This window comes from Neobacillus oceani, assembly GCF_046237595.1.
GTDB lineage: Bacteria > Bacillota > Bacilli > Bacillales > Cytobacillaceae > Bacillus_D > Bacillus_D oceani.
Map to the genome: position 1 here is coordinate 1900336 of NZ_CP143543.1, position 57671 is coordinate 1958006.

Genomic DNA, 57671 nt, shown 5'->3' on the forward strand with positions numbered 1-57671 from the left:
CCTTCCTGATAAAAACTGCCCGCAATGCGGGGCGAAATACCGGAAGGATGGACATGACATACCGTTTGAAACGTTCCTTGGCTTCAAAGGCGACAAGGTTCCCGATATCGATTTGAACTTTTCAGGGGAATACCAGCCAAGGGCACACAACTATACAAAAGTCCTGTTCGGGGAAGACAATGTTTACCGTGCGGGTACAATCGGAACGGTCGCGGACAAAACTGCGTTTGGATACGTTAAAGCGTACCAGCAGGAAAACAATCTTCACCTGAGAGGCGCGGAAATCGACAGGCTCGCTTCTGGTTGCACCGGGGTCAAACGGACGACAGGGCAGCATCCTGGCGGTATTATCGTTGTTCCTGATTATATGGATATATATGATTTTTCACCAATCCAATTTCCCGCCGATTCGGCGACTTCGGAATGGAAGACAACGCACTTTGATTTCCATTCCATCCATGACAACCTGCTTAAGCTTGATATTCTTGGGCACGATGACCCGACAGTCATCCGGATGCTTCAGGATTTAAGCGGGATTGATCCAAAAACGATTCCGACGGACGATCCCGAAGTCATGAAGATCTTCAGCGGAACCGAATCTCTCGGTGTGACGGAAGAGCAGATTATGTGTAAAACCGGCACGCTCGGGATTCCGGAATTCGGCACGAGGTTCGTCCGCCAGATGCTAGAGGACACAAAGCCTACGACATTCTCCGAACTTGTCCAAATTTCCGGCCTGTCACACGGCACGGATGTATGGCTAGGAAATGCGCAGGAATTGATCCATAACAAAATCTGCACCCTAAGTGAAGTAATCGGGTGCCGTGACGATATCATGGTTTACTTGATTTACCAGGGGCTTGATCCCGCCTTCGCTTTCAAAATCATGGAGTCGGTCCGTAAAGGTAAGGGCCTGACGGACGAAATGGAAGCGGAAATGCGGAAGAACGAGGTGCCTGAATGGTACATCGATTCATGCAAAAAGATTAAGTATATGTTTCCCAAGGCGCACGCGGCAGCTTACGTACTGATGGCTGTAAGAATCGCCTACTTCAAGGTCCACCTTCCTCTCCTTTATTACGCGGCATACTTTACGGTAAGGGCGGAGGATTTTGACATAGAAGCGATGGCGCGGGGCTCGGAAGCAATTAGGGCGAAGATTGAGGAAATCAATTTAAAGGGCCTAGACGCCTCGCCGAAGGAAAAGAACCTCCTGACAGTGCTGGAGCTTGCGCTTGAAATGTGTGAACGCGGTTTCTCTTTCCAAAAAATAGATTTGTACAAATCAGCCGCGGCTGAATTCATTATTGAAGGCAATACTCTTATACCGCCATTCAACTCCATTCCCGGCCTTGGGACAAACGCGGCGGTAAACATCGTAAAGGCAAGGCAAGACGGGGAATTCCTATCAAAGGAAGACCTTCAGCAGCGCGGAAAGGTTTCGAAAACAATTCTCGAATACCTTGAGAAACAAGGCTGCCTGGATGCCCTCCCTGAACAAAACCAATTGTCGCTCTTTTAAAAGCGGACATAGGGCCGTTAATTTGCAATACGGTTATGTGTATGGTATAGTCTTATTGGAAATACTAAGCAAAATGTCCGGAAGAGTGGGGAAACCCACTCTTTCGTTGTTGTCTAAGGCATTTTGCTGGGTAAATGATAATTGTCACCGCAAAAAGCGCACAATATGGGCGAGAAGCTGTAAAGGAGGTTAGCGATGAGCAAGGTAACTGAAGTGGTGGAAGAATTGGCCACTCCGATTGTAAATGATCTGGGCCTTGAATTGGTCGATGTCGAATACGTTAAAGAAGGCCGGGATTGGTTTTTACGGCTTTACATTGATAAGGAAAATGGCGTTGATATCGAGGAATGCGGCACGGTGAGCGAACGCTTAAGCGAAAAGCTTGATGAACTCGATCCAATTCCGCACAATTACTTCCTGGAGGTATCCTCCCCCGGTGCGGAAAGGCCGCTGAAAAAGGAAAAGGATTTCATCAATTCGATCGGCAAAAATGTTTTTATCAAAACCTATGAGCCAATCGACGGAGAAAAGTCGTTTGAGGGCACTCTGCTCGAATATGACGGACAAACGGTCAAACTTGAAATTAAAGTGAAAACACGCAAAAAAACAGTTGAAATTCCTTTTGGGAAAGTGGCGAGCGCAAGGCTGGCGGTAACGTTCGGCTGATTGGCGGCCATAAAGCAACAGGATGGGCGGATGCCCAAAAGCGAAGGCATCCCGCCCAACGGTTTGCCATGTCATTTAAAAAGGCTAAAGGGGGATAAGGACTCATGAGCAGCGAACTTTTGGATGCTCTAACTATTCTGGAAAGAGACAAGGGAATTTCCAGGGATGTATTAATAGAAGCGATTGAAGCGGCCCTTGTTTCAGCATATCGTCGCAACTTCAACCAGGCGCAAAATGTAAGGATCGATATTAACATGGAGAACGGGTTAATGCGCGTGTTCGCCAGGAAGGAAGTCGTTGACGAAGTTTTTGATCCGCGTTTGGAAATATCAATTGACGAGGCAAGGAAAATCAACCCGAACTACCAGGTCGAAGATATCGTTGAAATGGAAGTCACACCAAAGGACTTTGGTCGGATTGCCGCCCAGACCGCAAAACAGGTAGTGACCCAGCGTGTCCGTGAAGCTGAACGCGGAATCATCTATTCGGAGTTCATCGATCGTGAAGAAGACATCATGACCGGGATTGTCCAGCGGATCGATTCCAAATTCATCTATGTAAGCCTTGGAAAAATTGAGGCGCTGCTTCCAGTCAATGAGCAGATGCCAAATGAACATTACAAGCCACACGACAGGATTAAGGTTTTTCTTACTAAGGTCGAGAAAACAACAAAGGGTCCGCAGATATTTGTTTCAAGAACCCATCCCGGCCTTCTAAAAAGGCTATTTGAAATCGAAGTACCTGAAATATATGATGGTACCGTTGAAATCAAGTCTGTCGCGCGCGAAGCAGGGGACAGGTCGAAAATCTCCGTGCATTCCGAAAACCCGGAAGTGGATCCCGTCGGCTCATGCGTTGGCCCGAAAGGAACACGCGTACAGGCAGTTGTGAATGAGCTAAAGGGAGAAAAAATCGATATTGTCAAATGGTCGGATGACCCAGTAGTGTTCGTTGCAAACGCGCTGAGCCCGTCAAAAGTCCTGGATGTCATTGTCAATGAGGCCGATAAAGCGACAACGGTGATCGTTCCGGACTATCAATTATCCCTGGCAATCGGCAAAAGAGGCCAGAACGCCCGCCTTGCAGCAAAACTTACCGGGTGGAAGATTGATATTAAGGCAGAAACCGAAGCTCGTGAAATGGGCATCTTCCCGCGTGAGGAAACGATCAGGCTTTTTGACGAAGAGGAAGAATTTTACGAAGAAGATGATTATGACTTTGAGGAAGAAACGGATTAAAGAGCGGAGGGAAATGGCGTGAACAAAATGAAAAAGGTTCCGATGCGCAAATGTGTCGCAACAGGGGAAATGAGGCCCAAAAAAGAACTTGTTCGCATCGTTCGCTCTAAGGAAGGAGAGGTTTCAGTCGATTTGACGGGTAAGAAGTCAGGCCGTGGCGCGTACCTTACCCTGGATCGTGAAGCCATCCTGTTGGCAAAGAAGAAGAACGTACTATCAAACCATTTGCAAACTGACATAGATCCTTCGATATATGACGAGCTCCTAGGGCTCATAGAAAAGGAGAAACGGCAATCCTGATGAAATCGAATCAATGGATGTCATTGCTTGGCTTGGCAAATCGGGCGAGAAAAGTCATTTCGGGAGAAGAGCTTTCCCTAAAGGAAATCAGGAACGGAAAAGCAAAGCTGGTCCTGTTATCCGCGGATGCCTCTGCCAATACGGCTAAAAAAATCACTGACAAATGCAATTCCTATCGTGTCCCATGCAAGACTGTCGACAACCGGTTCGACCTCGGTTCTGCAATTGGAAAAGATGCGCGTGTAGTTGTGGCTGTACTGGACGATGGTTTTGCCGCGAAATTGATGACACTGCTCGATTAATACTAGCGGGGGTGAAAGAATGAGTAAGACACGTGTATATGAATACGCAAAAAAATACAATGTTTCAAGTAAGGATATAATCGCGAAATTGAAAGATATGAATGTTGAAGTCTCTAATCATATGGCGACGATTGAAAAAGATGCTTTCAATAAATTGGAAGCCATCTTCAATAAAAAGGATGCTAAGGAACAGCAAAGGCCACAGGGCGACCAGTCCAGCCGCCAACAGCAAGGGAGCCGGGACAACCGTCCACAGGGCAATCAGCAGACGCGTCCACAAGGAAACAGGGAAGGCCGCCCACAAGGAAACCGCGAAGGCCGTCCACAGGGCAGCCAGCAATCCCGTCCTCAAGGCGGCCAGGGAACACGCCCGCAGGGGAACCGTGATGGCCGTCCACAAGGGAGCCAAGGTCAGCGTCCACAAGGAAACCGCGAAGGCCGTCCACAAGGCAGCCAGCAATCCCGTCCACAGGGCAGCCAGCAATCCCGTCCTCAAGGCGGCCAGGGAACACGCCCGCAGGGGAACCGTGATGGCCGACCACAAGGAAGCCAGGGGCAGCGGCCACAGGGCAACCGTGATGGCCGTCCGCAAGGCAGCCAATCAACCCGTCCGCAGGGTGGACAGCAAGGACGTCCACAACAGGCGGGATCAGGCAGCCAGCAAAGGCCTACTGGAAAGCCAGCAGGCCAAAAGCCAGCAGAGAGTAAAAAAACGGAAAATGATTACAAGTCAAAAGAAAATAAAGCGTTCAATAAAGGGAAACCTTCTAATAGGCCTAACCATAACCAAGGCCAAAACAGAAATAAGCCTGGCAAGAAACCTCAACAGGAACAGCAGGCTCCAGTTGTGAAAAAAGAAAGGGAGCTTCCTGAAAAGATTACTTTCACGGAATCCCTGACGGTTGCGGAACTCGCAAAGAAGCTATACAGGGAGCCGTCCGAGATTATCAAGAAATTGTTCCTTCTCGGTGTAATGGCGACGATCAACCAGGAGCTTGACAAAGACGCGATTGAACTGATTGCAAGCGAGTACGGAGTCGAAGTGGAAGAAGAAATCAAAATCGACACAACCGATCTTGAGGTTTATTTCACGGAAGATGAATCCGGTGATCTTGTCGAACGTCCGTCTGTCGTTACCATCATGGGCCACGTCGACCACGGGAAGACTACCTTGCTTGATTCAATCCGCAATACGAAGGTAACTGCTGGCGAGGCTGGCGGAATTACGCAGCATATCGGCGCATACCAGGTAGAAGAAAACGGCAAAAAGATCACTTTCCTCGATACACCTGGACACGCTGCTTTCACAACTATGCGTGCGCGTGGCGCGAAAATCACGGATATCACCATCCTTGTTGTCGCAGCCGACGACGGGGTCATGCCGCAGACCATTGAAGCGATCAACCATGCAAAAGCGGCGGAAGTTCCGATTATTGTCGCAATCAACAAAATGGATAAACCGACCGCCAATCCTGATAGGGTCATGCAGGAATTGACCGAGCACGGGCTTGTACCGGAAGCATGGGGCGGAGATACGATTTTCGTTCCCCTTTCAGCGAAAACCGGGGAGGGTATAGATAATCTCCTTGAAATGATCCTTCTCGTCGGTGAAGTGGAAGAATACAAAGCGAATCCGAACCGGAAAGCGGTAGGAACTGTCATCGAGGCCCAGCTTGATAAAGGCCGAGGCTCCGTTGCGACATTGCTTGTACAGAACGGAACGCTGAAAGTCGGCGACCCTATTGTTGTCGGCGATACGTTCGGGCGTGTCCGAGCGATGGTCAATGACAAAGGGCGCCGTGTTAAAGAAGCCGGCCCATCAACTCCAGTTGAAATCACTGGCCTGAGTGACGTGCCGCAGGCAGGGGACCGTTTTGTTGTCTTTGAAGATGAGAAAACAGCAAGGCAGGTCGGAGAATCCCGTGCCTCACAGGCATTGGTTGCATCCCGAGGCGAAAAATCCCGTGTAAGCCTAGATAACTTGTTTGAACAGTTAAAACTAGGGGAAATGAAAGACTTGAACATCATTATTAAAGCTGATGCTCAAGGTTCTGCAGAAGCAATGGCTGGATCACTTATGAAAATTGAAGTTCCAGGAATCAATATTCGAATCATCCATACTGGGGTCGGTGCTATTAATGAATCTGACATCACTCTAGCGGCTGCTTCAAATGCTATCGTCATTGGATTTAATGTCCGTCCTGATGCGAATGCTAAACGTGCAGCAGAGGCTGAAAAAGTGGATATGCGCCTGCACAGGATTATTTACAAGGTTATTGAAGAGATAGAAGCAGCCATGAAGGGTATGCTTGATCCTGAATTCCAGGAGAAAGTTATCGGGCAGGCTGAAGTGCGCCAGACATTCAAAGTATCCAAAATTGGTACAATTGCCGGTTCATATGTAACAGATGGCAAGATTACCCGAGATAGCGGTATCCGTGTCATTCGTGATGGCGTGGTCATTTTTGAAGGAACAATTGACGCCTTGAAGCGTTTCAAGGACGATGCCAAGGAAGTCGCACAAGGTTATGAATGCGGTATAACCATTAAAAACTTTAATGATGTCAAGGAAGGGGATATCATCGAAGCGTTCATCATGGAAGAGATCGAAAGAAAATGATTGTGGGCATTGCAAGGTGCGAATGCATGATTTACAATGCTGGATCCCTTAAAGATAAACGGGCGGTCCTCCAAAGGATCATCACGCGCATTCGGCAAAAATACAATGTTTCGGTTTCAGAAGTGGATTATCAGGATGCGTGGCAAAGGACCGCTATCGCGGTCGCTGCCATTGCATCATCGAAGGTACCCGCTGAGAGGGAAATCCAAAACGCAATTAAGCTTATTGATTCCTTTCCAGAAATAGAAAGGACCCTCACCGATATAGAATGGCTTTAAAATACGAGGTGACTGACATGAGCCATAGAGCAAACCGTGTTGGAGAACAGATGAAAAAAGAGCTGACTGATATCATCGGCCGAAAAATAAAAGATCCCCGTATCGGATTTGTAACGGTAACGGATGTCCAGGTAACGGGCGACCTTCAGCAGGCAACGGTTTACATTTCTGTTCTCGGCGATGAGGAACAACGGGAAAATACGTTGAAGGGACTCGCCAAGGCAAAAGGATTCATCCGTTCCGAAATCGGCAGCCGAATCCGCTTGAGGAAAACCCCGGAAATCGTATTTGAATTCGATGAGTCGATCGACTATGGGAACAGGATTGAAACACTCCTCACGAAAATCCACAATGAAGAAAAGCAAAGTGGCCAAAACGATGATGAGTAGGCACGATGGGTAGACGTATGTCTATCCATCTTTTTTCTGACTTAAGATAAACTGAAGGGAGCAGTGGCGATGGAAGGGATTATACCGCTTTTTAAACCTGCCGGGCTAACTTCTCATGACTGCGTATTTAAGCTGAGAAAAATTTTAAAAACAAAAAAGGTCGGACACACAGGTACACTCGACCCCGACGTTACAGGAGTTTTGCCGGTTTGCGTAGGAAGGGCGACAAAGGTTGCCGAATACATAACCGATGCGGGAAAAGCGTATGAGGGCGAAGTGACACTTGGCATTTCAACAGAAACGGAAGATGCTTCGGGAGCCATCGTAGAGGAAATTCAAGTTGGTCGTGTCATTTCGAGGGAGGAAATCCTCTCGGTCCTCGAATCATTGACAGGGGAAATTGTCCAGGTGCCGCCAATGTATTCGGCCGTTAAGGTAAACGGGAAAAGATTATATGAATACGCGCGGAATGGCCAGGAAATTGAAAGGCCTGCCAGGAAGGTAAATATATACTCGCTTGAATTATTGGACAGCCGGACAGAATTCGCCGATGAGAAAATCAGCTTCCGATTTAGAGCTGAATGCAGCAAGGGAACCTACATCAGAACCCTTGCCGTCATGATTGGCGAGCGCCTCGGCTATCCAGCTCATATGTCCTCGCTTGTGAGGACCCGTTCCGCATCCTTTTCGCTTGAGGATTGCCTTACTTTTTCCGACATTGCGGAAATGATGGAGAAGGGGGTAATCGAAAAAGCCCTCCGGCCGCTTGAAAGCGCGCTTTCTCATTTGCCGAAATACAGGATAAGTGATACATTAGCAGAGAAAGTGAAGAACGGTATGCGCCTGCCAATCCCTGAGCAATTCATGGATGTGGACGGCCCTATCGCTATGGAAAGCCGGGACGGCAAGGCTCTGGCCATTTACAGCCGCCATCCCGAAAAACCTGGGATCATGAAGCCAGTTAAAGTGCTTCGAAATGACAGGGAACTTTAAAGATTATTCTTCAACGGCTTCATTGTAAGTCCTGCGAAGATGCAGCTTTACGAGAAAGGTGAACCAATAGTGGAAGTAATAAATCTCGGATTCCCCCATAAGCTGGACCTGCATGCGGTGCCTAAGGCCGCTGTTGCGCTTGGGTATTTCGATGGTGTCCATCGCGGACACCAACGCGTCATCGCAGATGCAAGGAAGCATGCCGCGCAAAAGGGGATAAAAACGGCTGTGATGACTTTCCATCCGCACCCGAAGGCTGTGCTTGGAAAGGTCGGACAGGATATCGACCATATCACGCCCCTTAATGAAAAAATCCGGCGTATCGGAGACCAGGGGGTGGATATTTTATACATCGTTGACTTCACGCCTGAATTTGCCAACCTCACTCCGCAGGAATTTGTGGACCAATATATCATCGGACTGAATATTGTCCATGTTTCAGCCGGCTTTGATTACACGTACGGACGGATGGGAAAAGGGACGATGGAAACACTGCCCTTCCATTCAAGAGGGGAATTTACGCACACAACCGTCGGGAAGCTAAGTGATGGAGGCGAGAAAATCGGCTCCTCCCGCATCAGGAAGCTGTTATCTGAAGGGCGGACGGATGAAGTCGCCGATCTGCTCGGAAGGAATTACACGACACCAGGTGTGGTCATCCATGGAGACAAGCGAGGAAGGACAATCGGGTTTCCGACTGCCAATGTCCAACCGGAAAAAGGTTATATCATTCCGCCTCCGGGTGTATACGCGGTCCGAATCAATATTGGCGGGGAATGGCACTTTGGTGTTTGCAATATCGGGTTCAAGCCGACATTCAACAAAGACATGGAAGGCAAGCCGTCCGTGGAAGTCCATATATTCAATTTTTCGGAAGATGTCTATGGTAAATCTGTGATTGTCGAGTGGCACAAGTATCTCCGGAAAGAACAAAAGTTTTCAGGCATCGAAGCCCTGGTGGCCCAAATTTCGAAAGACAAGCAGGATGCTATGGATTATTTCGGCATTAAAGACCAATAAATCCTTTCTATTCAAGGTTCATGCTTGCTTTTTGTGCCAAAACGTTGTATTCTTATAAACGTATTAAAAAGAACCTTTGCTTGGCAAGTCGAAATCACCGACGCTTGCTCAGTAAACGGGGATTGAAATTTTAGGAGGTGAACAGGATGGCAATCACGCAAGAACGCAAAAACGAGCTAATCAATGAGTTCAAAACTCATGAAAACGATACTGGATCCGCAGAGGTCCAAATCGCTGTCCTTACAGAATCGATTAACAATCTGAACGATCATTTGCGCACTCACAAGAAAGACCACCATTCACGCCGCGGTCTTTTGAAAATGGTTGGTAAGCGCCGTAACCTTTTGACTTACCTTCGCAACAAGGACGTTCAACGCTACCGTGAGTTAATCAATAAGCTTGGCTTACGTCGATAGTCAAAAGAAGCGGGAATTTTCCCGCTTTTTTGTTAGGTAAAAATAGAGTGGCAATATTCATACATATTTTAAGCCAGCTGAAATTTGAGCATACTAACATTGATTTGTTATTAAATAAATGTATTTGCTGTGGGCCTATTCGGAAGCGAATGAGCCGGAAAGAGGGGTAATAACTATATGGAATCACCGAAACAAGAGTTTTCCATTGATTGGGCGGGACGAAAGTTAACTGTTGAAATTGGCCAACTTGCTAAGCAGGCGAATGGCGCGGTCCTGGTCCGTTATGGTGATACAGCGGTACTCAGTACTGCAACCGCATCAAAGGAACCAAAAAATGTAGACTTTTTCCCATTGACAGTCAACTATGAAGAGCGCCTTTATGCCGTCGGGAAAATCCCTGGCGGGTTCATTAAACGTGAAGGGCGTCCAAGCGAGAAAGCGATCCTCGCCAGCCGCCTGATTGACCGTCCAATCCGGCCATTGTTCGCCGAGGGCTTCCGGAACGATGTCCAGGTCATCAGCATCGTCATGAGCGTGGATCAGGACTGTCCGTCCGATATGGCTGCGATGTTCGGCTCGTCGCTTGCATTGAGCGTTTCCGATATTCCATTCGAAGGTCCAATTGCGGGTGTCATCGTTGGGCGAGTCGATGGAAATTTTGTCATTAACCCGACTGTTGAACAAAGTGAGAAGAGCGATATCCACCTCGCTGTCGCCGGCACAAGGGATGCGATCAACATGGTTGAAGCGGGAGCGAAGGAAGTTCCTGAAGAAGTCATGCTTGAAGCAATCATGTTCGGCCACGAGGAAATCAAGCGCCTTATTGAATTCCAGGATGAAATCATTAAGGCTTGCGGCAAGGAAAAGCGTGAAGTAACCCTTTATCAGGTTGACCAGGACTTGAAAGCTGAAGTTCTTGAACTGTGTGAAAAAGATATCCTAAGCGCGATCCAGGTGCAGGAGAAGCATGCGCGTGAAGCGGCCATCAAAGAAGTAAAGGACCAGGTTCTTGCGAAGTATGCAGAGCAGGATGCAACCGACGAAGACATCAAGCAGGTAAAACAAATCCTGGACAAGCTCGTAAAGGATGAAGTGCGGCGCTTGATTACTGAAGAGAAGGTACGTCCGGACGGCCGCGGCGTGGATGAGATCCGCCCGTTGTCTTCCCAGGTTGGCATTTTGCCGCGTACCCATGGCTCCGGTCTGTTTACCCGCGGGCAGACCCAGGCTCTTAGCGTTTGTACGCTTGGTGCGATGGGAGATGTCCAGATTCTTGACGGCCTCGGCCTTGAGGAAGAAAAGAGGTTCATGCACCATTACAACTTCCCGCTCTTCTCTGTTGGGGAAACCGGGCCGATCAGGGGCCCTGGCCGAAGGGAAATTGGCCATGGTGCTTTAGGCGAAAGAGCGCTTGAGCCTGTCATTCCATCTGAAAAGGATTTCCCATACACCGTACGTCTCGTATCCGAGGTATTGGAATCGAATGGTTCGACATCGCAGGCGAGCATCTGCGCAAGCACACTTGCGATGATGGATGCAGGTGTGCCGATCAAGGCACCAGTTGCGGGTATTGCAATGGGCCTTGTAAAATCAGGTGAAAATTATACAGTTTTGACAGATATCCAGGGGATGGAAGACCATCTTGGCGATATGGACTTTAAGGTTGCCGGCACGTCAAAAGGGGTTACGGCTCTTCAAATGGACATCAAGATCGAAGGTCTTTCCCGCGAAATTCTCCAGGAGGCTTTGGAACAGGCGCAAAAAGGTAGGATGCAGATCCTCGAATCAATGCTTGCGACCATTTCCGAGCCAAGGGAGCAGCTGTCGCCGTATGCGCCTAAGATTTTGACAATGACCATCAATCCGGACAAAATCAGGGATGTCATTGGGCCTAGCGGCAAGCAGATCAATAAAATCATTGAAGAAACCGGCGTAAAAATCGACATTGAGCAGGACGGAACTGTATTCATTGCTTCCACTAATGAAGAAATGAACCAGAAAGCCAAGAAAATCATTGAGGATATCGTCCGTGAAGTAGTGGTCGGGGAATATTATCTTGGAAAAGTGAAGCGGATTGAGAAGTTTGGCTGCTTCGTTGAAATATTTGCCGGCAAAGACGGGCTTGTCCACATTTCCGAGCTTGCTGAAGAACGGGTCGGAAAAGTCGAGGATGTCGTGAAAATTGGCGATGAGATGCTTGTAAAGGTAACTGAAATCGACCGCCAGGGCAGAGTGAACCTATCTAGGAAAGCCGTCCTGAAAGAGCAGCGCGAAAAAGCGGATCAACAAAATAAGTAATGCATCCTGATTATTCCGCGGCTGGGTTGATTGCCTTAAATATGGATGGGAAACGAAGCCAGGGGACATCCCTGGCTTTTCTCATTTAAAAGCAACATGAAAGCGCGGCTGCCGGTTTCCCACCGGGAGAAACCCATCGACAAGCCGATAACTCGCCGATGGAGGCTTGTTCTATCAAATGCTTCGCCAACATACTTTTGTATGGAGGAGGGAGCGAAAATGGCAAAACGGTTTGGACTATTTCTTGTTGCATGTTTTCTTTCATTATCATTCGTTAACAGCCCTTTGGTCGGGACATACATACAATCGCTGAAAACAGGTGCGCAGGCCGTTTCAAAGCAGAAAGATCCTTTGTATGAGAGAATTTTAGCAGAGGCTAAGGATAAAGGATTCCCTGCTGAAGATGCCCGCATTGATAAAGTTTGGAAAGCGATGCCAGGATATAATGGGCTGGAGGTCGACATTCCCGCCTCGTACCGGAAAATGAAAGCTTCAGGAAAATACGACCCCAAGAAGCTCGTATATAAGGAAGTCAAGCCAAAGGTCCATCTTGGCCAATTGCCTCCCGCGCCGACTTTCAGGGGTAGCCCGTCAAAGCCTATGGTTTCGTTTGCAGTTAATGTCGCCTGGGGTAACGAGTACTTGCCTGATATGCTGGCAGTCATGAAGAGGCACAATGTGTCCGCCAGTTTTTTCCTAGAAGGAAATTGGGTAAAGAAGAATCCGGAGCTAGCCAAAATGATTGCCACCGCAGGGCATGAAATCGGCAATCATTCTTATTCGCATGCGGATATGAAACGAGTATCCAGAGAAAAAGCCCTGGATGAGTTAAGAAAAACAAATGAGGTAATAGAAGCGACAACCGGTAGTAAATGTGCCTGGTTTGCCCCGCCGAGCGGCAGCATGGGACCAGAAACAACAGCGATTGCCGCTGAAGCTGGGATGCGGACCCTTATGTGGACCGTCGATACGGTCGATTGGCAAAAGCCGAGCCCGGAAACAATTATTAACAGGGTATCGTCGAAGGTTTCAAATGGCTCAATCATCCTTATGCATCCGACGGAGCCAACCGTAATCGCCCTCGAACGCCTGATTATATCTATAAAAGAAAAAAAGCTGAAAATCGGAACGGTTTCCGATATGCTATCAGAAAGCAGGGTAGAAGTTTTCGAATAGCTTGCGAAGGAGCCGTTAAAATTTGGAGAATTCGCCCCAAACATGTAAAATGATTTCAGAGCTAGCCGCAGCAGTTGTCCAAGAACAGGAGGAATTCGATGATTAAGAAATATACTTGTCAAAATGGTGTACGGGTTGTGCTGGAAACGATTCCAACAGTCAGGTCCGTTGCCATCGGAGTCTGGATCGGCACAGGCTCCAGAAATGAAATGTCTGAGAACAACGGAATTTCACACTTTTTGGAGCACATGTTCTTCAAAGGGACAAAAACGCGTACAGCCCGGGAAATCGCTGAATCATTCGACAGTATCGGCGGCCAGGTAAATGCCTTTACTTCGAAAGAATACACCTGCTATTATGCAAAAGTGCTTGATGCGCATGCGGATTTCGCGCTTGAAATCCTTTCTGATATGTTTTTCAATTCAACGTTTGACAGTGAAGAGCTGAAGAAGGAAAAGAATGTTGTATTGGAAGAAATCAAAATGTACGATGACACACCGGATGACATTGTCCATGACCTCTTAAGCAAGGCGGTATATGAAAACCATCCGCTCGGCTATCCGATCCTTGGAACGGAATCGACGCTTGAAACCTTCACCGGCGACAAGCTTAATGAATATATTTACAACCATTATACACCCGAGAATGTCGTCATTTCGATTGCCGGGAATATTTCCGACACATTTATATCGAAGGTGGAGAGACGCTTCGGCTCGTACGAAGGCGGCAATCCTTCTATCCGCGAAAACAAACCGGATTTTCATGCAAACAGGCTGTCCAGGAAAAAGGAAACCGAACAAGCCCACCTCTGCATTGGCTTTGAAGGGCTGAAAGTTGGCCATAATGATATTTACAGCCTTATTGTGTTAAACAATGTCCTTGGCGGCAGCATGAGCAGCCGACTGTTCCAGGATGTCCGTGAACAGCGCGGGCTCGCCTATTCGGTCTTTTCGTATCATTCTGCCTATCAGGACAGCGGGATTGTTACGATTTATGGCGGCACCGGCGCTAAACAGCTCGATTTGCTGTATGAAACAATTCAGGAGACGCTTGATACGTTGAAGCGTGACGGAATAACCGATAAAGAGCTGACAAACAGCAAAGAACAGCTCAAGGGAAGTCTGATGCTAAGCCTTGAGAGCACGAATAGCAGGATGAGCCGGAACGGGAAAAACGAATTGCTGTTAAAACATCACCGTTCACTGGATGAAATCGTGGAGCTGATCGACAATGTATCGAAACAGGGCGTGGACCGTCTAGCAAACTCGATTTTTTCAAACCACTTCTCGATCGCCTTGATCAGCCCGGACGGAGAACTCCCAGCTAAATTGAAATAATTGATTTTAAGTGGCCATTGCGGATGCAATGGCTTTTTTGTATTGTGGGGAGTTGGACTCGGAAAGGGAAAATTCGGGGACATGTGTCCAAAGATGTCTCGTGTTTGGACATAGATTGTAAAACTCTGGGGACATATGTCCAAAGAAGCCCCATGTTTGGACAGAGAATGCGAAAATCCGAGGACATGAGTCCAAAGATGTCTCGTGTTTGGATATTGAACGGAAACTCTCGCTACCAGTCATTAATTTCACCCCCATTCAGAGAGCGGTTGCCCAATTTCGGCTAGTCTATTTTCCACCTTTACGCTATACACTAGTAAAAGAATAGCAGGGGGGCGATCTAATTGAGGCTAAGCGAGCTAAGCGGAAAGGAAATTGTGGATGTGAAGCGGGCGGAGCGGCTCGGGGTCCTAGGGCAAACCGATCTTGAGATAAATGAACAAACAGGCCAAATTCAGGCACTGCTAATCCCGTCCCTTAAATGGTTTGGACTCCGCAAGCAAGGGGAAGAAATCCGGGTTCAATGGAAGCACATCAAAAAAATCGGTGCAGACATGATTATCATTGATTTCCCTGGAGAAGCCGACGAGTAACCTCGATAGAGGAATCACGCCAGTTTAAATTTATGTATAGCTATAAAGACTGAATATTCCCTTCCCAAAACGATAATAACATTATGTTAACCAAACCCGGTTGAAATGCAGCCGGGTTTTTTTCATGGGCTTCATTTGATAAAAACGTTTAGCCGGTTACAGGTCCACGTTAACGCTAAATTCCATATAAGCTAATGGCTGTTTTTTTACATATGAGCAGCTGAACAAGCCAGCATTCCCCTTTGTTTTTCACCGAAATCCGCTTCCCTTCATAAACTGATAAGTAGCCTGGAGACCTGGGCAACGAATGATTCTTATAAAGAAGGTGAAGGGTTCATGCTGACAGGTATGCAGATAGCCATAATTGGCGGAGATGCCCGGCAGCTCGAAATTATCAGGAAGCTGACCGAACTCGATGCAAGACTATCGCTGATTGGTTTCGAGCAACTGGATCATGCCTTTACAGGTGCGCAAAAGGAAAAACTCGCCGAAGCGGACTTATCTGAAATGGATGCGCTAATTCTCCCGGTATCGGGAACCAGCCTGGAGGGCCAGGTTGAAACGATTTTTTCAAATGAACAGGTTATTTTAACAGAAGCAAGTCTGGCCAAAACGCCTGAATCATGCACGGTTTATTCCGGAATAACGAACCCATATTTGACTGGCATAACAAAGCAAGCAAAACGGCGGCTTGTTCAGTTATTTGAAAGAGATGATGTCGCGATTTACAACTCGATTCCTACCGTCGAGGGAACGATCATGATGGCGATCCAGCATACCGATATCACAATCCATGGATCGAAAGTGGCAGTCCTCGGGCTTGGAAGGACCGGCATGAGTGTGGCAAGAGCGTTCTCCGCGCTCGGAGCCAAGGTGAAAGTAGGAGCTAGGAAAACCGAACACCTTGCAAGGGTTACGGAAATGGCACTTGAGCCTTTTCATCTTTCGGATATAGAAAAAGAACTTAGGGATGTGGATATCGTCATCAATACGGTACCGCACCAAATCGTCACCGCCTCGGTTATCTCGAAAATGGCGGCGCATACGTTGATCATCGACCTTGCCTCAAAGCCGGGGGGAACCGATTTCCGTTACGCCGAAAAACGGGGCATTAAGGCACTCCTTGCGCCGGGGTTACCCGGAATTGTGGCCCCGAAGACAGCAGGCCAGATTTTGGCGAACGTCCTAACGCAATTGCTTCAATCGGATCTTAAAAATAGAGAGGGGAAAGTGACATGAATCTTAAAGGGAAACGAATCGGTTTCGGCCTTACAGGCTCACATTGCACATATGACGCCGTCTACCCGGAAATTGAGAAGCTGGTAAACGCTGGCGCGGAGGTTGTTCCTGTTGTCACGTTTACGGTAAAGAATACCGAGACAAGATTCGGCAAGGGAGAGGATTGGATTGAAAGGATCGAACAGCTGACCGGGAAAACAGCGATAGATTCAATCGTTAAAGCCGAACCGCTCGGCCCGAAGGAACCCCTGGATTGCATGGTCATTGCCCCGTTGACGGGAGCGTCGATGAGCAAGTTCGCGAACGCGATAAATGACTCCCCTGTTTTGATGGCAGCAAAGGCGACACTCCGGAACCAGAAGCCGGTCGTCCTGGGAATTTCAACGAATGACGCGCTTGGGTTGAACGGTGTTAACCTAATGAGGCTTATGTCGTCCAAAAATATTTTTTTCATTCCGTTCGGGCAGGACGACCCGGTAAAAAAACCGAATTCGATGGTTGCAAGGATGGGACTTTTAAAAGAAACGGTGGAATCCGCCCTTGAAGGAGTCCAATTGCAGCCTGTTCTTGTGGAGAGGTACCTGGATAAAAACTAACCAATTCGAGCCAGCCATGCAATTGATTATTTCATTGTCGGGGGAATGTGATAAAATGTAGGAAAGTTTGTCGGCGGGCTAAGCCCGCTGATACCTTTCATACATATGGATCTTCTTTAAGGGGAAGCTCCATCATAGGATAGCATTCACTTAAAATAGTCAACTTGAGGCTTTTTTGGACGGAAGGGGTTAACAGAAAATGGATGGTCAAACTGGATTGAATGTGGCTGTAGTAGGTGCAACTGGCGCTGTTGGCCAGCAAATGATTGAAACACTTGTGAAAAGGAACTTTCCGATTGAAAAGCTAGTCCTGCTTTCCTCATCCCGGTCGGCAGGGAAGATTGTAACGGTAAATGGGAAGGAATATGTGGTCGAGGAGGCCAGGCCGGAAAGCTTCGAAGGCATTGATATCGCGTTATTCAGCGCGGGCGGCAGTGTCTCGAAGGAGCTTGCGCCGGAAGCCGCAAAGCGTGGGGCCATTGTCATCGACAATACGAGCGCGTTCCGGATGGATCAGGAAGTGCCGCTTGTTGTTCCCGAAGTAAATGAAGAGGACGTCCATACACATAAAGGAATTATAGCGAATCCAAACTGTTCAACGATACAGATGGTTGTTGCGCTTGAACCGATTCGAAAGAAATTCGGCCTGAAAAAAATCATTGTCTCTACGTACCAGGCTGTATCCGGCGCGGGGGCCGCGGCGATTGAGGAATTGAAAGAGGAGACCCGGGCCATCCTTGCCGGAGAGGAATTTGAACCAAAAGTCCTTCCGGTTAAAAGTGCAGACAGGCATTATCAAATTGCCTTCAATGCAATTCCGCAGATTGATATGTTTGATGATAACGGCTTTACACTTGAAGAACTCAAAATGATCAATGAAACGAAAAAAATCATGCACGACCAGAGCCTTCAGGTAGCGGCTACATGTGTCAGGCTCCCTGTCGAGACAGGCCACTCGGAATCTCTTTACTTTGAAATTGAATCCGACGGCGTTACCGCGGACAATATTAGGGAGCTTTTAAAAGAAGCGCCAGGTGTTGTCCTTCAGGATGATCCCGCCAACCAGGTTTATCCAATGCCGGCTGATTGCGTAGGGAAACAGGATGTATTTGTCGGCAGGGTGAGAAGGGATCTTGATAACACGAAGGGCTTCCATATGTGGGTCGTTTCGGACAATCTCCTGAAAGGCGCGGCCTGGAACTCCGTGCAAATCGCGGAAAGCCTTGTCCGCCTCGGCGTTGTTGGACAAAAGTAATAAACAACATAGCAGTTTTGGGGTGCTTGAATGAAATTAATTGTCCAGAAGTTTGGCGGAACATCCGTCAGGAATGAAGAAAGCAGGCAAAATGCCAAAAGCCATATAGAAAAGGCCCTTTCGGAGGGGTATAAGGTCGTCGTGGTTGTTTCGGCAATGGGGCGCAAGGGAGACCCATACGCCACAGACACGCTTTTATCCCTAGTGGAAGGAAGCATCGGGAAAATCAGCAGGCGTGAAATTGATATGCTCATGTCCTGCGGTGAAATCATCTCCAGCGTAGTGTTTACATCGCTTCTTCTTGAATCGGGCATTAAGGCTGCCGCCCTGAATGGAGCACAGGCTGGTTTCCGGACAAATGATGACCATACAAATGCCAAAATCATTGAAATGAAATGCGAGCGGCTGCTTGAAGAATTGAGTGAAGTGGATGTTGTCGTTGTCGCGGGTTTCCAGGGTATAGCCCAAAACGGGGACATAACGACCATTGGCAGGGGAGGCAGCGACACAACTGCCGCGGCAATCGGCGCAGCTCTTGGCGCCGAGTGGATTGATATCTTTACGGATGTTGAAGGAATCATGACGGCCGACCCTCGAATCGCCGAAAATGCTCGGCCACTGCCAGTCGTCACCTATACAGAGGTATGCAATCTTGCCTATCAGGGGGCAAAAGTCATCCATCCGCGGGCGGTTGAAATCGCGATGCAGGCAAAAGTGCCGATGCGCATCCGGTCCACATATTCGGACGGCCCGGGTACACTCGTAACAAGCCAGGCAAGAACGAGCGCAGGCAGTGATATTAAGGAACGGCCAGTTACCGGGATTGCCCATGTGCCTAACGTGACACAGATTAAGGTGTTTGCAAAAGAAGGCCAATACAACCTGCAATCCGAAGTCTTCAAGGCAATGGCGAATGAGAAAATTTCTGTCGATTTTATCAATATTTCTCCAAATGGGGTAGTATACACAGTGTCGGAGGATTCTGCCGACCGGGCGATTTCTGTCCTGAATGGAATCGGGCATGAGCCCGTTGTGGAAAGGAATTGCGCGAAAGTATCGGTTGTCGGCGCGGGGATGGCCGGGGTTCCGGGAGTAACGGCTAGGATTGTAACAGCTCTTGCCGGCCAGGGTATCCGCATTCTCCAGTCAGCAGATAGCCATACAACCATTTGGGTCCTTGTAAAACAGGACGACCTTGTAAAGGCGGTCAATGCCCTTCATGACGCATTCCAGCTTGAAAATGAGCCCGCCGATTATTGAAAGGCTGTAACGATTGTAAACATACATGAACATAATAAGCCGGCAGGTGCCTTGCCTGCCCAAACCAAACAAAGGACGGGTGAAGAGGACAATGATTCATTTTGGAAGAGTTTCTACTGCGATGGTAACTCCTTTTGATCACAAAGGACATATCGATTTTTCAAAAACAACACAGTTGATCAACCATTTAATCGAAAATGGGACTGATTCCCTTGTCATTGCGGGTACCACCGGCGAATCCCCAACATTGTCAAAAGAGGAAAAGCTTGCGCTGTTCAGCCATGCCGTCAAAACAGTCGCCGGCAGGATTCCTGTCATTGCGGGAACAGGCAGCAACAATACGTATGAATCAATTGAAATGACAAAAAAAGCGGAACAGCTTGGCGTCGATGCTGTTATGGTGGTCGCCCCTTATTACAACAAGCCAAATCAGGAAGGCCTATACCAGCATTTCAAGGCGGTGGCGGAAAGTACAACTCTGCCGGTAATGGTCTATAACATTCCGGGCCGGGCTGTCGTCAATATCTCACCGGAAACGATCATCCGCCTATCCGAGATTCCAAATATCGTAGCAGTAAAGGAAGCCAGCGGCGACCTGAATGCCATGACAAAAATCATCGCAAATACACCTGAAGATTTCATCCTCTACAGTGGAGACGACGGCATTACTTTGCCTGTCCTTTCCATTGGCGGGTTTGGTGTCGTATCAGTGGCTTCCCATATTATCGGCAATGAAATGCAGGAAATGGTCCAGGCATTTTTCGTAAAAGATACTGACAAAGCGGCCCGTCTGCATCAGCAGCTTCTTCCGGTCATGCAGGGGTTATTCGCGGCACCAAGCCCCGCTCCGGTAAAAACCGCCCTGCAGCTGAAAGGGCTGGACGTAGGATCGGTAAGGCTTCCGCTCGTTCCTTTAACCGCTGAAGAACGTGCTACATTGTCTAAAGTATTGGGAATCCATCAGCCATCGTAAATCTATTTTTGTCCCTTTATGGGAAAATGAAGTGATTTTCAAGGCAGCAGGCGCGATTTTTGCCCGCTGCCTTTTTCCATGCGTGCACTTTATGTAAAAAAGAAGGTTAACGCCCCGGAGGAAAGCGCGTGCCTTTTGATTCAATGAACTTATATTTCATATTGGTGGTATAAGAAGTTTTTTAACCTTTATAGACGAACATTTTAAGAAATGAATCTGCCGTACCCGGAAGGTTTTTCGCTTTTGGCGCGCGGGAGGGGAATAAGGTTGTAAAGATTTTCCGCATTAAAGTATAATGATTGTAACTGATCTCGATCGGCCTAAATCACCATAGGAGGAAACAGAAATTGGCAAAGAAAAAAAATAAGAATATCAGGATCGTCGCTCTTGGCGGCGTAGGAGAAATCGGGAAGAACATGTTCCTGGTCGAGGTGGACAGGGATATCTTCGTCATCGATGCCGGCTTAATGTTCCCCGAGGATGAAATGCTCGGCATTGATGTTGTCATTCCCGATATTACCTACCTGCTCGAAAACAAGGAAAGGGTCAAGGCGGTTTTTCTTTCCCATGGCCATGAGGACCATATTGGTGCCTTATCCTACATCCTGAGGCAACTTAAGGTTCCTGTTTACGGGACGGAGCTGACGCTGGCACTCGCCTGGGCGAAGCTGAAGGAACAGGAATTCAAAGGTAAAACGGATTTTATCGAAATCAACTCGGATTCAATCGTTGAGATTGGGAACGTAACCGTCTCATTTTTCAAAACAAACCATAGCATCCCTGGCTCGGTTGGCATTTGCATTAACACGTCCGAAGGGGCAATCGTCTATACAGGCGACTTCAAGTTCGACCAGGGCGCGACGGAGTTGTACAAGCCCGAAATCGGCAAAATGGCTGCGATTGGCGAAAAAGGGGTTCTGTGCCTTCTTTCCGACAGCACGGAGGCGGAAAAGCCCGGCTATACAACTTCCGAAGCGATTGTCGCCAGGGAAATGTGCGACACCTTCTATACCGCGCCTGGGAGGATTATCGCGGCATGCTTCGCTTCGGATATCAACCGCATCCAGCATGTCTTTGATTCGGCGCATGAAACAGGGAGGAAGGTCGCTGTTGTCGGGAAGAGCCTTGAACGGATTTACCATATCGCCGTTGAACTAGGTTATCTTGAAATTGCGGAAGGGCTGATTGTCCCAGCTGCCGAAATCGGGAACCTTCCAGACAGGGAAATCGTCATCCTCATGACAGGGTCCCAGGGAGAACCAATCGAGGGGCTGCAAAAGATGGCGCGCAAGTCTCATAGGCTTGTCAACATTAAGGAAGGCGACACTGTCATGATCGCCGCCTCTACGTTAAGGGGAAGCGAGCTTTTCCTGGCAAAGACGGTGGATATGTTGTTGCGCGCGGGCGCAAATGTCGTTTCAAACAAAAAAATGATCCATGTTTCAAGCCATGGCAGCCAGGAAGAATTGAAATTTATGATCAATTTGATGAAGCCGCGGCTGTTCATTCCGGTACACGGAGAATACCGGATGCTGAAGGCACATGAAAAAATCGCCAGGGAATGCGGACTTTCCAGGGAACAAATTTACATTCCCGATAACGGGGAAGTAGTCGAAATCAAGGAAGGGAAGTTCGTGCCGGGTGGTAAGGTTCCATCTGGGAACATCCTGATCGATGGAATTGGCGTCGGCGATGTCGGCAATATTGTCCTCCGAGACCGCAGGCTCCTATCCCAGGATGGCACATTGATAGTAGTCGTCACTCTTTCAAGAAAAGAGAGGAAAATCCTTGCAGGGCCTGAAATCATTTCACGGGGCTTCGTCTATGTCAGGGAATCAGAAAAGCTGATGGAGGACTCCGGCAAGCTGGTCAAGGATATCGTTGAGAAAAACATTTCCCGCGATTTCTTTGATTGGACCAGCCTAAAACAGGAAATCAGGGATGACCTAAACAAATATTTATTTGAAAGAACAAAAAGGCGCCCGATGATCCTCCCGATCATTATGGAAGCCTAATTTAAAGCGCCGGCAATGCCGGTGCTTTTTTTTTCGGAAAATCGTGCGGCCCTTCATAATCTCCAAATTTGCGTAAAATAAACCTTCAGTGAGCGGGAATTTTACCGCTGTTAACAGTAAGGTAAAAAACGAAAAGGCATGATTTTGCCAAGGCGGTTCAATACTAACCATATATGATCCGAAGGGAGACAGTTTGAATGGACCACTTACTTCCGTCAGGGCGGATGGGCGACAAGGGGGAGGCGCCGAGCCCGGAAACCGAAGAGAAACCAAGTTCCGCGCTGATTGAGAAAATCCAACAGCTTGGGGCAACCAATGTACCACAGCTCTCAAATGATTCACGAATTCACTGCATGACGATCGTTGGGCAAATTGAAGGGCATCTTACCTTGCCGCCGCAAAATAAAACAACGAAATATGAACACATTATTCCACAGCTTGTCGCAATTGAGCAAAATCCCAAAATTGAAGGGCTGCTTGTTATCCTTAACACGGTCGGCGGGGATGTGGAAGCTGGCCTTGCCATTTCCGAAATGCTAGGATCGCTTTCAAAACCTACCGTATCCATTGTCCTCGGGGGAGGGCATTCGATCGGGGTTCCGATTGCCGTTTCTTGCGACTACAGCTTCATTGCCGAAACAGCCACAATGACGATTCACCCAATCCGGCTGACAGGGCTTGTCATCGGCGTTCCCCAAACCTTTGAATACCTTGATAAAATGCAAGAGCGGGTCGTCCGATTTGTGACAAGCCATTCCAATATTCCGGAGGAAACGTTTAAAGAATTGATGTTTGCAAAAGGAAACTTGACTCGCGATATCGGGACGAATGTAATTGGGGTGGATGCGGTCGAGTATGGTCTCATTGATGAAGTGGGCGGGCTTGGCCCCGCAATGAAGAAACTGAATGAATTGATTGACTTGCGGAAAGCGGAGAAGGAAGGGTTGATTCAATGATCCTTTATACAATGATGCCCCAAGAACTTATATTTCAACATGAGCAGGAAGCGGGGCTGACAGGTAGAAAAATTATCTTCAGGGAAGGCGTTGCCATTGAAGTCGAACCTTCGGGGGACTCCTTCCAGATTGTCAGGCTGCTAAGCACCGATCCCGCCCATTTCATGGACTCAAGATGGCTGCCGGGTTCGAAAATTTCAATGTAGGTTGAAGGTCTTGTCCAATCCAGCCGCCCTTTATGTTATAATCGGATTACGGTTTAGGAAAATGGCATTTTTGGATTCATATCCAAAAGGCGGAACTGCCATACTGAATGAAGCAGCCGGATGGCTGCTTGTTCTATTTGGCGGTCCCTTGCTGCAGACTTATACATAAAGGTGATCGGAATGGCCAAGAAAAAACGAAGGCAAACCCGGAACAGGGATAATCAATTAAAAACAACACTTAAATTCGAGCTGGCTGGCCTGATCATGCTCGCTCTATCCATTATTTCAATGGCTGAGCTAGGGGCTGTGGGAAATGGGGTTTCCCTGTTTTTCCGGCTTTGGCTCGGGGAATGGGCAATGGCAGGGCTAATAGGGATGTTCGTGTTAAGCATCATCATGATGTGGAAGAGGGAATTTCCTTTTCTTTTCCATTCAAGGCTAACAGGGGCTTACCTTATATTGGCGGCTTTGCTGATCCTTAGCCATATTACCCTATTCTCCTCACTGGTAAAGAATGGACAGGTTGAGAATCCAAGTGTGATAGCCAACACTTGGGGATTTTTTTGGGATGAAGTAAAGGGTGAGCCGTCTTCCGAGGACCTTGGCGGCGGTATGGTTGGCGCAGTCCTGTACGCGATGTTCCATTACCTGTTCGCAACGACAGGCACAAAAATCATTGCGGGGTTATTGATTGTGAGCGGCCTAATCCTGCTTACCGGTAAGACTTTTGGTGAAGCGCTTGGTAAAATTTTCTCGTTAATCGGTTCAGGCTTCAGAAGTCAGCTTGAGGCGTTCAAAGCTGATTTGTCAGAATGGAAGGGAAAAAGGCAAAAACAGAAAGAAAAGCAGAAACGGGAAAAGACCGGAAAGGAAAAAAAGCCTGCGGAAAAACCGGTGGCTGCCCCAACCGAGATTATCGATGGATCCGCTGCTGGGATAATGGAAGAGCCGTCGGTAACGGAACCTATCATTTCAAGTTTTATTGACAAGGCATATGGAAATGGCGGCGCGCAGGAACGCACTAAAAAGCGCCAGCCTGAACCAGCGGAAAAGGAGTTGGAGGAAGAGGAAATCGCTCCCCCAATCACCTTTGTGGAACTTGAAAATACATCGTATGAGCTGCCGCCTCTTTCATTATTAAAAGCTCCGAAAAAGGCGGACCAAAGCGGGGAATATGAATTGATTCACGCCAATGCCGCGAAACTTGAGCGAACGTTCCACAGCTTCGGAGTAAAGGCGAGGGTAACCCAGGTGCACCTTGGACCGGCCGTGACAAAATACGAGGTTCATCCGGATGTTGGTGTAAAGGTAAGTAAGATTGTCAGCCTGAATGATGACCTCGCCCTTGCCCTTGCCGCCAAGGATATCCGGATTGAAGCGCCGATCCCTGGAAAGTCTGCAATTGGGATCGAGGTTCCCAATTCCGAGGTAGCAATGGTTTCTTTACGGGAGGTACTGGAGGCGACTCAAAACGACCGTCCGGATTCAAAGCTTTTGATTGGGCTCGGCCGTGATATTACCGGAGAAGCGGTTCTCGCCGAATTGAACAAGATGCCGCACCTATTGGTCGCTGGGGCGACTGGAAGCGGGAAAAGTGTGTGCATCAACGGCATCATTACAAGCATTTTAATGAGGGCAAAGCCGCATGAAGTAAAGCTGATGATGATCGATCCAAAGATGGTCGAGCTCAATGTGTATAATGGTATTCCCCATTTGCTCGCGCCTGTTGTGACCGATGCGAAAAAAGCATCCCAAGCACTTAAAAAGGTCGTCAATGAGATGGAAAGGCGTTACGAGCTCTTTTCATTTACAGGAACAAGGAATATCGAAGGATATAATGAACATATTAGGCGACATAACGCGGAGGAAGAGGATAAGCAGCCGTTGCTCCCATATATCGTCGTCATTGTTGACGAGCTTGCGGATTTGATGATGGTCGCATCTTCGGATGTTGAGGATTCGATTACCAGGCTTGCGCAAATGGCCAGGGCTGCGGGTATCCATTTAATTATCGCCACCCAGCGTCCTTCCGTGGATGTCATTACAGGGGTAATCAAAGCCAATATCCCATCGCGGATCGCCTTTGCAGTATCGTCCCAGACGGATTCTCGGACCATCCTTGATATGGGCGGAGCTGAGAAGCTGCTCGGCCGTGGCGACATGCTATTCCTGCCTGTCGGCGCAACAAAGCCAATCAGGGTACAGGGTGCATTTTTATCGGACGATGAAGTAGAAGATACAGTTGAATTTGTCATCTCCCAGCAAAAAGCCCAGTACCAGGAAGAAATGATTCCTGATGATGTTCAGGAAGTCGAAGGTGAAGTCGATGATGAGCTTTACGAGGAAGCGGTCGACCTTATTATCGAGATGCAGACGGCATCAGTTTCCATGCTGCAGCGTAGGTTCAGGATTGGCTACACAAGGGCGGCGAGGCTGATTGACGAAATGGAAGCGCGCGGTGTTGTCGGCCCTTACGAGGGAAGCAAACCGAGGGCGGTACTTATTTCAAAGCAGCCGGAAGAAGCCGGCCATTAATTATTTATTTGAATTCGATTCAGGAAGCTGGCAATGCCGGCTTCTTTTTTTTTTGTAAAATTTGTTGGTCGGAATCCGGAATCAATGTCAATCCGGAGCGGAAATCCAGTTTAAATGTCATGCAACCCCCGATTAAAAAGTATTTCTTTTGACTCCTCACAGGACAGGAAACATCAACCTTAAAAAACAAGTTTACATGAATGCCTTAAAGGTTATTTTCTATCAATATGACATACTATATCCTTTCAACAGGATATAGCCGAATTGGAAAGTGGGGTGTTTTAATGGGTTAATCCATAAGGATCTCTACAAAAAAACAGCCAAAATGTCAACAAAAAATTACGAGATTCGACGATTTTTGTTTTCCAAAAAAATCTTTATTCTATTTATTTATGACTGGAAAAATGTTATAGTATTGTCGATTAGTAGGAATGATTAAACATCAGATGTCTGATGTCTCAGCAAAGCCTGGAGGATGCACATGTCTATTAAGTCGGATAACCGTCATTTGTATTTGCAGGTGATCGATCGGTTGAAGCAGAATATTGAAGAGGGCGTTTATAAAGAAAGAGAGAAGCTGCCTTCGGAATTCGATCTTGCAAAACAACTTGGGGTGAGCAGGGCGACTCTTCGGGAAGCGCTTCGCATACTTGAAGAAGAAAACGTTATCATTCGCCGGCATGGGGTCGGTACGTTTGTTAACGCAAAGCCTTTGTTTACTTCCGGAATCGAGCAGCTTAGCAGTGTGACGAATATGATTTTACAGGCAGGCATGAAGCCGGGCACCATTTTTCTGAGTTCATCAACACAATTGCCGGCAGAGGAGGACATTCGCCGGTTCTCGCTGGAAGAGGAAGAAGCAATCGTTGTGACCGAAAGGGTAAGGACCGCCAATGGGGAGCCCGTTGTCTATTGCATAGACAAGATGCCTGTACGCATACTGCCAGAGGCTTTATCCCATCAGGAAGAATCGCTCCTTTCCATTTTAGAAAACCAAACCGGGCGGAGAATTACATACGCGGTAGCCCAAATTGAACCACTTGGCTATCACGATAAAATTTCGCCTATCCTCGAATGCGATCCGGAAACGGCTTTATTGGTGCTAAAACAAATGCACTTCGATGAAGCCGATGAACCAATCCTTTACTCGGTAAACTATTTCAAAGCGGATAAATTCAGCTTCAAGGTTCTTAGAAAGAGGGTATAGCCTTGCTGGACGTTCCTGCCGCGAAAAACATTTCTACTAAATCAAACAACAATTTTTAGGGGGACAATGCCTTGAAAAAGCGCAAATTAGGTTTGTTCATGTCGCTGCTTTTGTCTGCGGGGATGCTTTTGTCAGCATGTGGCGGTAAAGAAGATGCTTCTTCTAGTAAAGGTGGAGACGACCAAAAGAAGAATGACCTTAAAGTAGGTATGGTTACTGACGCGGGTACAATCGATGATAAATCGTTCAACCAGGGTACTTGGGAAGGTATTAAAAAAGCGGAGGGCGAGCTTGGCGTTAAGACCAAATATCTGAAGCCATCCGGTACTACTGAAGCTGATTACCTGAAAGAAATCGGCAACCTTTACGATGCTGGCTACAAATTCATCGTAACACCTGGTTTTAAGTTCGAAACTGCTGTGTTCAAGGCGCAGGACAACTATAAGGATGCAAAATTTGTCATTATCGATGGAAATCCTCACAGCGGCGATTTCAATCCAGTTGTGAAGGAAAATACCGTTTCTATTTTCTTTGCAGAACACCAAGCAGGTTTCTTGGCAGGGGTAGCTACTGCCCTTGAACTGAAAGAAGGAGAAGCAGGCTTCATCGGCGGAATGGAAATCCCTCCAGTCCAGAAGTTTAACTGGGGCTTCCAACAGGGTATTAAATACGCCAATGAAAACTTCGAAACAAAGATTGGCATGAAGAAAGAAAACTTCATTTATCAAGGCTCATTTGACAACGTTGCTGCAGGCGGCCAGATTGCAGCCTCCATGTTCGACCGCGGAGTTAATGTCATTCACGCAGCTGCAGGCGGTGTTGGCGTAGGCGCAATCAAGGAAGCAATCAACCGTGTTAAAGACGGTAAAAATGTATGGATCGTCGGAGTTGACGTAGACCAGTACGAAGACGGTAAATATGATGGGGACAAGTCAGTTATCCTTACTTCTGCCGTGAAGAATATTGACCAATCGGCATTTGACATGATTAAGGACGAACTTGACGGCAAATTCCAGGGCGGCAAGACCCTCATGTTTGATGCTAAAAATGATGGCGTCGGCATTCCTGCTGAAAACCCTAACTTGAGCGATGATACATCCAGCAAGGTTAAAGAGGTATACGAAAAAGTTAAGAGCGGAGAAATCCAAGTAAAGAGTGAACAAGGCGATCTCTTCAAGTAATAAACGTGTATACAAAATGAGACGGTTCTTTTCCCGTCTCTTTTGTATATTGGACTTGAAATATAGTACTCTTGCAAACTACCAGGCCCGAGGAAGGTTTTTTGATCCGGAAAACGGGTTTTTCCTTTTAACATGAAGGAAACAGTAAATGGCAAAGGTGAGTGTAACGATGAATTATGTAGTTGAAATGCTTAATATCCGGAAGGAATTCCCGGGTATTGTTGCCAACGATAATATCTCCCTGTCTTTAAAAAAGGGGGAAATACACGCTCTCCTCGGTGAAAATGGCGCGGGAAAATCAACCCTGATGGGCGTCCTTTTCGGGATGTACCAGCCGGAAAAGGGAGTAATCAAAGTTCGAGGCGAAGAAGTTCGCATCACAAATCCAAACGTCGCGACAAGGCTTGGAATCGGGATGGTGCATCAGCATTTTAAGCTGGTGGAAAATTTTACAGTTACCGAAAATATCATTCTTGGGAGCGAGCCATTAAATTACCTTGTCCTTGATATTGACGGTGCGGCTAGGAGAATTGAAGAGTTATCAAGATCATACGGCCTTAATGTGGATCCCCATGCGAAAATTGAAGACATCTCTGTTGGAATGCAGCAAAGGGTTGAAATTCTTAAAATGCTCTACAGGGAAGCGGAAGTCCTGATTTTTGATGAACCGACAGCGGTATTGACTCCGAGTGAAATCGATGAACTTATGAAAATTATGCGCAATCTGATAAATGAGGGCAAATCAATCATTATCATCACCCATAAACTTAAAGAAATTAAAGCCGTGGCGGATCGATGCACGGTAATTCGAAGAGGGAAATCGATTGGTACTGTGGACGTGGCCGAGACTAGCACAGAACAACTTGCCGAAATGATGGTCGGACGCCATGTATCCTTTAAAGTGAATAAGAAAGATAGTACGCCAGGCGATGTCGTATTGAAGATAGATTCTCTTTCCGTAAAAAACAACAGAAAAGTGCTTGCGCTGAAAAACTTCTCACTTGAAGTGCGCGCAGGGGAAATCGTCGGGATAGCCGGGGTTGACGGGAACGGCCAAACAGAACTTGTTGAGGCCATTACCGGACTCAGGAAAGCGGATTCAGGATCAGTCCAATTAAATGGCGAGGAAATCATTGCCCTTCCCATTAGGGATAGAATCGAAAAAGGGATCGGGCATATACCGGAAGACAGGCAGAAACGCGGCCTCGTGCTTGACTACACCCTCGAATCCAATATGGTTTTGGAAGTTTTCAATAAGAAGCCTTTTGCAAAATACGGTTTATTAAATGAACCGGAAATGAAAAAATATGCGAATAATATCCTTGAAAATTTCGATGTCCGTTCCGGAAAAGGCGCAGCGTCGATAGCCCGTACACTATCAGGCGGAAATCAGCAAAAAGCGATTATCGGAAGGGAAATTGAACTGGATCCGAAGCTATTGATTGCGGTCCAACCGACAAGGGGGCTGGACGTCGGTTCAATTGAATATATCCATAAACGGCTTATTGAGCATCGGGATAAGGGGAATGCCGTTTTACTCGTTTCCCTCGAGCTTGATGAAGTCCTCCAGCTCTCAGACCGGATAGCCGCCATAAACAATGGGGAGTTAATCGGCGTCGTAAATGCATCCGAAACGAATGAAAACGAAGTAGGGCTCATGATGGCTGGGGTAGACAAGGAGAGAAACGTATGAGAAATGCCATTGTATCTTTAATTGCAATTGTTCTCGGCCTCATTGCTGGTGGGATTTTGATGCTCTTTATCGGCAGCAACCCTATTGAAGGGTATATGTATTTGATGCAGGGAGCATTTATGACCATCAAGCGTATCGGTGACACGCTTGCCACCGCTACACCGCTTATTTTTACTGGTCTTTCAGTAGCATTTGCATTCAGGACAGGCCTTTTCAATATTGGTGCTTCTGGGCAAATGCTGATTGGCGGCCTATGCGCCTCCGCGGTTGGCCTGACTTTTGATTTTTCACGGCCGGTCCTTCTGCTTGCAATGATTGCGGCTGGCATCCTGGGCGGCGCATTGTGGGCGTTTCTACCCGGATTGTTGAAAGCGAAATTCAACGTCCATGAAGTCGTCGCGACAATCATGATGAACTGGATTGCTTATTGGGCCGTTTATTATGTTGTACCTGGCTATTTTAAAGGTGAATTCCTTGAAACTGAATCGAAGAAATTGCCGGAAAAAGCTACCTTGAAAGTCGAGTTTTTGACGGATATGTTCCAGGGTTCCTATATCAACTTCGGAATATTCCTTGGTATTATCAGTGTCATCATTATCGCTTTCATTATTAACAAAACAACGCTTGGGTTTGAACTAAAAGCAGTTGGATTTAACAGGCATGCAGCGGAATACGCCGGGATGCGCGTAAACAGGAATATCATCCTATCCATGTTGATTTCCGGAGCGCTTGCAGGCCTTGGCGGTGTAGCGCTTTATACAGGTAACGCGTCAAGCATCCAGATTGGAATCCTTCCTTCACAGGGCTTTGACGGCATTGCGGTGGCATTGCTCGGGAACAATACTCCGTTTGGCGTGTTTTTCTCTGCCATTCTGTTTGGGATTCTTTATTCCGGTACAGGCTTTATGAATGCCATGACGGAAATTCCTCCAGAACTGGCTAACACCATCATTGCTATCATCATCTATTTCGCGGCAACGAGTGTACTGATCCACCGCCTTGTCAATAGATTCTGGAAGCGCGGTTCCGAAGGCAATGTGAACGATGTGCCGGCTGCAAAGAAGGGGGAAGCATAATATGTGGACCATCATAGAGCAAATATTTCCATATGCGATTGCTTTTACAATTCCTCTTCTGATTACTGCATTGGGCGGCCTTTTTAGTGAAAGAAGCGGTGTTGTCAATATTGGTTTGGAGGGCTTGATGATCATTGGTGCTTTTTCAAGCGCGATCACTGTCCACTTCCTGAGCGACATATGGAAGAATGATACAGCGGTTCTTTGGGCTGCGCTTTTCGCAGCGATGGTGGCTGGCATCCTGTTTGCCACCCTGCACGCTTTTGCGAGCATCAATTTGAGCGCGAACCAAATCATTAGCGGTGTGGCTATTAATCTAATTGCAGCAGCGCTGACGATTTTCCTTGCAAGAAACATGACCGGAAGCGGAAATATCGGTGTAAGAGGATTTTCTCCTAAATCGGTTCCCGTACTTTCAGAAATCCCTGTCTTAGGTAATTTGTTCTTTACGAAAACATATCCTACGACATGGTTTATCCTTTTTATTCTTTTCGTCAGTACCTTTATTTTGTATAAAACGAGATTCGGTCTCCGTTTACGGTCTTGCGGTGAATTCCCGCAGGCTGCCGAGGCCGCGGGGATCAATGTGCTGAGAATCCGGTACGCGGGTGTCCTGATTTCAGGAGCTTTTGCCGGATTGGGCGGTGCGATCATCATCCTTACGTATGCAGGCGAATTCACCGGTACAGTATCCGGGCTTGGATTCCTTGCCCTAGCTTCCCTGATTTTTGGCCAGTGGAGGCCGCTAGGTGTATTGGCCGCAACGTTCTTCTTTGGATTCGCTAGTACAATCGCGAACGTTTCGCAGGTTATTCCGGAACTGGCCGTCATTCCGCCAATCATCCTGAAGATTTTCCCTTACGTCGTAACGTTGATTGCACTGGTCGTATTCTCCAAATCGTCCCAGGCGCCAAAAGCGGTCGGCGAACCATTCGACTCGGCGAAACGGTAGTCTTTTGGAGAACAGTTTTAAATGCCTGAAAACAGTTTCCATCTGAAACACTTAAGCCTCCTGGTCATCCGGGAGGCTTTTTTAATGCTTGCATACATAAGCTGTAAAGTTGTAAAAACGAGTCCTGACAAATTATAGTTAGAATAGAATGTAAATGGCATGGGGAAAATAATATGGCAGAAATATGGATATTATTGCCTATTGCTTTTACCAAAGGAGGCCTAAAACATGAGCTTATTACCTGAACAAACGTTTTCCATGCAGGGATATACCCTTCATGTAACAAAGACGGAAAAATATAAAACGAATGCGATTGTTTTAAAAATGAAAGCGCCCTTAAGTGAGGAAACGGCCACACTAAGGGCCCTTCTCCCGCATGTCCTGCAAAGTAGTTCGACCGCATACCCAACGACCACTTTGCTTAGGTCGTACCTGGATGACCTGTATGGGGCGGTCTTAAGTGTGGATCTCGCTAAAAAAGGAAACTCGCATATCATTACGTTTTTTATGGAAATTGCAAATGAAAAATTTCTTTCAGACCAGACTCCGCTTTTAAGAAAAGGAATGGAGCTACTGAGGGAAATCATACTTAACCCTCTTCTTGAAGGGGAAGGATTTCACCGTGCTACAGTCGAAAAGGAAAAGCGGACGCTGAAACAAAGGATCCAGTCAACGTTTGATGACAAGATGCGCTATTCAAGCTTCAGGCTGATCGAGGAAATGTTCAAGGGGGAACCTTATGCGCTCAACGTGAATGGACGCATTGAGGATATCGATGGGATTACTCCTGAACGTCTGTATGACTATTACCGCACAGCCCTTTCCGGGGATGAAATGGACATATACATTGTCGGCGATGTCGAGGAAGAAACGGTGAAAGGTATAGCCGGGGAACTTTTTCACTTTGATAAACATGAAGCAAAAACACCGGCAAACGCTCCTCTTTCGAGAAATGGGGAGCCAAAAGTGATTAAGGAAGCGCAGGATGTGAAGCAGGGCAAGCTGAACATCGGTTACAGGACAAATATCCTCTATGGAGATCCGGATTATCATGCGCTTCAGGTTTTCAACGGAATCTTCGGTGGCTTTTCCCATTCAAAATTGTTTATCAACGTTCGCGAGAAGGCAAGTCTCGCTTATTACGCAGCAAGCAGGCTTGAGAGCCATAAAGGCCTGATGCTCGTCATGTCGGGAATCGATCTGAAAAATTTCGACCAGGCCGTCGGGATCATCAAGGAACAGATGGAAGCGATGAAAAAAGGCGATTTCACGGATGATGAGCTGGAACAAACAAAGGCTGTTATCGTGAACCAGCTTCTTGAAACGATCGATACGAACAGGGGCATCGTCGAAGTTCTTTACCACAATGTTGCTGCCGGAAAAAGCATTCCTTTTGACAGTTGGATCAAGGGAATGCAGGAAGCGACCCGCGACGACATTGTTGCAGTTGGTGAGAAAATCGAACTTGATACGATTTATTTTTTAACAGGAAAGGAGGATGCCAATAATGGATAAAATCCAGTTCGGCCAATTAAACGAAGAACTTTATTACGAAAAAATGCCGAATGGGCTCGATGTGTATATCCTCCCGAAACAAGGGTTCAACAAAACGTATGCCACATTTACAACCAAATACGGTTCGATCGACAACACATTCAAGCCCCATGGCAAGGACGAATTCGTCAAGGTTCCGGATGGAATTGCCCACTTCCTTGAGCATAAGCTGTTTGAAAAGGAAGACGGCGATGTGTTCCAGCAGTTCAGCAAACAGGGGGCGTCCGCGAACGCGTTTACTTCCTTTACAAGGACCGCCTACCTTTTTTCAAGTACGTCCAGAGTGGAAGAAAACCTTGAAACGCTCGTTGATTTCGTCCAGGATCCGTATTTTTCCGAAAAGACGGTTGAAAAGGAAAAGGGGATCATCGGCCAGGAAATCACGATGTACGATGACAATCCGGACTGGCGCCTCTATTTCGGCCTAATTGAAAACATGTACCATGCACATCCTGTTAAAATCGATATTGCGGGAACGGTTGAATCAATCGCAAAAATTGATAAAGATATGCTATATGAATGCTACTACACTTTCTACCATCCTGCGAATATGCTGCTGTTCATTGTCGGTCCGGTTTCACCGGAAAAGATGATGGACCAGGTGAGGGAGAACCAAGCCCGGAAACAATTCACGGACCGTCCTCCTGTAGAAAGAAAGTTTGAAACGGAGCAGGCAGGCGTCGCGAAGGCGAAACAAGTGCTGAAAATGAACGTCCAAACGCCAAAATGCCTTGTCGGGCTTAAGGCCGCGCATACAGATACAAAGGGTAGGGAAATGCTAGTTCAGGAATTGTCGGTTAATTTGTTGCTAGATATCCTTTTCGGAAAAAGTTCTGAAAACTATATCCGCCTTTATGATGACGGACTAATTGATGAAACGTTCTCGTTCGATTATACTCAGGAGCAGGGATTCGGGTTCGCGATGATTGGCGGCGATACCGCAAACCCTGATGGGCTGGCTGACGCATTAAGGGCCATCCTTCAGCAAACAAAGGATGGCAACATATCCGAGGAGCAGCTTGAGCGGGCAAAACGGAAAAGGATTGGTTCGTTCCTAAGGGCGGTCAATTCGCCTGAATTCATCGCCAACCAATTTACTCGGTATGCGTTCAATGAAATGGACCTTTTCTCTGTCGTGCCGGAGTTGGAGAAAATCACGGTCGATGACATCCGGAACGTAGCAAGGGACCTTTTCTCGGAGGACCGTTTTTCAGTATGCCAGGTAGTGCCTGCTGGAAGCACTCAGGCAGGGTAAGCAGTGAAACCTGCTGCATGGCACAGGGGCTTATCCTCCCTTTTGTCTGGTAAAGCACAGATGCCATTTGGCGATTAGCCTCACAAATATTAAAATTACGAAAGCGCCGATTCAGGCGCTTTTTTAGAGAAATCAGGTTAACTGGATTGGGGTTGGGGAAATGCGGGAATTCGCATTGATCACAGGTGCGAGCGGCGGAATCGGCCAGGCAATCGCAGCCGAGCTGGCCGCACGTGGCTATAATTTATATCTACATTACAATTTGAATAAGGAAGCGGTCGAACGCCTGTCAGCCAAGCTTTCAGTGCATGGAGGGGAATACGTGCCTGTCCGGGCTGATTTTTCAAAGCTGGGGGGGTACAAGGAATTGCTCCCAAGCCTGGTTGGGGTTAATGCGATTGTGCATTGCGGCGGAACAGCCGCATATGGGCTATTCCAGGACATGGAGGATGAAGAGGTGGCAGGCCTTTTCAATATCCATGTCCTAAATCCGATCCTGTTGACGAAAGCGTTAATCCCGGAACTTTTAAAAAAGAGAACGGGCGGCATCGTCTTTATTTCATCCATTTGGGGACAAACAGGGGCAGCATGTGAAACGGTTTATTCCGCCGCGAAAGGCGCGCAAATAACGTTTGTTAAAGCGTTGGGAAAAGAGCTTGCACCGAGCGGGATCAGGGTGAATGCGATTGCACCGGGTGCCGTGGAGACGGCCATGCTTTCGGGGTTTGCCCCGGAAGAATTGGAGGTTCTGTCAGGGGACATTCCGATGGGCAGGCTTGGCCGGCCTGAAGAAATCGCCAATGCGGCTGCCTTCCTGCTTTCTGGTGAGGCATCGTATATTACGGGACACATCCTGTCCGTCAATGGAGGATGGTATACGTGATACGCCTTGAAAAATTCAGGTATATTTTCACCCTCCCTCCGGAAAACTAACGTTGTATTATGAAAACAGGAGGGAATACGATGTCTGTACTCGATAACTGGAAACAGTGGGAAGACTTCCTCGCAGATAGGCTTCACCAAGCCCAGGACGAAGGTGTCAGCAAAGATGTTGTTTCGGATTTGGCCTATCAGATTGGCGATTATCTCGCAAATCAGGTTGAACCGAAAAACGAGCAGGAGAGAATCCTTGCCGATCTTTGGTCTGTAGCTGACAAGGATGAGCAGCAAGCCATTGCCAACATGATGGTCAAGCTTGTCCAAAATAACGGTACCCGCTAAAAGAGAGGACACCCTCTCTTTTTTTCTTTTTACGGGAAGAATGGTGGAAACATCAATCATATTGTTTTTCCTTTCATCTTCTAACAAAATCATATAATATAGGTTTAGATAATATGATGAAATTTGTCAGAAGCTCGGCCAGGAGGTAACTATGGCAATGAAAGAATGGTACGTTGAATATGAAATCAAACAAAACCGGCCTGGCTTGCTGGGCGATATCTCATCTCTTCTTGGCATGCTCTCCATCAATATTGTAACGATCAACGGAGTCGACCAGGGCAGGCGCGGCTTGCTTATCCGCGCTGATAACGATGACTTGATCGAGCGTCTTGAGTCGATTTTGAACACAATGGATACAATAAAGGTAATCAAAATACGTGAACCGAAGCTAAGGGACCGGCTGGCTGTCAGGCATGGACGGTACATCCAGCGCGACGCCGATGACAAAAAGACTTTCCGGTTTATAAGGAATGAGCTTGGCGTCCTCGTTGATTTCATGGCCGAATTATACAAGCAGGAAGGCCACAAATTAATTGGGATCAGGGGCATGCCCCGGGTTGGAAAGACGGAATCGATTGTGGCTGCAAGCGTCTGCGCCAATAAAAGGTGGCTATTTTTATCTTCAACCCTTTTAAAACAAACAATCAGGAGCCAGCTGCTTGTAGACGAATACGGTGAAAACAATATCTATATTATCGACGGGATAGTTTCGGCCAAAAGGGCAAACGAAAAACACTGGCAGCTTGTCCGGGAAATCATGCGCCTGCCCGCTGTCAAGGTAATTGAGCATCCGGATATTTTTATTCGGAATTCGGAATACACTATGGAGGATTTTGACTATATCATTGAACTCCGTAATGATGCTGACGAAGAAATTACTTATGATGTGGTCGATAAGGAAAACGAACCGTTTGCATCCGATTTTGGAGAATTCAATTTTTAATAAGGTTGGAAGGTGTTTGAATTGACTGAATTGGGAAACCGATTGAAGGAGGAACGGCTTGCAAAGGGCATGAGCCTTGATGACCTCCAGGCAGCAACCAAGATACAGAAACGATATCTTGCCGGCATTGAGGAAGGGAAATATTCCAGCATGCCCGGCGACTTCTACGTCCGTGCATTTATCAAGCAATACTGTGAAGCGATTGGCCTGAATGCGGACGAGATTTTCGATACATACAAGGGGGACATCCCTTCCCCATACCAGCAGGATTTGCCTGAGCAGCTTTCACGTGTGAAATCCAAGAAAGGGCTATCGGATGGAGGTTCCAGAATTTTTGAGATCCTTCCGAAAATATTGATGTGGGTGGTTGCTTTGGGAGTGGCCGCGCTTATTTATTACTTCTTCCAACAAAACGCCGGGAATGATTCCAGCTCGGCCGATGGCGATACAAAGGCCCCAGCCTCAATTGTCGAGCCCGATACAAAAGAAAAAGAAGATGAACAGGACGACCAGCCTGATGCAGGCAAAGATGCGGGTGAAGAAGACAGTCAGCAGGAAGAAGAACCCGACGAGCCCGAGACCCCTGCCCAGGAAATAGCAGTGGTGAAATCCGAAGGGCGGAATACGTCCTATGATTTAAATAACGCGGAAAAATTTGAGCTGAAGGTTGTTTCCAAAGGTGAAACCTGGGTAAGTATAAAAAATGGCAGTGGCAAGACTTTCTTCCAGGGAATATTGGCTGTAGGCAAACCGGAGAGCGAAAAAACAGTTGATTTTTCCAATGAAGCGGAAGCGGTATTAGTTGTCGGGAATACTGTTGATACGGATATCTTTGTGAATGGGCAGAAGCTGGAATATGCTGTGCCGCCAACAGATAGGGTCCGGCAGGATATTACGATCCGCTATAACAAAGGGAGCGAATAGTCATCCTGTATGATGGCTATTTTTTCTCGCCTTAAACAATAACCTTGGAGGAAAGCAAATGAATGTACCTAATAAGATAACCATCTCGAGAATTTTACTAATCCCTTTATTTATGATTATTGTCCTGTTCCCGTTTAATTGGGGGACGGTCAGCCTGCTCGGAGCGACAATGCCAGTCACCCACCTGGTTGGTGCGTTGCTGTTCATCGTTGCAGCAGCGACGGACTGGGTTGACGGCTTCTATGCCAGGAAATACAAGCTTGTCACAAATATGGGGAAATTCCTTGACCCGCTTGCCGACAAGCTGCTTGTATCCGCGGCGTTGATCGTGCTGGTTGAACTTCAATTCGCGCCATCGTGGATTGTCATCCTGATTATCAGCAGGGAATTCGCCGTAACCGGATTGCGTCTCCTCCTCGTAGAGGGCGGGGAAGTCGTTGCGGCCAATATGCTTGGCAAAATTAAGACATGGGCGCAGATCGTGGCAATTTCGGCCTTGCTACTCCACAACATTATTTTTGAAATGATATCCATTCCGTTTGATGATATCGCCCTTTGGGTAGCATTGTTCTTCACCCTTTGGTCCGGGTGGGATTATTTTGCGAAAAATATGCATGTCTTTAAAAACTCCAAATAAAGCTTTTATAGTTGAAGGTGTGATCGATGGGTGAATGCTGAAATTATTGCAGTCGGTTCCGAGCTTTTGCTCGGCCAAATTACGAATACAAACGCGCGCTTCCTTTCCGGGCAGCTCGCGCTGATTGGAATCAATGTGTACTTCCATACAGTTGTAGGGGATAATCCAGGCCGTCTGCAGCAGGTGCTCGAAATTGCCGAAAGCCGCTCCGACCTGGTGATCATTACTGGCGGCCTTGGCCCAACGAAAGACGATTTGACGAAAGAGACGATTGCCTCCCATTTGGGAGTTGGACTTGAAATGGATGAGGTGGCAATGGAATCGATCGAGCTTTTTTTCAAGCGGACCAACCGGGTGATGTCTGAGAACAACCGGAAACAGGCGCTTGTTTTAACAGGTTCTCAGGTGTTGCCGAATGATCACGGGATGGCGCCGGGCATGCTCCTAAAGAAAGGGGAAAAGCTTTATATGCTGCTTCCCGGGCCGCCGAGCGAAATGGAGCCGATGTTCCTCACGTACGGCATTAAGGCACTGACCAGCAGGCAGTCCTCCCAGGAGCAAATTGTCTCCAGGGTACTCCGTTTCTTCGGAATTGGGGAAGCGATGCTTGAGAATGAAATTGAAGATTTGATTGACAGCCAATCAAACCCCACCATCGCCCCGCTCGCTTCGGAAGGGGAGGTCACTCTCCGCCTGACTGCCAAGCATTCGATTTTGGGAAGTGCCATTGAATTGCTCGATGACACGGAAAAGAAAATCCTCGACAGGGTTGGCAATTATTTTTATGGGTATGACGATACTTCCCTGATGAATGAGCTAGCCAAAAAATTGAAGGATACGGGACTGACGATTTCCTGCGCCGAAAGCCTGACCGGCGGGATGTTCCAGGAGGAATTTACAAGCATACCTGGTGCGGGTTCAAGCCTTAAGGGCGGCGTCGTTTGCTACACGAATGAAGTGAAGGCAGGAATCCTTCATGTCAAAAATGAAACGATCGAAAAGGAAGGGGTTGTCAGCGCAAAATGCGCGGCGGAGCTTGCCGAAAACGTCGCCAGCCTGATGAATGCCGATATTGGGATCAGTTTCACAGGTGTCGCCGGACCGGATGAACTTGAAGGAAAACCGGTCGGAACCGTTTATATCGGCATCAGCTTGAACGGGAAGCCAGCCCGTGTGGAGAAGCTGAATCTAGGTGGAGGAAGGCGTGCCAACCGGATCAGGACCGTTAAGTACGGCTGCCATTTTTTGCTGAAGCATCTGAACGAAGGGTGAGAAGCCTAATGGGGCTTCTTTTTCCATTTGTACAGGAAGATAAATTTTCAGACAATGGGGCAAAACAGCTCAATCTTGGTGGACAAATCGGTTAAAAGCCTTGTTTTCATAAGAGATTCAGCTATTTTGGAGCCGGTTGCCTTCTGAAAAAAAAACGAATAAATGTTCGTATTTTTACTGGACAAACGCAATGGAAAATTGTATATTATTTATAGAAGCAATTTGCTAGATTAGAGTCAATCGCTTATGCTTTTATATATATGATTTTGAAGGAGGAAACACAGTGAGTGATCGTCAGGCTGCCTTAGAAATGGCCCTAAAGCAAATAGAAAAACAATTCGGCAAAGGTTCAATTATGAAGCTCGGTGAAAAGACGGAGACAAGGATTTCCACAATCCCTAGCGGCTCGCTCGCACTTGATGCAGCCCTTGGGGTAGGAGGATATCCGAGGGGACGTATCATCGAAATTTATGGACCGGAAAGCTCGGGTAAAACGACAGTGGCGCTCCATGCAATCGCTGAAGTCCAGGCTGCTGGCGGCCAGGCTGCTTTCATTGATGCCGAGCATGCTCTTGACCCGGCATATGCGCAAAAGCTTGGAGTCAACATTGATGAGCTTCTTCTTTCCCAGCCGGATACCGGAGAACAGGCTCTTGAAATTGCTGAGGCGCTCGTCCGAAGCGGCGCGGTGGACATCGTTGTCATCGACTCCGTTGCGGCATTGGTTCCAAAAGCTGAGATTGAAGGGGAAATGGGAGACTCACACGTCGGTTTGCAGGCCCGCCTTATGTCCCAGGCACTCCGCAAACTATCCGGGGCAATCAACAAATCGAAGACGATCGCCATTTTCATCAACCAGATCCGTGAAAAAGTCGGCGTCATGTTCGGAAACCCTGAAACAACTCCGGGCGGCCGCGCTTTGAAGTTCTATTCTACGATCCGCCTCGAAGTACGCCGTGCCGAAACATTGAAGCAGGGCACCGATATGGTTGGGAACAAAACAAAAATCAAGGTTGTCAAAAATAAAGTCGCGCCTCCGTTCAGGACAGCGGAAGTCGATATTATGTACGGTGAAGGAATCTCCAAGGAAGGCGAAGTCATTGACATTGGCTCCGAACTGGACATTGTCCAAAAGAGCGGCTCCTGGTATTCCTATAATGAGGAGAGGGTTGGACAAGGCCGGGAAAATGCGAAAATTTTCTTAAAGGAAAACCCTTCTGTCCTGCGCGAGATTCAGCAGAAAATCCGCGATCATTATGGCCTGGACGGCGAAAAGACCGTCACGGAAGCGGATGAGGATCCCGAACAGTTTGAACTGATTGATTAATGCTCAAAAGCAAAGCCATAGCGGCTTTGCTTTTTTGGTTTGCAGGGACACAAAGGAAAGCGCCCGAGAATAAACATCGCAGGGACAGGCGATTTTTGCCTGTTGCGAGGCGGTCTTTGCCTGTCACGAAGGCGCTTGCGCATTTTGTTCTTGTCCTGTATATTCCAGATTATTGAAATGGGTTAAAGGACAAACCCTTGACAATAAATATTGACAGCTATACAATTAACATTGTATATTTTACATTTTTGGTAATTTTACATGTTAAAAAGCCTTGGTGCTTGCTGTATGTTGATTGACAATGTACATGCCGACACTTGAAAATGTAACAAAAGTTCATAGCAAGAGGAGGTGTAACGATGGATCCATTTACTATCATCATCTCCATTTTGCTTGGCCTATTCGTCGGTGCGGTTGTTGGCTATTTTATTCGTAAATCCTTTGCGGAAAAACAAGTAGCTGGAGCAAAAAGCGAAGCAGCCTTGATTCTTGAAGATGCGAAGCGCGATGCGGAAGCCTCCAAGAAGGAAGCATTGCTTGAAGCGAAGGATGAAATTCACAAGCTTCGGACAGAAGCTGAACGTGAGGTTCGCGAACGAAGAAACGAACTGCAAAAACAAGAAAACCGTTTACTGCAAAGAGAAGAAAATTTGGACCGGAAGGATGAAACGCTCAACAAGCGTGAAATTCTTTTAGAGAAGAAGGATGATTCTCTTAACCAAAGACAACAGCATATTGAACAGATGGAAAGCAAAGTGGACGAGATGGTACGGGCCCAACAGGTTGAGCTTGAGAGGATTTCAGGCATGACCAGGGAAGAAGCTAAAGCGATTATTCTGGACCAGACAGAGAAAGAACTTGCCCATGACATGGCCATGATGATCAAAGAAACAGAGAACCGCGCGAAAGAGGAAGCTGACAAGCGGGCGAAGGATATCCTTTCCCTCGCAATCCAGCGTTGCGCGGCCGACCATGTGGCAGAAACCACTGTATCAGTTGTCAACCTTCCGAATGATGAGATGAAAGGCCGTATCATTGGCCGTGAGGGACGGAATATCCGCACCCTTGAAACATTGACAGGTATCGATTTGATTATCGATGATACCCCAGAAGCGGTTATCTTATCCGGGTTTGACCCAATCCGCCGCGAAACTGCCCGCCTAGCGCTTGATAAGCTCGTGCAGGATGGACGGATTCACCCGGCGCGTATTGAAGAAATGGTTGATAAGGCACGCCGTGAAGTCGATGAGCACATCCGTGAAATCGGCGAACAGACGACGTTCGAGGTCGGAGTCCATGGATTGCATCCTGACTTGATCAAGATTCTCGGACGACTGAAGTTCCGTACGAGCTACGGACAGAACGTGCTCAAGCACTCAATGGAAGTGGCCCACCTTTCTGGGCTGTTGGCCGCTGAACTTGGGGAAGACGAGACACTGGCTCGCCGCGCGGGACTGTTGCATGATATCGGAAAGGCAATCGACCATGAAGTGGAAGGAAGCCATGTTGAAATCGGCGTGGAACTTGCTACGAAGTACAAGGAACACCCGGTTGTTATCAACAGCATTGCTTCCCACCATGGAGATAAGGAGCCTACTTCCGTTATCGCCGTTCTGGTAGCAGCAGCTGATGCATTGTCAGCCGCACGCCCTGGCGCACGGAGTGAAACTCTAGAAAATTACATCCGCCGCCTGGAAAAACTGGAGGAGATTTCCGAATCCTATGATGGAGTCGAAAAATCATTCGCCATTCAGGCAGGGCGCGAAGTAAGGATCATGGTTAAGCCAGAGGCAATCGATGACTTGGCAGCCCACAGGCTGGCAAGGGATATCCGCAAACGGATCGAAGAAGAGCTTGATTATCCGGGACATATTAAAGTAACGGTCATCCGTGAAACCCGGGCAGTGGAATATGCTAAGTAAAAAATGGACAGCGGCAGTCATGCCGCTGTCTTTCATTTTTAATGGCGACATGTTTTTTTAACTGGGAATCGGGACACAGATTTCGTTTTAGGAGCGGTATGAGTCTCGAAAACCTCGGAATCGGGACACAGAATCGGTTTTAGGGGCGGTATGAGTCCCGAATATTCTGGAATCGGGACACAGAATCGGTTTTAGGAGCAGCATGAGTCCCGAAAACCTGAAGGCCAAAAGAATAGACTGTTGTTGCCAACGTTCACGTGGGATAAGAGGTACAGTAATGTGATAAAATGAAGGAAAAGACAAAAATTAGCATTGGAGACTAACATGAATATATTATTTATTGGTGATGTGGTAGGTTCCCCGGGCCGGGATATGGTAAAGGAATACCTGCCGAAGCTTAAAGAAAAATACAGGCCTCATCTGACGGTAATAAACGGGGAAAACGCCGCGGGAGGCAAGGGGATTACGGAAAAGATATACAAAGGATTCCTTGAGTCTGGCGCTCAGGCGGTTACACTTGGGAACCATGCCTGGGACAACCGGGAAATCCTCGACTTTATAGACCGGGCTAAAAATATGGTCAGGCCCGCAAATTTTCCAGAAGGAACTCCGGGAAAAGGAATTGCCTATGTGAAAATTAATGAGCTGGAGGTTGCTATCATTAATTTGCAGGGCCGAACGTTCTTGCCGGCAATCGACTGCCCTTTCAGGAAAGCGGATGAATTGGTGGCCGAAGCAGGGAAAAGGACGCCGTTCATATTCGTTGATTTCCATGCGGAAGCAACAAGCGAAAAACAGGCGATGGGCTGGTATCTTGACGGTCGTGTATCGGCAGTTGTCGGTACGCATACACATGTTCAAACGGCCGATAACCGCATTTTGCCGGGAGGGACGGGGTTTATAACGGATGTAGGGATGACTGGGCCGTATGACGGTATTTTGGGCGTTGAGAGGGACGCAGTGTTGAAGCGGTTCCTCACATCCATGCCTGTCAGGTTCGAGGTGCCCACAGAAGGTCGGTTCCAATTATCGGCGGTTTCCATCGAACTCGACCGGAAAACAGGAAAGGCAAAGAAAATTGAGAGGGTCCTTATCAACGGTGACCATCCTTTTTACTCCTAACACACCTAGCCATGAGCTTCAGGATCGGCAACGGACGAGAAGGGTGAGCGAAATATCCTCCAGCACGGAATATGTCCCATTGGCTATGAATATAGTATGAATGGAATGATATATACCTGATTTGTCCATGAGCTGCTCATGCGGGATCGGGATTATATGAGGAGGAGCTAGGAATGGAAATATTAAAAGTTTCAGCAAAATCTAATCCTAATTCTGTAGCTGGTGCGCTTGCCGGGGTCCTGCGAGAAAGAGGCGGAGCGGAAATCCAGGCGATTGGTGCAGGTGCATTGAACCAGGCTGTAAAAGCAGTAGCGATTGCAAGAGGGTTCGTGGCACCTAGCGGAGTGGATTTGATTTGCATCCCTGCATTTACGGATATCCTCATTGATGGGGAAGAACGAACAGCCATCAAATTGATTGTGGAACCGCGGTAGGCCAAAAAAGAAAAGGTGGCTTTCCGTGCCGGATGCCGCTTCACTTCATTGGGGTAAAACCAAAATTACCGCAAAAACCTGTTTGGTTTTACCAGGCAGGTTTTTTCATGCCATAATAGAAAGTGGGATTGAACCTGAAATGAGGAGATGGCAAGTATGAACATTTTTGACGCGCACTGCGACGTTCTGTTAAAGCTTTTTGAGGACAAAACAATCGATTTTAAGGATTCACCGCGCCTCCAGGCCAATTTTGATGGAATGCAGAAATCGGGTGTGAAGCTTCAATGCTTTGCGATTTACGTTCCTTCCGAGCTTGAGGAGGATCGATTGTTCGATGCCGCGGAAGAGATGGCAACCATTTTTCATCAAAAGATCGTCGGAGAGAACGAAGGCATTGTCCATGTAAAGACGCGGGAGGATATTGCCCGGTTAAAGGATAATGAAATGGGAGCGATGCTGACGCTTGAGGGCTGTGACTGTATTGGGAGTGACATTGAAAAATTGAAAACGCTCCTCGGCTATGGGATATCGTCGGTCGGCCTTACATGGAACTGGGCGAACGCGGTCGCTGATGGAGCTAAGGAGCCGCAGGGGAGAGGACTGACACCTTTCGGGAAGGAAGTTGTCGAGTTGCTGAATGAAACGAAAACATGGTGCGATGTTTCACATTTATCCGAAAGAGGGTTTTGGGATGTAATCGAGCTCGCCGATTACCCAATGGCATCCCACTCAAACAGCCATACTCATTGCCGGCATCCAAGGAATTTGAAGGATGACCAAATCCGTGCCTTGATCCGCAGGGACAGTGTAATGGGGCTAACCTTTGTTCCGTATTTCCTGAATGAGTCGGGAGAGGCCGGAATAAGCGACATACTTCGCCATCTCGATCATGTGTGTTCTCTTGGCGCCGAGGACCATGTCGGCTTTGGATCCGATTTTGACGGCATTGAAAAAACGGTCGATCGGCTTTCTTCGGCTTATGAGTATTCCAATCTAGTAAATGAACTGCAAAAACATTATTCCGAGATACAGGTTGAAAATTTCCTTTTTAAAAACATGGAGAAACGGCTCCCGAAGTAAAGCCTTTTCTAAAAACAATTAGCTGAAATTTCTTTGTCCGAGATGTGTCTTGAAATAAATTCGACAAACTTTTGAAATATAAAAAAAATTCGACATGAAAAACTTTACAAAGGGTTGCTTTTTTGTGAGCATAGGTCTAGAATTGATAGCGTTTAGTACCCCTCCAGATAGATTTCTAGAGTACTTGCTATCCTTAAGTTTCAAGCGTATTTATAGTGGTTTATTTGGAAAAGTGCTACACTTTAGTTGAAGGTCACTACTATAATTTTTTTACATATCCAAAGGGGTGTAAAGCATGATCAATCAACTTTCTTGGAAAGTTGGAGGGCAACAAGGGGAAGGTATTGAAAGTACGGGAGAAATTTTTTCAATTGCATTGAATCGTCTTGGTTACTATTTGTACGGGTACCGCCACTTTTCTTCACGAATCAAGGGCGGCCACACAAACAACAAAATCCGTGTTAGTACAACTCAAGTCCGGTCGATTTCAGATGACCTTGATATTTTGGTAGCTTTTGACCAAGAAACAATCGACTTGAACTACAAGGAATTGCATGGCAAGGGTGTTATTCTTGCCGACGCGAAGTTCAGCCCTAAAAAGCCTGAAGATACACAGGCTGCAATGTATCCGGTTCCATTCACCGATATTGCTACTGAACTTGGCACGTCGCTAATGAAAAACATGGTGGCCATTGGCGCTACTACAGCTGTTTTGGATCTTGATATTTTAGTATTTGAAGAGGTTGTTCGCGAAATCTTTGGCCGCAAAGGTGACCAGGTTGTCGCGAAGAACATGGAAGCGATTAAAGCTGGATATGATTTCATGAATGAGCAGCTTGCTGGCGTCCGCACGATGGAGCTTGGTAAAGCCGATGGAAAGAAGAGGCTGTTCATGATTGGCAACGACGCGATTGCATTGGGAGCGCTTGCAGGCGGTTGCCGTTTTATGGCTGCATATCCAATTACACCAGCATCCGAAATCATGGAATACTTGATCAAAAAACTGCCTCCGCTAGGCGGAACAGTTATCCAGACGGAAGATGAAATTGCAGCGGCTACGATGGCAATCGGTGCAAACTATGCGGGAGTGCGCGCGATTACAGCATCCGCTGGACCAGGGCTTTCGCTAAAAATGGAGGCAATCGGCCTTGCTGGCATAACCGAAACGCCGATCGTCATTGTCGATACACAGCGTGGGGGCCCGTCAACTGGCCTTCCGACAAAGCAAGAGCAATCCGACCTGATGCAAATGATTTATGGAACCCATGGAGAAATTCCTAAAATCGTACTGGCTCCAAGCACAGTACAAGAAGCATTCTACGATACCGCTGAGGCGTTGAACCTTGCGGAAGAATACCAGTGCCCGGTCATCGTCCTTTCTGACCTTCAGCTTTCACTAGGAAAGCAGACAGTGGAGCCGCTTGATTTCAGCAAAGTGGAAATTCGCCGAGGTAAGCTCGTAACCAGCGAGATTCCTGAAAACGATAACAAAGGGTACTTCAAGCGTTATGAAGTTACAGAAGACGGCGTATCGCCAAGGGTTATTCCGGGAATGAAGAACGGAATCCATCACGTGACCGGTGTTGAACACGATGAGACAGGCAAACCGTCCGAATCGGCCGCGAACCGGATCGCGCAAATGGACAAACGCTTCAGAAAGATCAAGAACATCCGATTCAACACGCCTGTGCATACGTATGCACCGCATAAAGAAGCAGATTTGCTGATCGTCGGTTTCAACTCGACAAGAGGCGCTATTGAAGAGGCGATTGGACGCCTCGAAGCGGATGGCCATAAAGTGAATCATGCGCATATCCGTCTGATCCACCCATTCCCGGCTGATGAAATGCTGCCGCTTATGCGCTCTGCTAAACGGGTCATGGTTGTTGAAAACAACGCAACCGGACAGCTGGCTAATATTATGAAGATGAATGTGGGCCATGCCGAAAAAATGTACAATCTCTTAAAATATGATGGCAACCCATTCCTTCCTAATGAAATTTACACAAAAAGCAAGGAGTTGTTCTAAATGGCAACATTTAAGGAATTCCGCAACAATGTAAAACCGAACTGGTGCCCAGGATGCGGGGACTTTTCCGTGCAGGCTGCTATCCAGCGCGCAGCAGCAAACGTTGGCCTTGAGCCGGAACAACTTGCCGTCATTTCAGGGATCGGCTGCTCCGGCCGAATCTCAGGTTATATAAATTCCTACGGTTTCCATGGTATCCATGGCCGTGCGCTTCCAATCGCCCAAGGCGTTAAAATGGCAAACCGCGATTTGACAGTTCTCGCATCCGGCGGGGACGGCGATGGGTTCGCTATCGGGATGGGACACACAATCCATGCGATTCGCCGTAATATCGACATCACCTATATTGTCATGGACAACCAGATTTATGGATTGACCAAGGGGCAAACTTCCCCAAGGTCCGCAGCCGGCTTCAAAACAAAGTCAACTCCAATGGGTTCGATCGAACAGGCTATCTCACCTATGGAAATGGCCTTGACAGCTGGCGCGACATTCGTTGCCCAAAGCTTTTCAACTGACTTGAAAGACCTTACTGCATTGATTGAAGCGGGCATCAATCATAAAGGATTTTCCCTGATTAACGTTTTCAGCCCATGTGTTACGTACAACAAAGTGAACACATACGACTGGTTCAAGGAAAACCTGACTAAACTTAGCGATATTGAAGGCTTTGACCCTCATAACCGCGAGCTCGCGATGCAGACGCTGATGAAGCATAACGGGCTGGTAACAGGCCTAATTTATCAGAACACAGAGCGTAAATCCTATCAGGAGTTGGTAAGCGGCTATTCCGAAACTCCGCTTGCTACTGCAGACCTGAACCTTGATCAGGCTCATTTCGACAAGCTTGTCGGTGAGTTCATGTAATTCAACCTTTGGAATTTTCGAACACCCCGCCTTTTTCTGCCGGGGTGTTTTCTTTTTGCAGGGGGGCAGGGGGGCTATTTTACCAGGGTAGGGATAATTCACGTATGATCGTTTAGCGTGGGAGGCAATGGAGCGGTATTTTCATATTAGCAGGGCGTTCTATCATGGTAACCTGGAAGCTTGTTCATAGGCACTTTTGTTTTATCGGTGCAAGGCTGGACCGGCTGGCATTAGGGGAAGTTTCTATTGTTTTCGCTCTCCTAACCCTTTATACTATAGTAATGTGCAGATTTATATAAAAAGTGTATATTTCTAATAGAAAACCAGCAGGAAAGGAGCAGGACAATGAACGAAAATCAGCGTTTAGAATCCAGCCAGGCAAAAGCTGATAATTCAACGGACAAAAAATCCGCGAAGGATTACAGCAAGTATTTCGAAACCGTGTTTGTGCCGCCTTCCCTTAAGGATGCGAGGAAGCGCGGTAAGGAAGAAGTTAAATACCATGATGATTTTTCCATTTCCGAAGAATTCCGGGGGATGGGCGAAGGCAGGAAGTTTTATATCCGGACTTACGGCTGCCAGATGAATGAGCATGATACGGAGGTTATGGCCGGTATTTTCATGGCGCTTGGCTATGAACCAACCGATAAGACCGACGATGCGGATGTCATCTTGTTAAACACTTGTGCCATCCGTGAAAATGCGGAAAACAAAGTTTTCGGTGAACTCGGACACTTGAAGGGCCTGAAAAAGGAGCGTCCTGACTTGCTCCTTGGAGTCTGCGGCTGCATGTCCCAGGAAGAATCCGTCGTCAACAAAATTTTGAAAACCTACCAGCATGTCGATATGATTTTCGGTACCCATAACATCCATAGGCTGCCAAATATCCTTAATGATGCGTATATGTCGAAGGAAATGGTAGTGGAAGTATGGTCCAAAGAAGGGGACGTTATCGAAAACCTCCCTAAAGTGCGCCGCGGAAACATTAAGGCATGGGTCAATATTATGTACGGTTGTGATAAATTCTGTACGTATTGTATTGTTCCATTCACTCGTGGAAAAGAACGGAGCCGCAGGCCTGAAGATATCATCCAAGAAGTCCGCCAACTGGCTGCTGATGGCTATCAGGAAGTTACTTTACTTGGCCAGAACGTGAATTCTTATGGAAAAGACATAGAAGATATTCAATATGGGCTTGGTGATCTTTTGAATGATATTCGTAAAATCGGCATCCCTCGTGTCCGTTTTACAACAAGCCATCCTTGGGATTTTGACGACCGCCTCATTGAAGTGCTTGCCAAGGGCGGGAACCTGATGCCGCATATCCATCTTCCTGTCCAGTCTGGGTCAACGGAAGTTCTGAAAATTATGGGCCGTAAATATACACGGGAAGAATACCTTGAGCTTGTCCGAAAAATCAAAGCTGCAATCCCGAACGTCGCTTTGACGACTGACATCATCGTCGGCTATCCAAATGAAACGGATGAGCAATTCGAAGAGACAATGACCCTTTACGAGGAAGTTGGCTATGAGTTGGCATACACGTTCATTTACTCACCTCGTGAAGGAACGCCTGCCGCAAAAATGCAGGACAATGTTCCGCTCGATGTAAAGAAAGCCCGGCTTCAGCGTTTGAACAACCTTGTAAATGAGCTTTCGGCCAAAGCAATGAAAACGTACGTCAATCAAATTGTCGAGGTTCTTGTTGAAGGGGAAAGCAAAAACAATCCGGATATTCTCGCCGGTTACACAGACAAGAACAAGCTCGTCAACTTCAAAGGGCCAAAAACTGCAATCGGTAAAATCGTCAAAGTGAAAATCAACGACGCAAAAACATGGTCATTGAACGGCGAAATGGTGGAAGAATCAGCTGAAGAGGCTGTATCATTGGCAGAGGTGAATTAAATGGCGAAGTATTCGAAAGAGGATATCATTGCACGCGCGAAAGACCTTGCGAACATGATTGCTGAAACGGAAGAAGTGGATTTCTTTAAAAAGGCGGAGGCCCAAATCCATGCAAATCCTAAGGTTCGCACCCTTATCGCGGACATCAAGGGACTTCAAAAGCAGGCAGTCAATCTCCAGCATTACGGAAAGCCTGAAGCGCTTAAAAAAGTAGAAGAGAAAATTGCTTCAATCGAACAAGAATTGGACGAGATTCCTGTCGTACAGGATTTCAAGCAATCCCAAGTTGAAGTTAATGATCTTCTTCAAATGATCGCGTCAACAATTTCAAATAAGGTAACGGATCTTGTAATCGAATCAACAGACGGGGATGTTCTCCGCGGTGAAACTGGTGCGGCTGTTAAAAGCGGCGCCGGCTGCGACCACGATCATTAATAGTTTGATGCATCCAGGCAGGCTCAATTTTTGGGCCTGTTTTTTTGTTTAAGGAAACGTGACATTCGAACGTCAAAACCCTGTGTAGTTAGCGCACCACCCTCTGATTCATGACAACGAGGAGCGAAAATCCGGTTTGGTTGTCAGGCAACCCCCTGATTCGTGACAACCAGGAGCCAAAATCCGATTTGGTTGTCATGCAAACCCCTGATTCGTGACAACGAGGAGCCAAAATCCAGTTTAGTTGTCACGCAAACCTCTGATTCGTGACAACGGGGAGCCAAAATCCTGTTTGGTTGTCATGCAAACCCCTTATTCGTGACAACCAGGAGCGAAAAACCCGGTTTGGTTGTCAGGCAAACCTCTGATTCGTGACAACCGGGAGCGAAAATCCGGTTTGGTTGTCAGGCAAACCCTTGATTCGTGACAACCGGGAGCGAAAATCCGGTTTGGTTGTCACGCAAACCTCTGATTCGTGACAACGGGGAGCGAAAATCCCTATTCGTTGTCATTATAATATCTGCAGGCTCACCACAAAGTGGGGAAAACCATTTGCGTTTTCACTCCAAGAAAGCCCCATTTTAAAGACAGCCAGGTTATTTTTCCGCCAATAGCCCGTAGCAACCCATTCGATAGGAACTTATCAAATCAGGGCGCATATAATGAAGCATGCCTATACATTTATCCGATGCAATGTAAATTAAGTGCACCCAAGTCTGTACACACGCATAGGATGAAGTGATACTGAATGAGGAGGGTTTGCTAGAATGGGAGATTACAGAGAGATAATTACAAAAGCAGTCGTCGCAAAGGGGCACAAGTTTACGCAGTCCCAGCACACGATCTGTCCGGCACATAATCCATCCAGCATACTTGGCTGCTGGATTATCAACCATAAATACGAAGCGAAAAAAGTCGGCAAAACGGTTGAAATCCATGGCTCCTATGACATCAACCTTTGGCACTCGTATAATGACAATACAAAGACAGAGGTTGTCACTGAACGGGTTCGCTATACGGATGTCATCAAGCTGAAATACCGCGATAAAGACTGCCAGGATGACGACGGCATCATTGCAAAAGTCGCTCAGCAGCCAAACTGCTGTGAAGCAGTCATTTCGCCGAGCGGAAACAAAATCATCGTCCACGTGGAGAGGGAATTCACTGTCGAGGTAATTGGTGAAACGAAAGTCAGTGTGGCAATCAACCCAGATGGCGCCGGCGACGATGATGAATGGGATCTTGGGCTGGATGACGGGGAGTTTGAAGAAATTAATCCCGATTTCCTTGTCGGCTCGGAGGAAGAATAATTGTCAACTAGGAGGGCTTCTTCCTAGTTTTCTTCTTTTTGCGGCTCGTAGAGCGCTGGTTTCGTTTCTAAAGACCGATTTTCCTGGGAATCATGTTGAATCGGTCTTTAGCTTTAATTGATATATAGAATATCATGAACAGTAAGGGTTCAGGTAGCCCAGCGTTTTCCTGTTTTCACAGGCCGGGCAGGTTGAATCCACTGTTTTATTGTGTGTCCAGCTTTGATAGGCGGTTCCGCACTCACCGCATACTCCTTGGGTGAGAGGGAGTTCCTCCTGTAAAGCCTGGTGTGCCTTCAGGCGGATATTGACCGCGCCCAAGCCGCATACATCGGTGCACAGGTCGCAGCCGTTGCAATTGCCGTGGTGAATTTCAAGAGTATCATCTTTTATAGTAAAAACGTGCTGTTTGCATAGCTTGAAGCACGCTTGGCAAAGGGTGCAGCTGCTTTGATCCAACTCAACATCATAAAGAGAAATTCCCGGGAACATTCCCGCCATTCGAAAATCGGAATGATTAAAGCGCCATTTGGCGGGAGTAAGCGTTTTGGCCGCGGTTTTGGTGCTCTCCCGTAATGCATGATGGAAAAATTGCCGCCTTGAAACCTCCCGTCCTTCAACATTGTGCCTAGAAGCTACCTTCTTTGAAACATCCCTTCCGGAAACAGTCCCTCTTGAAACATCCTTACCAATATCAAGGGAAGCAGGGTGTGACTGAACGATGGTGAAAGAAGGCAGGCCCATGCCTGCTAGCAGGGAGTCCGCAATCTGAAGTGCATCCGGGTAACCTGGGTTTTCCATGCCGAAATAGAGTGTGTTGGCCCCTTTTTTATAAAAATAAAGAAGCTCTTCGGCCACGGGGAACGGCCCTTCTTCAAGCATGAGGACATTTTCGATAACATGGCGTTCGGGGGAGCGGCCATGGATGGCCTGGACAGGGCATGCCGGGATGCACGCTCCGCAGGTTGTGCATAAAGCGGGATCGATCGTTGCGCCGGCTTCCGAAATGGTAATGGCTTGTTCGGGACAGCTTGATATGCATTTTGCGCAGCTGCTTTTTGGGCTTACGGCGCGGAGGCATGAAGGGGTTAGTTCGATTTCGCCGGAGAGGCTTTCCAGCCATTTCGTTAAAAGTGACATAGGACTCAGCTCCCGTCCCTTTTTCTTTAATTGTATACCGGCCAGGGGAGAATTTCCTGTTTATGCTCATTGTTTCACAAAATATTCAAAGACCAACAATTCAATACATAAACGCGCTACTTCATGGAAAGATAGGAGAAGGAGGTGCGCTGATGACCGAACCACATAAGCCGGGGAGCGAGCGGATGCCAGATTTCAAGGAGCTCGAGGACAGGGTGATTGCCAAAGGGGCGAAGGGGCCGATGCTTGTCATTAAGACGAATTTGGACCCGGACAGCCCGACGGAGGACAATCCATACTATGAAAACAAGAAGCTAACGGATAAGGAAAAGTTCGAGGAGTATTTTTCGGATTAACCAAAAAAGCAGCTGCCGGTAATTGGCGAGCTGCTTTTGTTATTTAGTCGCATTTTTAAAAGTTAAAGGAAAGTTGGTAATAATGCGCTTCCTTGTTGTGGTATAGCGGGATTTCGGAATAGAAGACGTCTTCGCCGTGCTCGTCCGAATTGAAACCAGTTGCCTTGAAGTCGGGGCTTACCGACACAGGCCTTTTTTCGGTGCCTGTCGGGAATACGATTAAGTCGCCGGGCTTTACTTCCAGCTGGACTTTGCGCTCACTGCCAATTTCGAGGGCAGCGCTTCCTTGGATGACGCCGAGGACTTCATGGCTGGAGCTGTGGTTGCGATAGTATCCGGAGATGCCGTTCCTCCATTTGTCCATGATCCGTTTTTCGTCACCGCGTGTTGCGTCTTTCAGTGCGCCTGGATAGTAAAGGACCGGTCTTGCCGGTTTCCCGGGCACAAAACGATTTTCGAGCAAATAAATTACTTTTACATCAGAATACTTCATACCTGCCTACCCTCCTAATAATCAGCCATGATATGTACATCCGCTGTGAGCTGTTTGATCCCGCTTTTTAAAAAATAAGCCTAAGTGCTCGGGATGAAACGTCTAAGAAGGAAGAATCGCTTTAACCACTTGTTTCCCGGTTTGTTGGAATTTTAAACAATTTTCCATTTCATCTAGGAAATTTCCCAAGGTTTAAAAAACTGGGCTCTAAAGAGGAATCGCGAGGTACAACTGTGGCCTTTTTTTGCGTACCTTTACGTCTAAAATTACCGTTCCGTTTCCGGTTGGCAGAGCAAAATATGTTATAATTAACTGTCGAAGGAACACGAATGGGGATAGCCCCATACTAGAATGCGAATTTTGGAGGATACGATGGCAGCTTACACGCCGATGATACAGCAATATTTAAAAATCAAGGCAGAGTACCAGGATGCCTTTTTATTTTTCCGGCTTGGTGATTTTTATGAAATGTTTTTCGAGGATGCGCTGAAGGCTTCCCAGGAGCTTGAAATTACGCTGACGAGCAGGGAAGGCGGCACGGAAGAGAGGATTCCGATGTGCGGAGTCCCGTATCATTCCGCGCAAGGGTACATAGAGCGTTTGATTGAAAAGGGTCATAAAGTGGCGATCTGCGAGCAAACCGAGGATCCCAAGCAGGCGAAGGGAGTCGTCCGCAGGGAAGTGATCCAGCTGATTACGCCGGGGACGGTTATGGAAGGCCGGAGCCTGCATGAAAAAGAAAACAACTACCTTGCGACGGTCACGCAATTCCAGGATGGCACGTACGGGTTTGCCTATACCGATTTATCGACGGGCGAAAATAAGGTAACGCTTCTTCCTGCAAAAGAGGAAGAGGTGCTGAATGAAATTTCCGTTCTCGGTGCGAAAGAGGTTGTTCTGTCCGCAAAGCTCGATGAAGGGCTTCAAAGGAAAATGCGGGAGCGGAATGTGCTTGCGATTTCGTATGAGGATCAGACGGATGTAGCGGATTCTTTTCAAGAATTAACGAAGGATTTGAGCCAGGAAAAGTTCCTGGTTACTGTGGCGAGGCTTTTCAACTATTTAGAGCGGACCCAGAAGAGGAGCCTCAGCCACCTGCAGCCGGTGACGACGTACCAGGTCCACCAGTTCATGAAAATTGATTATTATTCGAAACACAATCTTGAACTGACGGAAACGATTCGCACGAAAGGGAAAAAGGGCTCTTTGCTCTGGCTTCTCGATGAGACGAAGACCGCGATGGGTGGCCGGATGCTGAAGCAATGGGTCGACAGGCCACGGATTGACCGTGCGGAGATTGAACGGCGGCTTGCACTGACTGGACAATTCATCAGCGCCTATTTTGAACGGAAGGAATTGCAGGAGCGCCTGAAGGAAGTGTATGACCTTGAAAGGCTTGCAGGAAGGGTCGCGTTCGGGAATGTGAATGCTCGCGACTTGAAGCAGCTGATGCGTTCCCTCCAGCAAGTTCCCCATTTGCACGAAATCCTTAGCCGGATTCCAGGGCAGGAAGCCGGTGAACTTGCCGAGAGCCTCGACCACTGCGAGGAGGTTGTTGACCTTCTTGAGCAGGCGATTGTTGATAATCCGCCGCTGTCCATCAAGGAAGGGAATATCATCAAGGATGGCTTCAACGCGCAGCTTGACCAGTACCGTGACGCGAGCCGGAACGGGAAGACGTGGATCGCCCAGCTTGAGCGTGACGAACGGGAAAAGACAGGCATCAAATCGCTCAAGGTAGGCTATAACCGGGTGTTCGGCTATTACATCGAGGTGACAAGGGCAAACCTGCATCTCCTTGAGGAAGGCCAGTACGAGCGGAAACAGACGCTAACGAATGCGGAGCGCTTCATTACCCCCGCTCTTAAGGAAAAAGAAGCACTTATCCTCGAGGCGGAGGAGAAATGCGGCGAGCTTGAGTACGAGCTTTTCTGTGAAATCCGCGACCAGGTGAAGGAGCATATCCCGAGGTTGCAGGCGTTGGCAAAAACGGTTAGCGAAATCGATGTGCTGCAAAGCTTTGCCGAAGTGAGCGAGGCGAGGAAGTACGTGAAGCCGGAGTTTTCGGACAGCAGGGAAATTCTGATTGAAGAGGGCAGGCATCCGGTTGTCGAGAAGGTGTTAGATTCACAGGAATACGTGCCGAACGACTGCAGGATGTCGGGCGAACGGGAAATCCTCCTGATTACCGGGCCGAATATGTCTGGTAAAAGTACGTACATGCGCCAGGTAGCCCTGACGGCGATCCTTGCCCAGATTGGCTGCTATGTCCCGGCCACAAAAGCGGTCCTGCCGATTTTTGACCAGGTGTTCACACGGATTGGCGCGGCGGACGACCTTGTTTCCGGGCAGAGCACGTTCATGGTCGAGATGCTTGAAGCGAAAAACGCGATTGCGAACGCTACCCAGGACAGCCTGATTTTGTTCGATGAAATCGGCCGCGGAACGTCTACGTATGACGGGATGGCGCTCGCACAGGCGATCATTGAGCACGTCCATAACCGGATTGGCGCAAAAACGCTCTTTTCAACGCATTACCATGAACTGACTGTACTTGAAGAAGAGCTTGAAAGGCTGCATAACGTGCATGTCAGTGCGATTGAGCACCATGGCAGGGTCGTTTTCCTTCATAAAATTAAGGAAGGCCCGGCTGATAAAAGCTATGGCATCCATGTCGCCGAACTCGCCGGCCTCCCGAAGGAACTCATTTCACGAGCGAATGAAATTCTTTCTTCGCTCGAGCAGGCACCGGCTGATAAGCCTGTTCCGGTGCTGCCGGATGGGACGGGAACTGCAGCGGAACCCGCGCTACAACGTTCACAGCAGGCACAGCTTTCGTTTTTTGACGAACCAGTACAGCCGAAAAAGGCTGAGCTTGGGGCTAAGGAAAAGAAGTTAGTCGAAAAAATCCGCGATTTGGATATTTTGAATTTGACGCCGCTTCAGGCGATGAACGTCCTTTATGAGCTGCAAAGGAAGATAAAGAATTAGTTGGATGGGTGGCAGGCGCCGCAGCGGAGCACCTTTTTCCCAGTTCGGCTAGACTGTCATCGGTAATAAACAGGAGGTGTGTCCGTGGGCAAAATCATTCAGCTTGATGACGCGTTATCGAATAAAATAGCGGCTGGCGAGGTTGTCGAACGACCGGCATCC

General features: G+C 47.6%; 52 protein-coding genes (2 of these 52 only partly in view). 50 read left to right on the forward strand and 2 right to left on the reverse strand.

Features of this window, described 5'->3' with window-relative positions; genetic code table 11:
- The 47 genes from V1499_RS09440 to V1499_RS09670 all read left to right on the forward strand — a co-directional run.
- Nucleotides 1-1522, forward strand: partial view of a PolC-type DNA polymerase III gene (locus tag V1499_RS09440; protein WP_409275700.1) — the 3' end only. 2807 nt of this gene lie to the left of the window's left edge; only the last 1522 of its 4329 coding nucleotides appear in the window; its start codon lies off the left edge, out of view; the stop codon is at nucleotides 1520-1522.
- A gap of 195 nt (nucleotides 1523-1717) precedes the next feature.
- Entirely contained in the window at nucleotides 1718-2188 is a 471-nt protein-coding gene (rimP, locus tag V1499_RS09445) for a ribosome maturation factor RimP (protein ID WP_409275702.1), read from the forward strand.
- A 104-nt stretch (nucleotides 2189-2292) separates the two neighbouring features.
- Nucleotides 2293-3426 carry a transcription termination factor NusA gene (nusA, locus tag V1499_RS09450; RefSeq protein WP_409275704.1) on the forward strand — a complete coding sequence of 378 codons (1134 nt, stop codon included), beginning with the start codon at nucleotides 2293-2295 and terminating at the stop codon, nucleotides 3424-3426.
- A gap of 18 nt (nucleotides 3427-3444) precedes the next feature.
- Complete coding sequence (gene rnpM, locus V1499_RS09455) at nucleotides 3445-3726, forward strand: RNase P modulator RnpM (RefSeq protein ID WP_409275706.1); 282 nt, start codon at nucleotides 3445-3447, stop codon at nucleotides 3724-3726.
- Nucleotides 3726-4028 carry a YlxQ family RNA-binding protein gene (locus V1499_RS09460; RefSeq protein ID WP_409275707.1) on the forward strand — a complete coding sequence of 101 codons (303 nt, stop codon included), beginning with the start codon at nucleotides 3726-3728 and terminating at the stop codon, nucleotides 4026-4028. Before rnpM ends, V1499_RS09460 begins: the two co-directional genes overlap by 1 nt.
- 19 nt (nucleotides 4029-4047) lie before the next feature.
- Nucleotides 4048-6648, forward strand: a complete 2601-nt coding sequence (infB, locus tag V1499_RS09465; protein WP_409275709.1) for a translation initiation factor IF-2 — start codon at nucleotides 4048-4050, stop codon at nucleotides 6646-6648.
- Nucleotides 6648-6926, forward strand: coding sequence for a DUF503 domain-containing protein (locus V1499_RS09470; RefSeq protein WP_053368846.1), 279 nt, complete (start codon nucleotides 6648-6650; stop codon nucleotides 6924-6926). Before infB ends, V1499_RS09470 begins: the two co-directional genes overlap by 1 nt.
- Before the next feature lie 17 nt (nucleotides 6927-6943).
- Nucleotides 6944-7315 carry a 30S ribosome-binding factor RbfA gene (gene rbfA, locus V1499_RS09475; RefSeq protein ID WP_409275711.1) on the forward strand — a complete coding sequence of 124 codons (372 nt, stop codon included), beginning with the start codon at nucleotides 6944-6946 and terminating at the stop codon, nucleotides 7313-7315.
- 69 nt (nucleotides 7316-7384) lie between these two features.
- Complete coding sequence (gene truB, locus V1499_RS09480) at nucleotides 7385-8308, forward strand: tRNA pseudouridine(55) synthase TruB (RefSeq protein WP_409275713.1); 924 nt, start codon at nucleotides 7385-7387, stop codon at nucleotides 8306-8308.
- Nucleotides 8309-8377: 69 nt separating this feature from the next.
- A complete protein-coding gene (gene ribF / locus V1499_RS09485; RefSeq protein ID WP_409275715.1) occupies nucleotides 8378-9328 on the forward strand; it encodes a bifunctional riboflavin kinase/FAD synthetase in 951 nt (316 codons plus the stop codon).
- Nucleotides 9329-9474: 146 nt separating this feature from the next.
- The gene (gene rpsO, locus V1499_RS09490) at nucleotides 9475-9744 is read left to right on the forward strand and encodes a 30S ribosomal protein S15 (protein ID WP_053366210.1); all 270 of its coding nucleotides are present in this window, start codon (nucleotides 9475-9477) and stop codon (nucleotides 9742-9744) included.
- A gap of 177 nt (nucleotides 9745-9921) precedes the next feature.
- Nucleotides 9922-12042 carry a polyribonucleotide nucleotidyltransferase gene (pnp, locus tag V1499_RS09495; protein WP_409275718.1) on the forward strand — a complete coding sequence of 707 codons (2121 nt, stop codon included), beginning with the start codon at nucleotides 9922-9924 and terminating at the stop codon, nucleotides 12040-12042.
- 219 nt (nucleotides 12043-12261) lie between these two features.
- Nucleotides 12262-13218 (forward strand): polysaccharide deacetylase family protein, encoded by a 957-nt coding sequence (locus V1499_RS09500; RefSeq protein WP_409275719.1) that lies wholly within the window; start codon nucleotides 12262-12264, stop codon nucleotides 13216-13218.
- A gap of 98 nt (nucleotides 13219-13316) precedes the next feature.
- Nucleotides 13317-14555: a M16 family metallopeptidase gene (locus V1499_RS09505; RefSeq protein ID WP_409275720.1), complete on the forward strand. Its 1239-nt coding sequence runs from the start codon at nucleotides 13317-13319 to the stop codon at nucleotides 14553-14555.
- A gap of 344 nt (nucleotides 14556-14899) precedes the next feature.
- Nucleotides 14900-15148: a YlmC/YmxH family sporulation protein gene (locus tag V1499_RS09510; RefSeq protein WP_316568532.1), complete on the forward strand. Its 249-nt coding sequence runs from the start codon at nucleotides 14900-14902 to the stop codon at nucleotides 15146-15148.
- A gap of 336 nt (nucleotides 15149-15484) precedes the next feature.
- Complete coding sequence (gene dpaA / locus V1499_RS09515; protein ID WP_409275722.1) at nucleotides 15485-16387, forward strand: dipicolinic acid synthetase subunit A; 903 nt, start codon at nucleotides 15485-15487, stop codon at nucleotides 16385-16387.
- On the forward strand, nucleotides 16384-16983 hold the full coding sequence (gene dpaB / locus V1499_RS09520; RefSeq protein ID WP_409275724.1) for a dipicolinate synthase subunit B: 600 nt from the start codon (nucleotides 16384-16386) through the stop codon (nucleotides 16981-16983). The genes dpaA and dpaB overlap by 4 nt, the downstream gene beginning before the upstream one ends.
- Before the next feature lie 199 nt (nucleotides 16984-17182).
- Nucleotides 17183-18238: an aspartate-semialdehyde dehydrogenase gene (asd, locus tag V1499_RS09525; protein ID WP_409275726.1), complete on the forward strand. Its 1056-nt coding sequence runs from the start codon at nucleotides 17183-17185 to the stop codon at nucleotides 18236-18238.
- 30 nt (nucleotides 18239-18268) lie between these two features.
- Complete coding sequence (gene dapG, locus V1499_RS09530; protein WP_409275727.1) at nucleotides 18269-19498, forward strand: aspartate kinase; 1230 nt, start codon at nucleotides 18269-18271, stop codon at nucleotides 19496-19498.
- 91 nt (nucleotides 19499-19589) lie between these two features.
- The gene (dapA, locus tag V1499_RS09535; protein ID WP_409275729.1) at nucleotides 19590-20471 is read left to right on the forward strand and encodes a 4-hydroxy-tetrahydrodipicolinate synthase; all 882 of its coding nucleotides are present in this window, start codon (nucleotides 19590-19592) and stop codon (nucleotides 20469-20471) included.
- 347 nt (nucleotides 20472-20818) lie between these two features.
- On the forward strand, nucleotides 20819-22486 hold the full coding sequence (locus tag V1499_RS09540; RefSeq protein ID WP_409275730.1) for a ribonuclease J: 1668 nt from the start codon (nucleotides 20819-20821) through the stop codon (nucleotides 22484-22486).
- 224 nt (nucleotides 22487-22710) lie between these two features.
- On the forward strand, nucleotides 22711-23442 hold the full coding sequence (locus V1499_RS09545; RefSeq protein WP_409276268.1) for a ClpP family protease: 732 nt from the start codon (nucleotides 22711-22713) through the stop codon (nucleotides 23440-23442).
- The gene (locus V1499_RS09550) at nucleotides 23439-23648 is read left to right on the forward strand and encodes a YlzJ-like family protein (RefSeq protein WP_409275732.1); all 210 of its coding nucleotides are present in this window, start codon (nucleotides 23439-23441) and stop codon (nucleotides 23646-23648) included. Before V1499_RS09545 ends, V1499_RS09550 begins: the two co-directional genes overlap by 4 nt.
- A 180-nt stretch (nucleotides 23649-23828) precedes the next feature.
- A complete protein-coding gene (locus V1499_RS09555) occupies nucleotides 23829-26183 on the forward strand; it encodes a DNA translocase FtsK (protein WP_409275733.1) in 2355 nt (784 codons plus the stop codon).
- Between the two features lie 481 nt (nucleotides 26184-26664).
- Entirely contained in the window at nucleotides 26665-27390 is a 726-nt protein-coding gene (locus tag V1499_RS09560; RefSeq protein WP_409275735.1) for a GntR family transcriptional regulator, read from the forward strand.
- Nucleotides 27391-27461: 71 nt separating this feature from the next.
- Nucleotides 27462-28571 carry a BMP family protein gene (locus V1499_RS09565; RefSeq protein WP_409275736.1) on the forward strand — a complete coding sequence of 370 codons (1110 nt, stop codon included), beginning with the start codon at nucleotides 27462-27464 and terminating at the stop codon, nucleotides 28569-28571.
- A gap of 169 nt (nucleotides 28572-28740) precedes the next feature.
- Entirely contained in the window at nucleotides 28741-30264 is a 1524-nt protein-coding gene (locus V1499_RS09570; protein WP_409275738.1) for an ABC transporter ATP-binding protein, read from the forward strand.
- Nucleotides 30261-31340: an ABC transporter permease gene (locus V1499_RS09575; protein WP_409275740.1), complete on the forward strand. Its 1080-nt coding sequence runs from the start codon at nucleotides 30261-30263 to the stop codon at nucleotides 31338-31340. Before V1499_RS09570 ends, V1499_RS09575 begins: the two co-directional genes overlap by 4 nt.
- Before the next feature lies 1 nt (nucleotide 31341).
- The gene (locus tag V1499_RS09580; protein ID WP_409275742.1) at nucleotides 31342-32292 is read left to right on the forward strand and encodes an ABC transporter permease; all 951 of its coding nucleotides are present in this window, start codon (nucleotides 31342-31344) and stop codon (nucleotides 32290-32292) included.
- A 228-nt stretch (nucleotides 32293-32520) separates the two neighbouring features.
- Entirely contained in the window at nucleotides 32521-33807 is a 1287-nt protein-coding gene (gene yfmF / locus V1499_RS09585; protein ID WP_409275744.1) for an EF-P 5-aminopentanol modification-associated protein YfmF, read from the forward strand.
- The gene (gene yfmH / locus V1499_RS09590) at nucleotides 33800-35101 is read left to right on the forward strand and encodes an EF-P 5-aminopentanol modification-associated protein YfmH (RefSeq protein ID WP_409275746.1); all 1302 of its coding nucleotides are present in this window, start codon (nucleotides 33800-33802) and stop codon (nucleotides 35099-35101) included. The genes yfmF and yfmH overlap by 8 nt, the downstream gene beginning before the upstream one ends.
- A 160-nt stretch (nucleotides 35102-35261) precedes the next feature.
- The gene (gene ymfI, locus V1499_RS09595) at nucleotides 35262-35984 is read left to right on the forward strand and encodes an elongation factor P 5-aminopentanone reductase (protein ID WP_409275748.1); all 723 of its coding nucleotides are present in this window, start codon (nucleotides 35262-35264) and stop codon (nucleotides 35982-35984) included.
- Nucleotides 35985-36064: 80 nt separating this feature from the next.
- A complete protein-coding gene (locus V1499_RS09600) occupies nucleotides 36065-36322 on the forward strand; it encodes a DUF3243 domain-containing protein (protein WP_053599944.1) in 258 nt (85 codons plus the stop codon).
- Between the two features lie 151 nt (nucleotides 36323-36473).
- On the forward strand, nucleotides 36474-37265 hold the full coding sequence (locus V1499_RS09605) for a DUF3388 domain-containing protein (RefSeq protein ID WP_409275750.1): 792 nt from the start codon (nucleotides 36474-36476) through the stop codon (nucleotides 37263-37265).
- 12 nt (nucleotides 37266-37277) lie between these two features.
- A complete protein-coding gene (locus V1499_RS09610) occupies nucleotides 37278-38189 on the forward strand; it encodes a helix-turn-helix domain-containing protein (protein ID WP_409275752.1) in 912 nt (303 codons plus the stop codon).
- 58 nt (nucleotides 38190-38247) lie between these two features.
- Nucleotides 38248-38826 (forward strand): CDP-diacylglycerol--glycerol-3-phosphate 3-phosphatidyltransferase, encoded by a 579-nt coding sequence (gene pgsA / locus V1499_RS09615; RefSeq protein WP_409275754.1) that lies wholly within the window; start codon nucleotides 38248-38250, stop codon nucleotides 38824-38826.
- Nucleotides 38827-38856: 30 nt separating this feature from the next.
- Nucleotides 38857-40098, forward strand: a complete 1242-nt coding sequence (locus V1499_RS09620) for a competence/damage-inducible protein A (protein ID WP_409275755.1) — start codon at nucleotides 38857-38859, stop codon at nucleotides 40096-40098.
- Between the two features lie 283 nt (nucleotides 40099-40381).
- Nucleotides 40382-41425: a recombinase RecA gene (recA, locus tag V1499_RS09625; RefSeq protein ID WP_409275756.1), complete on the forward strand. Its 1044-nt coding sequence runs from the start codon at nucleotides 40382-40384 to the stop codon at nucleotides 41423-41425.
- A 359-nt stretch (nucleotides 41426-41784) separates the two neighbouring features.
- Nucleotides 41785-43347 (forward strand): ribonuclease Y, encoded by a 1563-nt coding sequence (gene rny, locus V1499_RS09630; RefSeq protein WP_409275758.1) that lies wholly within the window; start codon nucleotides 41785-41787, stop codon nucleotides 43345-43347.
- Nucleotides 43348-43671: 324 nt separating this feature from the next.
- Nucleotides 43672-44469: a TIGR00282 family metallophosphoesterase gene (locus tag V1499_RS09635; protein ID WP_409275759.1), complete on the forward strand. Its 798-nt coding sequence runs from the start codon at nucleotides 43672-43674 to the stop codon at nucleotides 44467-44469.
- 173 nt (nucleotides 44470-44642) lie between these two features.
- Nucleotides 44643-44903, forward strand: a complete 261-nt coding sequence (gene spoVS, locus V1499_RS09640) for a stage V sporulation protein SpoVS (protein WP_010193268.1) — start codon at nucleotides 44643-44645, stop codon at nucleotides 44901-44903.
- Nucleotides 44904-45059: 156 nt separating this feature from the next.
- The gene (locus V1499_RS09645; RefSeq protein WP_409275763.1) at nucleotides 45060-45983 is read left to right on the forward strand and encodes a dipeptidase; all 924 of its coding nucleotides are present in this window, start codon (nucleotides 45060-45062) and stop codon (nucleotides 45981-45983) included.
- 295 nt (nucleotides 45984-46278) lie between these two features.
- Nucleotides 46279-48012, forward strand: a complete 1734-nt coding sequence (locus tag V1499_RS09650) for a 2-oxoacid:acceptor oxidoreductase subunit alpha (protein ID WP_409275765.1) — start codon at nucleotides 46279-46281, stop codon at nucleotides 48010-48012.
- Nucleotides 48013-48879: a 2-oxoacid:ferredoxin oxidoreductase subunit beta gene (locus V1499_RS09655; protein ID WP_409275767.1), complete on the forward strand. Its 867-nt coding sequence runs from the start codon at nucleotides 48013-48015 to the stop codon at nucleotides 48877-48879.
- A 345-nt stretch (nucleotides 48880-49224) separates the two neighbouring features.
- The gene (miaB, locus tag V1499_RS09660; protein WP_409275769.1) at nucleotides 49225-50784 is read left to right on the forward strand and encodes a tRNA (N6-isopentenyl adenosine(37)-C2)-methylthiotransferase MiaB; all 1560 of its coding nucleotides are present in this window, start codon (nucleotides 49225-49227) and stop codon (nucleotides 50782-50784) included.
- A complete protein-coding gene (locus V1499_RS09665; RefSeq protein ID WP_409275770.1) occupies nucleotides 50785-51219 on the forward strand; it encodes a RicAFT regulatory complex protein RicA family protein in 435 nt (144 codons plus the stop codon).
- A gap of 767 nt (nucleotides 51220-51986) precedes the next feature.
- Nucleotides 51987-52529: an outer spore coat protein CotE gene (locus V1499_RS09670; protein ID WP_409275772.1), complete on the forward strand. Its 543-nt coding sequence runs from the start codon at nucleotides 51987-51989 to the stop codon at nucleotides 52527-52529.
- 132 nt (nucleotides 52530-52661) lie between these two features.
- Here V1499_RS09670 and V1499_RS09675 read toward each other — a convergent pair whose 3' ends face one another.
- Nucleotides 52662-53669: a 4Fe-4S binding protein gene (locus V1499_RS09675; RefSeq protein WP_409275774.1), complete on the reverse strand. Its 1008-nt coding sequence runs from the start codon at nucleotides 53667-53669 to the stop codon at nucleotides 52662-52664.
- A gap of 152 nt (nucleotides 53670-53821) precedes the next feature.
- On the opposite strand from V1499_RS09675, the gene V1499_RS09680 reads away from it, so the two are divergent.
- Complete coding sequence (locus V1499_RS09680; RefSeq protein WP_409275776.1) at nucleotides 53822-54025, forward strand: hypothetical protein; 204 nt, start codon at nucleotides 53822-53824, stop codon at nucleotides 54023-54025.
- Between the two features lie 55 nt (nucleotides 54026-54080).
- Here V1499_RS09680 and V1499_RS09685 read toward each other — a convergent pair whose 3' ends face one another.
- Nucleotides 54081-54518 carry a hypothetical protein gene (locus tag V1499_RS09685; RefSeq protein WP_409275778.1) on the reverse strand — a complete coding sequence of 146 codons (438 nt, stop codon included), beginning with the start codon at nucleotides 54516-54518 and terminating at the stop codon, nucleotides 54081-54083.
- Between the two features lie 372 nt (nucleotides 54519-54890).
- On the opposite strand from V1499_RS09685, the gene mutS reads away from it, so the two are divergent.
- Nucleotides 54891-57509 (forward strand): DNA mismatch repair protein MutS, encoded by a 2619-nt coding sequence (gene mutS, locus V1499_RS09690; RefSeq protein WP_409275780.1) that lies wholly within the window; start codon nucleotides 54891-54893, stop codon nucleotides 57507-57509.
- 84 nt (nucleotides 57510-57593) lie between these two features.
- Nucleotides 57594-57671, forward strand: partial view of a DNA mismatch repair endonuclease MutL gene (mutL, locus tag V1499_RS09695; RefSeq protein WP_409275782.1) — the 5' end (the start) only. The gene runs 1920 nt beyond the window's last position; the window shows 78 of its 1998 coding nt (coding positions 1-78); it begins with the start codon at nucleotides 57594-57596; its stop codon lies beyond the right edge, outside the window.

Excerpts from the sequence above, each read along its gene's own strand:
- V1499_RS09505 (WP_409275720.1), top strand. The coding sequence starts at position 13,317 with ATGATTAAGAAATATACTTGTCAAAATGGTGTACGGGTTGTGCTGGAA.
- pgsA (WP_409275754.1), top strand. The coding sequence starts at position 38,248 with ATGAATGTACCTAATAAGATAACCATCTCGAGAATTTTACTAATCCCT.
- dpaB (WP_409275724.1), top strand. The coding sequence starts at position 16,384 with ATGAATCTTAAAGGGAAACGAATCGGTTTCGGCCTTACAGGCTCACAT.
- V1499_RS09575 (WP_409275740.1), top strand. The coding sequence starts at position 30,261 with ATGAGAAATGCCATTGTATCTTTAATTGCAATTGTTCTCGGCCTCATT.
- V1499_RS09655 (WP_409275767.1), top strand. The coding sequence starts at position 48,013 with ATGGCAACATTTAAGGAATTCCGCAACAATGTAAAACCGAACTGGTGC.
- spoVS (WP_010193268.1), top strand. The coding sequence starts at position 44,643 with ATGGAAATATTAAAAGTTTCAGCAAAATCTAATCCTAATTCTGTAGCT.
- infB (WP_409275709.1), top strand. The coding sequence starts at position 4,048 with ATGAGTAAGACACGTGTATATGAATACGCAAAAAAATACAATGTTTCA.
- rpsO (WP_053366210.1), top strand. The coding sequence starts at position 9,475 with ATGGCAATCACGCAAGAACGCAAAAACGAGCTAATCAATGAGTTCAAA.
- V1499_RS09600 (WP_053599944.1), top strand. The coding sequence starts at position 36,065 with ATGTCTGTACTCGATAACTGGAAACAGTGGGAAGACTTCCTCGCAGAT.
- truB (WP_409275713.1), top strand. The coding sequence starts at position 7,385 with ATGGAAGGGATTATACCGCTTTTTAAACCTGCCGGGCTAACTTCTCAT.
- V1499_RS09550 (WP_409275732.1), top strand. The coding sequence starts at position 23,439 with ATGATCCTTTATACAATGATGCCCCAAGAACTTATATTTCAACATGAG.
- dapA (WP_409275729.1), top strand. The coding sequence starts at position 19,590 with ATGATTCATTTTGGAAGAGTTTCTACTGCGATGGTAACTCCTTTTGAT.
- V1499_RS09670 (WP_409275772.1), top strand. The coding sequence starts at position 51,987 with ATGGGAGATTACAGAGAGATAATTACAAAAGCAGTCGTCGCAAAGGGG.
- rimP (WP_409275702.1), top strand. The coding sequence starts at position 1,718 with ATGAGCAAGGTAACTGAAGTGGTGGAAGAATTGGCCACTCCGATTGTA.
- ymfI (WP_409275748.1), top strand. The coding sequence starts at position 35,262 with ATGCGGGAATTCGCATTGATCACAGGTGCGAGCGGCGGAATCGGCCAG.
- yfmF (WP_409275744.1), top strand. The coding sequence starts at position 32,521 with ATGAGCTTATTACCTGAACAAACGTTTTCCATGCAGGGATATACCCTT.
- miaB (WP_409275769.1), top strand. The coding sequence starts at position 49,225 with ATGAACGAAAATCAGCGTTTAGAATCCAGCCAGGCAAAAGCTGATAAT.
- nusA (WP_409275704.1), top strand. The coding sequence starts at position 2,293 with ATGAGCAGCGAACTTTTGGATGCTCTAACTATTCTGGAAAGAGACAAG.
- dapG (WP_409275727.1), top strand. The coding sequence starts at position 18,269 with ATGAAATTAATTGTCCAGAAGTTTGGCGGAACATCCGTCAGGAATGAA.
- V1499_RS09580 (WP_409275742.1), top strand. The coding sequence starts at position 31,342 with ATGTGGACCATCATAGAGCAAATATTTCCATATGCGATTGCTTTTACA.
- rbfA (WP_409275711.1), top strand. The coding sequence starts at position 6,944 with ATGAGCCATAGAGCAAACCGTGTTGGAGAACAGATGAAAAAAGAGCTG.
- V1499_RS09605 (WP_409275750.1), top strand. The coding sequence starts at position 36,474 with ATGGCAATGAAAGAATGGTACGTTGAATATGAAATCAAACAAAACCGG.
- V1499_RS09645 (WP_409275763.1), top strand. The coding sequence starts at position 45,060 with ATGAACATTTTTGACGCGCACTGCGACGTTCTGTTAAAGCTTTTTGAG.
- V1499_RS09570 (WP_409275738.1), top strand. The coding sequence starts at position 28,741 with ATGAATTATGTAGTTGAAATGCTTAATATCCGGAAGGAATTCCCGGGT.
- asd (WP_409275726.1), top strand. The coding sequence starts at position 17,183 with ATGGATGGTCAAACTGGATTGAATGTGGCTGTAGTAGGTGCAACTGGC.
- mutS (WP_409275780.1), top strand. The coding sequence starts at position 54,891 with ATGGCAGCTTACACGCCGATGATACAGCAATATTTAAAAATCAAGGCA.
- V1499_RS09545 (WP_409276268.1), top strand. The coding sequence starts at position 22,711 with ATGGGCGACAAGGGGGAGGCGCCGAGCCCGGAAACCGAAGAGAAACCA.
- V1499_RS09665 (WP_409275770.1), top strand. The coding sequence starts at position 50,785 with ATGGCGAAGTATTCGAAAGAGGATATCATTGCACGCGCGAAAGACCTT.
- V1499_RS09680 (WP_409275776.1), top strand. The coding sequence starts at position 53,822 with ATGACCGAACCACATAAGCCGGGGAGCGAGCGGATGCCAGATTTCAAG.
- V1499_RS09635 (WP_409275759.1), top strand. The coding sequence starts at position 43,672 with ATGAATATATTATTTATTGGTGATGTGGTAGGTTCCCCGGGCCGGGAT.
- pnp (WP_409275718.1), top strand. The coding sequence starts at position 9,922 with ATGGAATCACCGAAACAAGAGTTTTCCATTGATTGGGCGGGACGAAAG.
- V1499_RS09650 (WP_409275765.1), top strand. The coding sequence starts at position 46,279 with ATGATCAATCAACTTTCTTGGAAAGTTGGAGGGCAACAAGGGGAAGGT.
- V1499_RS09560 (WP_409275735.1), top strand. The coding sequence starts at position 26,665 with ATGTCTATTAAGTCGGATAACCGTCATTTGTATTTGCAGGTGATCGAT.
- rny (WP_409275758.1), top strand. The coding sequence starts at position 41,785 with ATGGATCCATTTACTATCATCATCTCCATTTTGCTTGGCCTATTCGTC.
- V1499_RS09675 (WP_409275774.1), bottom strand. The coding sequence starts at position 53,669 with ATGTCACTTTTAACGAAATGGCTGGAAAGCCTCTCCGGCGAAATCGAA.
- V1499_RS09555 (WP_409275733.1), top strand. The coding sequence starts at position 23,829 with ATGGCCAAGAAAAAACGAAGGCAAACCCGGAACAGGGATAATCAATTA.
- yfmH (WP_409275746.1), top strand. The coding sequence starts at position 33,800 with ATGGATAAAATCCAGTTCGGCCAATTAAACGAAGAACTTTATTACGAA.
- V1499_RS09500 (WP_409275719.1), top strand. The coding sequence starts at position 12,262 with ATGGCAAAACGGTTTGGACTATTTCTTGTTGCATGTTTTCTTTCATTA.
- dpaA (WP_409275722.1), top strand. The coding sequence starts at position 15,485 with ATGCTGACAGGTATGCAGATAGCCATAATTGGCGGAGATGCCCGGCAG.
- V1499_RS09685 (WP_409275778.1), bottom strand. The coding sequence starts at position 54,518 with ATGAAGTATTCTGATGTAAAAGTAATTTATTTGCTCGAAAATCGTTTT.
- V1499_RS09460 (WP_409275707.1), top strand. The coding sequence starts at position 3,726 with ATGAAATCGAATCAATGGATGTCATTGCTTGGCTTGGCAAATCGGGCG.